The sequence below is a fragment of the Clostridium sp. NSJ-145 genome (assembly GCF_021044725.1).
Taxonomy (GTDB): domain Bacteria; phylum Bacillota; class Clostridia; order Clostridiales; family Clostridiaceae; genus Clostridium; species Clostridium disporicum_B.
This window is the reverse complement of sequence record NZ_JAJNOS010000011.1, coordinates 115,343-161,446: the sequence shown is the minus strand read 5'-3', so window position 1 is coordinate 161,446 and position 46,104 is coordinate 115,343. Positions and strand designations below refer to the sequence as shown.

The following is a 46,104-nucleotide window of genomic DNA, read 5'->3' as shown; positions in this document are numbered from 1 at the left end:
ACCTCCTATTTGTCGTGTCAAAAAACTTGTTCATTTAGAAATAATTTCATATAAATATATGAATAAAAAATAAAAAGACCGTCTACTGAAATGATTTTAAAAATCATTTCAGAGACAGCCCCTTTTTATCTTATTGTCTTTATGAATTCTATATATTTATTGTGATCTATAGCAAAGTTTCCTGACACCTTTTCTTCATCTTTTAAACTTTTTGTTACTACTGCTCCTAAGCTAACGCTTACTTTATCCCCTAATGTTAGCCCATTTGATATAACTACACCTAATCCTACCCAAGAATCTTTTCCTATAGTTGTACGACCACCTATGGTAGTTCTAGATGCGATTAAACATCTTTCATCTATTTTAACACCATGTTCTAAATGTACAAGATTATCTAACTTGCAGTAGTTACCTACTATAGTATTATCCCAAGTATATAATGCCTTATCTATACATGCATTATATTGAACTTCAACATTCTCTCCTATTACTACTCCTCCACAATGAACTACATTCATTATCTTTCCATCTACTCTTTTATACTCGTAACCTTCTCCCCCAATTTTTACACCACTTCTTATTATAGAATTATCACCTATTACAGTGTTTTCTCTTATTACAACAAACTCTTCTATAGTTACATTATTTCCTATAACTACATTATTTTCAGCTATAGAAGATAATTTGCTTATTTTACACCCTTTCCCTATAACAGTCTTATGAATCTCTCTTACATATTCTTTATTTTGGCTTAATGCATTATGTAATTTAAAGTATTCCATTCTTGGATTTTTTGCAACAATAATACCATAATTATCTTTTAGTTTATTACCTAGTTCTTCAGTAGTTATTAAACATGTTATATTATCACCTAAACTATTAATATATTTTTCACTTTCAATAAAAGATAATAATTTTTCATCACATCTACTAACCGCTAATCCTAGTGATGTAAATTCACCATTTTGTATTATTTTTCCATTATCTAATAAATTAATTATATCTATTAATTCCATTTATCCTCCTAAAAATCTCTTTAATTCAATATGTAGATTATAAAATATAGATAAAAAGCATAATCATTAAATTATGCTTTTATATCTTAATCCCTCTATAATTCTTTGAAAATCAAGTCTAAACCTTTCAACTGGTGCACTACACCACTGTCTTGGATGCACTAATATTAGTCCCTTCTTCAAATCATCACTATTAAATATTTCTTCTGGGGACATTGGACTCCAAAACATTGGATACTGTCTATCTGCCAGCCTAAAATCTAAATTACTTTCTATATCATAAGCTTCTACGTTAATCCCTAAGGCCTCCATTACTTCTTCTGTAACTAATTCCTTATTCACAACTTTCATCTTTCTATTAATCCAATCTCCATGAGATGCTACAGAATATATCTTATGATTTATAGTTTTCTCAAAATAATCTACATTCGCCTTAAATTTTGATTTAATATCTGATATTTCTTTTTTAATTAAATCTAAGTTTTTTATATGTCTTTCTTTTATATAAGTTGAAATTTCTTCGTAATGATATCCAACCTCTATTCCGTAATCTATCATTTCTTTTATTAAATCTACATCTATAGTGCATAATCTAAAGTAATATGTTGATTTTACTCCAAACTTTTTTTCAATCTCAAACATTTTTCTAGCAACCTTAGATTCACTATCTACATCATGTCTAATAATTATAAACTTATCATTAGAATTGCTACTTTTAGCTTCACATATTGGTAAAAATATAAAACCTTTGTCTAAAAAGCTTTTTAACATATTTTCGTATTCTTCAAATCTGTTTTTCATTATGTAATCTGAATATATACGATTTGTAATGTTTTTTAGTCTCTTTATCATTCTTAAATACCTCTTTTAATTACATTTTTACTCTTCCCCATTAAAAGTTGTATTTTTACCTTTTCAATACTATATATATTTATATATATATTTATATTAAGTCTTAAATTTTAAAATTTTTCTAAACAATTCTTGTTATATTAAACATATCTACATATCTTCTATCATCTTCTTACAATTTACACTTATTAATGCAAATAAAATCCATAGTAAATATGTATTAGTAATTACACCTCTATGATTTAATTCTATCCCTGTAGTCAATCCTATAAAAATAAATATAGCTAATGATACTAATATAGGCCTATTATCACTATAATTTTTTATTCCTTTTAATATTCTTTCTCCGAATATTAATATTATTAATATCATTGATATTATACCTAATTCTGTTCCAATGGATAAAAAGAAATTATGAGGATGATCCATTGTATATAATGGTGCATTCATCTGCGCTCTGCTATCTTTTCCTATTTCGTAATATGCACTAACTACATAATTTCTATAGTTTTCATTAAAATCACCATATCCCACACCAAAAACATTATCCTTCATTATTTCTCCACTAGTTAAAATAGCTAATACTCTAGCACTATTAGAAGTATTTTTCAAAAATCCTTCCGATGTACTACTTCCTCTATTTAATATTATAGGCAATAAAGAATTTCCCAGCAATATACCTAATATAACCAATATTGTAAATATAACTCTATATTTTTTACTAAATAATATAGCTACGAAAGCTAAAGCCATAGCTAGCCACGCACCTCTTGAGAATGTAATAAATAGCGCAAAGCTTTGAATAAAGAAAGATATTATTAAAAATACCTTTTCTTTTTTATTTGGTTTTTTATATAATATTTCATTTAATAAAAATGGATATGCTATTAATGCTATATTTACAAATATATTTACATTATGATAACCAAAAGTTAAATATTCTTTTGATGATTTAATAGCGCTAAAGCTAAGTCCTATTCCTAATATTTGTGCAAAACCATAAAAACAACTTAAATTTACTGATAATATTAGTGAATAACCTATATATTTGATATCTTCTTTGCTAAATATAGTTATAAATAAAGGTAATAATAATATAGGAATAACCACAGATGTAGTTACAAGTTCAAAACTCTCTCTAAAACTATCTGCAAAGAAACAGCTTATATACGTAGATATAATAAATAAAACTGATAACTTTAAAATAATCATTCCATTTTTACAATTATCTATATAAGATTTAACTTTCTTCACTATATCTTTAAAAGAAATTATACAAAGATAAATTATTATTAATGATTCAAAATTTAGCTTAAGTACAAATAGATCTAAATAAAATAACTTTCTAGCTGTAACTAATATTGGCATAGAAATAATGAATAAGTATATTGATTTTTTTATATCTTTCATTGATAAAACAAAAATAAATATACTTAAAATTATTGATAATGTAAAAGTAGCTCCATCTTTAATACCAACCTTTTGTACCGACCAAATTCCAGCTAATCCTACCATCAAAACTAAAATAATAGATAAAATTACATTCTTCTTATTTCTACTCATTATTTTGCTCCTTATACATGTCTAAATCTACTATTTTATTTCTTTCGTTATTTAAAATAAAATCATTCAATTCTAAGTTAAGTTTTTCTATCCCTGCATTTATATCAATTTCACCTTTAATCATTGCATATACTGTATCTTGTATTAACTTAGAATTTCCAGCTAATAATTCAGTTGGATCATTCTTTAACTGATAAAAATTCTTATCATTATTCATTTCATAATAAACACCATTTTCTCCGTAATCTATACTTGCAAAGGCAGCATAATTGGCATCCATTTTTTCTAAATAACTAGTTACATCTTTGCTCAATAACCAATTAAACACTTCAGAAACTGCTTTTTCATGTCTTTCTAGTCTTTCTTTACTTTCTAAAGATAATTTTTCTTTATCTCTTGCATTATTGGCTAAAACTAAAACTCTTTGACTAGTTCCATAATATCTCTTCTTTTCATCACCATTTTTTAAAACTGGTATATTAGAAAATGAAACATTCATATTAAAAGTTCTATCAACTACACTATACTTCTTCGATGATGTTACAACTGTAATAGCTGATTTTTCATTTTGAAAATCACTATAAACAGCCTCTTGAGTTTTTGTATCAAAATCTATATTTATTAAATTATTATTGTACATATATTTGAATTTATCTATAACTATTGATAAATTATTGTAATCATATCTTCCACTATTATAATTCCAAAATGTAGGATAAGTAGTATAATCACTTGATGCAATATTTCCAATGAAACTAAATAAATTGTGTATATTGGCAATAGTAATATCTAAAGGAATTATTTCTGGATTTTTATCCTTAATTTTTTCAAGTACTGATATTAATTCGTCTAACGTTTCAGGTTTTTGTGTTAAGCCAATATCCTTTACTATATTATCGTTATACATTAACTTAGGAATAGATACTCCATACTTAATTCCAATAACATCATTATTTAATTTTAATAAATATGATTCATCAATATTAGAATAATTAACATTTAAATTATCTAAAGGTTGAATAAACTCTTTATCTATTAAAGTTGTACTCATATATTGAATTATATCTGCCCCAACCTCATTTGCTAACTTAGTAAAAACCACATTATTGTAATCTGTATCTGCAAACTCTAATTTAATATATATATCATCACTAGTCTCATTATATTCTTCTACTAGTTGTGGTAGGCCTTTAGTTATTTCATCGTTTTTCAAGAAAATTGAAACAACTTCCTTTCCTTCATACTTTATATTTTTTGAGTTTCCTATTTTGTAATACTTATATGCTATGGCTGCAATACATAATAATAGAATACTAGCTAAAAAAAATTTATTTTTCTTTATAAAGCTTTTCATAATCTTCTCCTAATAACCTTTATCTAGATATACGTTTATTTTTTTCCTCTAATTTCGAACTCTTAAATATATAAAAATTAAATATTCCAAAAATAAAACCTAATCCATAAGAAATGTGCAAAATAGGAAATGTTATAATAAGATATAATAGATATTTAATATTCTTTTTAATAGATATTTTCACACTAAAAACTATATCCAATAATAAATATAATCCTAATATTATTAAATACATATTTCTAATAATATTTGAAAATAAACTTAATACTCCACCTACTGTCAAGAATAAAACAAACATTAATGGAATTAAGTGCCTTATTGATGCTGGCTTTTTATGCTTTTGTATTACTCTAACTTTCCAAAAACCATATTGATAATATTGTCTCCATAATTTTTTAAAGTCACCTCTTCCGATATAAGTAGACTTTATCTTAGGAGATAATAATATCTTTTCTCCGCTTTTTTCAACTCTAAAATTAAGTTCATCATCTTGATTTCTAACTAATTCTTCATCAAATAATCCTATTTGATCTAATAATGCTCTTTTATATGCTCCAAAAGCAACTGTATCTACATAGCTTTCTTTATCTGCATATCTAAATAATGCGTTACCAACTCCAAATGGACAGCTCATAGCCTCTGCTATTGCAGCCCCTTGAGTAGTTTCATTTATTGTTGTAATAACTCCACCTGAGCATCCAACCCCTTCTTTTTCTAAAGCCTTAACATTTTCTAAAACGAAATCTTTATCTGCATAAGCATGTGCTCCAAAAATTATTACGATTTCAGAATCTGTATATCTGATTCCTAAATTCATTCCTTTTGGTGCCGATAATCCCTCATTGTCTAATAAAACTACATTATTATGAGCTTTACTAATATTATTAACTATTTCTCTAGTTTTATCAGTTGACATTCCATCTGCTACAATTATTTTTAATAAATCCATCTGATAGTTTTGCTCTAGAAAAGATTTAATACACTTTTCAATATACTTCTCTTCATTTCTACACGGAATTATAACCGAAACAGTCTTATTCAAACATTTCACCTCTTCTAAAATATAAGTTAAATTTAATAAAAACTCCACTATCGTGGAGTTTTCTATATGTTACTTGAAAATATCCACTATTTCATATCAGAAGAAGAGAAATTTTCAAATGGGAAATTAATAGGCATTCCAGTCTTCTTTGACTTGTATGCTGCTAATATTATTGATAGTGGAACTATTGCGTCCTCTCCACTTACATATGGTTTTCTATCTTCATTTATAGCTTCAACAACATCTCTAAATAATGGTGTATGTCCTTTTCCATATACATTATCTATCTCAACTTGTAAATCAGATTTAACAGCTTCTTCATCTTCACCTTCAAATCTCCAAGTCTTTAATTCATTAACAGCTAATCCTCCGATTACTACTGTTCCTTCAGTTCCAAAAACACTTAAAGTTTCTTCTAAGTTCTTTGGATAAACTACAGCACTACCTTCAATTATTCCAATAGCTCCATTTTTAAATCTAACTACTATAGCCCCAAAATCTTCACCTTCAATAGGATTTCTGAAGGTTTCAGTTTCTGCGTAAACTCTTTCAACTTCTCCACCTAACATCCATTGAAGTAAATCTATATTGTGTATACATTGATTCATTAATGTACCACCATCTAAATCCCAAGTACCTCTCCATGGAGCTTGCTTATAATAATTTTCATCTCTTCTCCAAAGGATTCTTGCAGTACCGTTCATTATTCTACCTAATTTACCTTCTTCTACTACTTCCCTTAACTTTTGAACTGGTCTATTAAATCTATTTTGGTGGGCAACTGATAGCTTAACATTATTCTTCTTTGCAACTTTTATCATCTCATTAGCATCATCTATTGACATAGCCATTGGCTTTTCAACTATAACGTGCTTTCCTTTATTCATACAGTAAATTGCAATCTCTGCATGATAACCACTTTCTGTAGCTATTGTAACTACATCAATCTCTGGTTGCTCCTCTAGCATAACCTTATAATCTTCATATGAATTAACTCTTAATGAATCATCATTCATCTTAGTGATGTATTCTTTTCCTTTTGCTTCCGCTAACTCTAACTTAACATCACATGTTGCTACTAAATTTGCTATATCACTATTTTCTACTAAACCTTCTACATGTTTGTAAGATATTCTTCCGCATCCTACTATTGCAAAATTTAATTTCTTCATTTTATATCCCTACCTTATATACATTTAATTATAGTTTTTATTATTAAAGAAATATCAAAAAATACATTACTTTTTTCTATGTATTCAAGATTTAAGTTAAGCTTATCCTTCATAATAACATTTATATAATATTCTTCTGGATTATCTACTTTACCTAAAATATCATTTTCATCACTATATTTTAGTGATGCTAAATCTGTAATACCTGGTCGTACAGATAGGACTTTTTTCTGTTCCTCTGTATATAAAGCAACGTATTTAGGAACCTCTGGTCTAGGACCAACTAAGCTCATCTCACCTTTTAGAACATTAAATAATTGTGGCAACTCATCAATTTTGTATTTTCTTAAAAATGCTCCTACTTTAGTGATTCTATTATCTTTTCCTACAGTTATCTGCTTTCCAACCTTTTCTGCATTTGGAATCATAGTTCTAAACTTATAGATATTGAACTCTTTTCCGTATCTCCCAACTCTCCTTTGTAAAAACATTACCTTTCCTGGAGAATCTAATTTAATAGCAATACTCACAATTATTAAAATTGGTGATATAACTATTATCCCTATTAAAGCAAGAAAAAAATCAAATATTCTTTTAATTGCTGAATTTAATTTTCCCATGTTTTAACCTCAACTTTTAGGATATTATTAGTATTATAATAAAAATATTCTTATTTTTATTATAACTATTTGATTATACTACTATACAATTGTATTGTCCATAAAGTTTAAATGAAGAAATTGTTACTTCTTATTTATTACTTTTTTTAACATATCGTATCCCTTTATTAATATATCTCTATACATAAATAAAACTATTACAATAGAAATTATAGTTAATATAAGTATAGTTAAATTAAAAGTATACAAACTTGCAGCTATAGCTAAAACATATACAGAAGCTATAGATATCCAAAACCTTCCCATTTTTAAATTTATTTTATACAATTTTCCTGCAAAATAAGTTCTTGCTAAGAAAAACACAATATAAGATAATCCTGTTGATATAGCTGCTCCTGTAGCACCCATTCTAGGTACTAATATTATATTACCTATAATATTACTTATCGCTGCAAAAACTGCTATATATATATGGTATTTTGTTTTCTTTTTAAAGTTTATTCCTAATACTGTTGTCTCTGATATAGTATACATAATAGGCATAAAAACTAAGAATGGAAATATAAAAATAGTTTCTCTATATGCAGGTCCTAATAATAAAACTATAATTTCCTTACAAGCTATTAATCCTATAGAAAGTAAAATCATAACTAAAGATACAATTTGATTTATTTCTGAAAAGAAGTTTGTATCTTCTGGATGCTTTGAATATTTTTCATATGCCACAGGTGTCCAAAAAGTTGTAAAAGCCCCTTGTAAGGTATTCATTAATCCAATAATCGTCATAGCACCTGCATATAACCCAATCTGATAATTATCACTAAATATCTTCAAACTTACCTTATCTATTGATTGAAACACCCAAACTATAGCCATTGAAAATATAAATGGTGAACCATATTTAATTAATGACTTTGTATCTGTGTTTAACTCCCCACTACTATTAAAATTAAACCAATCCTCTTTTTCCATTACCATTCCAACTATTGCCATACAAATGTTTGCAAGTACGAATGATAATATTAATGTCATATAATTATTTTTAAATATTCCATAAAAAATCCATACAAACAATAAGTAAAAAATCTTATTTGTAACAGTCACAAAAGAATATAATTTTCCTCTTTGCTTCATCCTTATATTTATAAGAACAAAATTAGAAATTATATTAAATGTACTATGTATTAGTATTAATAATGTTACAAAAAATGAGCTTTCATTAACTAACCAATTTGATATAGGTTTATAGAATATTAGCATACATAATCCTAAAATTATATTTAAAGTTAGAGGAAGCTTAATACATCTTCTTAATAATTTCCCCCTATTTTCTTCACTTTCTTCATGATAATATCTTACATATGACTGGTCCATTCCTATCATTATAACTAGAATTATCAAGCTAGTTATAGTTGTAAACATTGAAAATATACCATTTTGATCAGGAGTTATTATTCTAGTAATAATTGAAGATGATAATAATCCTAGTATTAAAACTAATACATTTCCCATAGCAAAATCTATAAACTTTTTTAGTAATCCATTCATAATTTAACCTCATTACAATTATATTTCATGCAATAATAACAAACCCTTGGCAATAACCAAGAGTTTGTACTGTTACTTATAGCTGTCAATTATGTCAACTATCTTCTCTGAAGCATTTCCATCTCCAAATATCTTTTCTTGTTTTGTTGTAGGATTGAAAGTCTTAATACTATTTATTATTTCATTTTTATCTGTACCTACAATTTTATTCCATCCTAGCTTTACAGTCTCTACCCATTCAGTTTCATCTCTCATAGTTATACATGGTTTTCCCATAAAGTAAGCTTCCTTTTGAACTCCGCCACTATCAGTAACTATTTTCTTAGAATTACTTTCTAGCATTAACATTTCTAAATATCCTATAGGCTCTATAACTTTAATATTATCATTGAAATTTAATCCATAATCTTCTATAAATTTCTTTGTTCTAGGATGTAATGGTAAAATTACATTTTCTCCACACTCATTAAGAGCTTGAATCATATTTTTAAGTCTTTCTATATTGTTTGTATTCTCAGCCCTATGGATTGTAGTAAGTATATATTCATTTTTATTCACGCCTAATTCTTCAAGTAAATATTCTTTTTCTTTTGCTAGCTCTTTGAACATTAAAACAGCATCATACATAACATCCCCTATGTTATATACATTGTCAATTATACCTTCATTTTTTAAATTCTTAATTGCATCTTCTGTTGGAACAAGTAAAAATTTTGAAATATGGTCAGTTAAAATTCTATTTTGTTCTTCTGGCATATCTTTATTAAAGCTTCTTAATCCTGCTTCAACATGTATTACTGGAATTAGTAACTTGCTTGCAGCTAGCGCTCCAGCAATAGTTGAATTGGTATCTCCATAAACTAAAACAAAGTCGGGATTCTCTTTTAAATATATTTCCTCTAAGCTACTTAACATTGCACCTGTCATTTTCCCATGCGAGCCTGAACCAATCTCTAAATTGTAATCTGGCTTTGGAATCTTTAACTCATTGAAAAATATATTAGACATGTTTTCATCATAATGTTGTCCTGTGTGTACTAAAATCTCTTTATGCTTTTTTCTTAAAGCTTTAGATACTGGAGCAGCCTTTATAAATTGTGGTCTTGCACCTACTATAGTTAATATTTTCATACTTAATACCTCTCTAGTACTCTATTATTTATTTAAAAGTTTTTTATATTGCTCTAATAGTATCTCTTCTTGACTTTGCCAAGTAAAGTTTTCCTTATAGACATTATATCCTAATCTCCCCATTCTTATAGCTTCCTCTTTATTATCTACTAAATAGTTAATCGCATCAGCTATATCATTTTCAGTTACCTTATCAATGAATAAAATACAATTATATTTATTAAAATTATCATACCAATATTTTATGTTAGTAGCAATTATAGGTACTCCAACAGACATATATTCAAATATTTTATTAGGTAAGCAAAAGTCATGATTAGGTCCTGGCTTATATGATACTATCCCAATATCTGAAGTCTTTAGTAATTTTTGAGCTTCATCATAAGATACTAATCCTAAATAAGAAATCCTATTATCAGCTTCTACTGACTTCATTATTTGATTTTTAACTGACTCACTTGAAAAACTTCCTATCAAATAAAGTCTTACATTAGGATTTTTAATATACTTAAATGAATTAACAAGCTCTACACTACCTCTAACTTCATTTATACTTCCTGCATATACAATATTGACAGTTTCATTTTTCATTATTTCAAGCTTTGTATCTCCTGTATCAACTTGGAAGTTTTTAACTACAGCAGTATTAACATCTTCTTGAATAAATTCGTCTGCTATTTCATCTAAAACTGTAATTACTAAATCAAATCTTCTACTTGCAAACTTTTCAAACTTATTGAAGCATTTACTTAATGGAACTCTTATATTTTTATTTATCCATGTTCTATTTAAAATAGTTAATCTTACATTCTCATGCGAATCGTATATTACTGGTTTTCTCTTTAATAGTTTTATAATTAATCCGATTGGAATTAACTCTGGATCATGGAAATGGTATATATCAGCATCTGATTTTAATACCCTAGCAGTTAATTTAATCCAATTTAAAGGTCTTAAATATCTTTTGCTTGCCTTTTTTAATCCATAAATCTTTATATTATTTTCTTCCTTAAATTCAAAATCTCCAACAGCATGAAGTTCAACATCATACTCTTTACTTAAAGATTTAGCTTGCTTTTGATATATTCTTACGTCATCCCAATTATGTAATGAACTTAATATACAAACTTTTTTCATACTCTACTTACCATCCTGCCTATTATTAATTACTTCAAAAAATATTTTATTTAGCTTTTCTGAAATAACTTCGCTACTAAATGTATCTATTACATATTTAGCAATTTTATCTCTCTCAAAGTTATCTATGTTCTCTACCATATCATTCATAGCTGTATATAAGGCTATATCATCATCCTTAGGAATCATATATCCTAAATAATCTTTATAAAAGTCTTCTGGCCCACCACACTTTGTAGCTATAATTGGCAATCCACAAGCTAATGCCTCTATATAAGCTATTCCAAATGTTTCAAAGCTACTTGGTAAAACGAAGGCAGTAGCCTTTTCTAAATATCCTTTAAGATTTTCTCTATTTACAGCTCCAACAAAATTTATTTGCTTTTCTACTCCTAATTCTTTTACTAACCCCTCTAAAAATGTCTTTTCTGGTCCACTTCCAATTATCATTAATTCAATATTAGATTTTCCCTTAAAATTTTTAGCAAAAGCCTTTATAGTCTTATCTACATTTTTATTCTTAGTTAATAAACAAACAGAAGCAAATATAAACTTATCACTCTTTTTGTTATTTCCATAATTAAATATAGATGTATCTACTATATTTGGTACTACAACTATATCATTAGTTGTATAATTCATCATAGATTTTTTTAACTTCTCTCCAACTGCTATAAGCTTATCTGCATTATTATAAGCTTTACTTAAAAGTTTCTTATGATAATCATCTAATAAATTATTCATAACTATAGATGCATGTTCTGTAATAACATACTTTATATTATACTTCTCTTTTATAATACTAGCCAATACACCACCATATAATCCGCAATGAACATGAATTATATCTGGATTTCCATACTTTTCGCAGTAAATATCATATAATTTCAGACTATTTTTTATCCAAAAATCTATTCCTATTTTATTTCTCATCATGAATATATTCCATCCATGAAGCCTTAATGTGTTTAATCCATCTTCACAATACTCTCTTATTTGAAAATGATTATTTTTTAAAGCATTTAAATTTATTCCAGTTATTCTTCTTGTTTCATTATATATTACACCTACAGTATTTCCTGCCTTTTTTAAAGCTAAAGCCTGTTCTTTAAAAAATGTACTTCTTAAAGGTGCATCTTTTGTTGGATATGCTGAAGGAATTATTAGAATATGCATAAAATAATCTCCTTTTGAAATCTTATAACTATATTATGTAAATTATATCATATTAATAAAAGTATACAATTCCATAAAAATAAATGAGTTAAAATATTAACTCATTTATTTTTATATTATAGCATTCTACTATATCTTAATAATATATATTTTTTAATATATTATTTTTATTATTACTTTATTATCTTAACTAAAGTTTCTGCAATAAACTTTGCATCGTCTAATGATAAAGTGCTATATACCGGTAATGAAATCTCATTTTCATATTGTGCATATGCATTTGGATAATCTTCAATTTTGTATCCTAAATTCTTATATAAAGTAAACATAGGTAATGGCTTATAATGAACGTTAGTTGCTATTCCTCTTTCAGCCATCTTTTGTATTACTTTATTTCTCTTTTCTTCGTTAAATCCTCTTAACCTTAAAAGATATAAGTGATAAGAACTTTCTGTACCATCTTCATCAATAAACTTAGGTATTATGCAAACATCTTCTTTTCCTAAGATATCATTATAAATATTACATATAGCTTTTCTATGATCTAACATATTTTGATATCTTCTAAGTTGAGCTCTTCCAATAGCTGCATTTATATCAGTCATATTACACTTAAATCCATCAGTTATAATATCATATTCCCAAGCTCCAGCTTTCATCTTTGATAAGGCATCCTTAGATTGCCCATGCAAAGCTGTAAGCTTAAACTTAGCTAATAAATTCTCAACCTTAAACTTATCTATATTATCATTATAAGTAAGAGCTCCACCTTCTGCTGTTGTAAGATTTTTTACAGCATGGAAAGAAAATGAGTGAAAATCACATTGGCTTCCAACCCTTTGTCCTTTGTATTTTGCACCAAAAGAATGTGCTGAATCACAAAGGATAATTATATCTTCTCTACCCTTATCCTTTAATATTTTCTTAATACCATCATAATCACATGGGTAACCAGCTATATCTACAGGCATTATAACCTTTGTTTTAGGAGTTATAGCTTCAGCTAGCTTTTCTTCATCCATAAAGAATGTATCCTTCTTAACATCTACATATATAGGCTTTATTCCCCTATGAATTGCAACACTTGAAGTAGCTGTGTAAGTATATGGTGTTGATATTATTTCATCACCTTCTTTAATATCTAAAGTTTTTAGAACTAATTCCATAGCAGCAGTGGCACTATTTAACGCTATTGCATTTTCTACTCCACAGTATTCCTCTATCTCTTTTTCAAAGGCAGCTAAGTTTGGTCCTGATGTTATCCATCCTGATTTCAAAACCTCTACAACTGCATCTATTTCTGCTTGAGTTATATCTGGTGGTGAAAAAGGTATAACTTTTCTTTCACTCATTTATTTCACTCCTATCAAATCAAAATACAGAAAAGAGAGAGTGTTTTAAAATCTACCTCTCCTCTCATAGTCAATATTTTATAATTTAGAAATCTTTTCTCTATTATTTACAACATTCTTTGTAGCATTTCTAGTATCATATACTGCTTTTGATCTAGCAACTATTTCTTCATAATCATAACAGCTATGATTAGTAGTTATAACAACTATATCACATTCATCTATAACTTCTTTCCAATCTACAGAATAGTATTTCTTATTCTTGTACTTAGCTTCAGGACAGTATGGATCATTAACTATAACTTCTGCACCATTCTTTTCTAATAATTCGATAACTTTAAATGATGGTGATTCTCTGTAATCATCAATATCATTCTTATAAGCTAATCCCATTACAAGAACCTTTGATCCGTTTAATGCTTTCTTATGTCCATTTAATATCTTCATGATATTTTCTAAAACAAACTCTGGCATAGAATCATTTATAATTCCTGAAGTCTCAATTAACTTAGTATGGTAATCATATTCTTTAGCCTTCCATTCTAAGTAGAATGGATCTAGTGGTATACAATGTCCACCTAAACCTGGACCTGGATAAAATGGCATAAATCCATATGGCTTAGTTTTAGCTGCATCTATAACTTCCCATACATCAATTCCCATTCTGTTACAAAGTATAGCCATTTCATTAGCTAACCCTATGTTTATATTTCTAAATGTATTTTCAAGAATTTTTTCCATTTCAGCTACTGCTGGAGATGAAACTCTGTGTATTTCACCTTCTAATACATTTTCATATAAAGCTGCTGCAATTTCAGTACAAGCTTCAGTACATCCTCCAACAACCTTTGGAGTATTCTTTGTATTGTAATGCTTATTACCTGGATCTACTCTTTCTGGAGAGAATGCTAAGAAAAAGTCTTCTCCACATTTCAATCCGCTTTCTTCTAATATCGGCTTTAATACCTCTTCAGTTGTTCCTGGGTAAGTAGTACTTTCTAATATTACTATCATCCCTCTATGAAGATATTGAGCTACTGCTTTAGTAGAAGTTACAACATATGATAAATCAGGTTGCTTATATAAATCTAATGGAGTTGGAACGCAAATACAAACTGTATCAACATCCTTAATAAAGCTAAAATCAGTAGTAGCCTTTAATCTTCCTGCTTCAACTAATTCCTTTAGTTCTGCATCAACTACATCACCTATATAGTTTTCTCCATTATTTACCATATTAACTTTTGAATCTTGTACGTCAAATCCTATAGTTTCATAACCTGCATTTGCCTTTTCAACAGCTAAAGGTAATCCAACATAACCTAATCCTACTACTCCAACTTTAGCTTGTTTATTATTAATTTTGCTAAGTAATTGTTCCTTTAATTCTGACATCCTAATCTCCTCCGACTTTCTTAAGGATTAATTATTTTTAATACTCTCTACGATATATTTGATTTGCTCTTCTGTTAATTCTGGATACACAGGTATAGCAAAAGTTCTGTGTGATAAATACTCAGATACTGGCATATCCCCTTCTTTATATCCTAGGTTTTTATAAACTTTTTGAAGATGTAATGGTACAGGATAGTAAACACCTGTTGCTACTCCTCTTTCTTTTAATTTCTCTAAAACTTCATTTCTATTCTCTGATTGTAAAATATACATGTGATAAACGTGCTCGTTTTTATCATCACAAACTGGAGTCACTAAATCTAACTCTTTAAACTCATTGTTATATATATCCACTATTTCTCTTCGCTTTGAGTTCCAGTTATCTATTTCCTTTAACTTAACTCTTAATAAAGCTGCTTGAATAGCATCTAATCTTGAATTGTATCCTATTAAATAATTATAATACTTTAATGGATTATATACAGTATCATTTCCTGATTCAGCTTGCATAATGTCCTCTTCTACACCATTTAGTAGATTAAATGCCTTTTGACCATTTTCTCCACTTCCATGAGTTCTAAGTGCTCTTATTATAACTGCTAAATCATCATTATCAGTAACAATCATTCCTCCATCACCAGCACAACCTAAGTTCTTTGTTGGGAAGAATGAGAAACATGCTACATCACCTAATGATCCTATATTTCTACCTTTATACTTTCCACCTATAGCTTGACATGCATCTTCTATAACTAATAAGTTATACTTCTTAGCTATCTTATTAATTTCATCCATATCAGCTGATTGACCAAATATATGAACTGGCATTATAGCCTTTGTTTTACTTGTTATTTTTTCTTCTATCTTTGTTACATCTATATTAAAAGTATTCTTATCAACATCAACAAATACAGGTGTAGCTCCAACTGCTGATATACTTTCTGCTGTTGCAAAGAATGTAAATGGTGTAGTTATAACTTCATCACCTTCACCTATTCCCATTGCCTTTAAAGCTATTACTAAAGCATCTGTTCCGTTCCCTACTGAAATAGCATGCTTTACCCCTACATATTCAGCAAATTCCTTTTCAAACTCTACTACATTTTTGCCAAGTATGTAATTTGCAGATGATAAAACTTCTAATGCAGCTTTATTTAATTCATCTGATAATGATTCATACTGAGCTTTTAAGTCTATTAATGGTATATTCATCAGATTCACCTCAATATTATTATGTTTAAACTTACTAAAACCATTTTAGCACAAATAAAAATATTGACAACAAAAAGTGTTATTTTTTTCAATTAATATAGGTTATTTAATACTTTCGTAATAATTATTAATTCTTAGTTTATCTATAAATTTTACATTTAAAATATTAATATGTATATTTTATTTCAACTTTCTCTGTAATTCATACATAAATTAGTATATTACGTATATTTTTCATAATAAAACTCTTTAAATAAGCAAATGCATATTCATATGTATTTACAATATGTTATACTAATTTTTAGATTGTAATTTAGGAGGATACTTATGAAAAAAAAATCTTTTTATAGTTTTATACCACTTGTAATATTATTAGTGGCAATGTTTATCATACATAAATATGTTTTTCTTTACGCTGACGATTTATACTATTCTAGAGATGCACAAAATACATTAAGTTTTTTGCCTAACTTTATGTTAAAGCAACTCAATTTAAATGGTAGAGTTTGGGTTCATGTTTTACTTCTTGGTTTAGTTAAATATGATGTATTGCTGTTTAGAATTTTTAATCCAATAGTAATTACTCTCGCTGCATATTTAATAGCTAAAGTCTGTTTATTAGATAATAATAAAAATAATTCTTCAAAGTTATTTCCTGCTGTTTTAATAAGTAGTACTTTATTTCTAACTTTACCAGCACGTATAGCTACAACTACTATTTTTTATGCAGCATGTTCACTTAACTATCTTTATCCAATAGTTGTGGCAATTTTATTTGGATATACATTTTATAAATTTTACTTAAATAAAAATAATATAAAAAAAATAAGTTGGTTTATTATAATTCTTGCTTTCTTTGCTGGTTCATCAACTCAACAAGCTGGGATGATCTCTTTAGGTTTTGCTGTATTATCATCACTTTATTTTATTATTTTTAAGAAATATAAATTTACGTTAAATCATTTATCCTATTATATATCATTATTTATTGGATATGGTTTGGTTACATATGGATCAATAAAAAGAATGTTATTTGAGAGTGACTCAGGAGTACATATTCAAATAAAAAATACTATTCTTGCATTATTGAAAAGTAATATATTTTCTAGACCAGTATCTATATTTATTTTGTTAATTTGTATTAGTTCTATTATATGGTTATTATATTTTATCCTAAATGAAGATAATAAAAGCACTTTCAACAAAATATTATCTTCTTTAACATTAATTGCATTGGTGCTATCTACTCTAGCATATTTTTATGCAATTGTTATTAAAGATTATGATATAACTTCTTCTGGAATTAAAATAAAGCTATTTTATTTAGGTTTTACTTCAATATATCTTTTTTCAATATTCTATACATCAACATTAATTATGTTATATAAATATAATCCATTTATATTATTTTGTGTAATTAATGCAGTTGGTGCACAAATAATGTTATTGGTAGCTGATTCAAGATTTGCTGATTCATATAAAATTATATTTCCATCACTTATCTTAATGTTTATATTTATTTCATATACATTTACTCAGTTATTTAATAATAACTTATTTAAATTTAATAAATTATTGTTTATTTTAATTGTAATTCCATTAATTTTTGTATCCACAAAATTTTTCCTACAAAACTTTAATGGCTATAAGATTACTTCTAAAGAAATAGCTTATAATTTAAATGTTATTAAAAATTATCAAAATAGCGCTGATAAGGATACTCTTGAACTTAAAAAGGTTCCTCCTAGTATGTACGGTTATAATTTAGGTAACTGGAATAACATGCCTTACTTTATGAAGCAGTGTTATAAAATTAATGAAAATACTATTATTAATTATATTGAATAATAAAAAACCACGAATTATCGTGGTTTTTTATTATTTCTTATCTTTTAAAGCAATTCTTACAATTATAAAATTTACAGGAATTGAAATTGCATAAACAAAAATAGGTGCTATTCCTTTTCCAATTCCAATATAAATGAATATATTTAATAAGATCATTTGTAAACAATAGTTAAATATATGAGCACAAGTAAATTTTGCTCCTTTTTTTACATTTGCCTTAGTTTTAAAAGTAAAATATGTAGATGCTACATAATTAAAACAAAAACTTATAATGTACCCTAAAGTATATGCTATATTATACTGAAGTCCTAGCTTTTCAAAAGCTATATAAACGCCATAACTTATAGCTGTTGCAATTATTCCTACTATTACAAACCTTAAAAATTCCCTTATAAAATTCGAATTAATATAATTCATATTCTTACTCCAATACTTTTATTTTACATCCTTAATATTAGTTAAGTCAGCTATGTAATTGGGTCTCCTCTTAGTTTCCATATAAGTTCTCGATAAATATTCACCTATAATACCTATGGATATAAGCTGAATTCCTCCAAGGAATAAAACTATACTTAATAACGATGCATACCCAGGAACATCTTTGCCTAAAATTAATGTTCTTATAATTATGTATATTGTATAAATAAATGCTCCACTTGAAACTATCCCACCTAATACACTCGCTATCTTTAAAGGTGCAACCGAAAAAGAAACTATTCCCTCAATCGCATAACTCAAAAGGCTCCAAAATGACCAAGTAGTTTCACCTGCTACTCTCTCAACATTTTCGATTTCAATCCATTTTGTTTTAAATCCCACCCATTCAAAAATACCTTTTGTGAATCTATGATATTCAGAAATTTTCAATACTCCATTAACCATTTTCCTATTCATAAGTCTATAATCTGTAGCAGCTTCTGTTATTTGTATTTTAGAAGTTTTATTTACTATTTTATAAAATAAATTTGCAAAATAACTCCTTATTTTAGGTTCACCTTTTCTATTTTTTCTTTTTGTTGCTACAGAATCATATCCTGATTCAACACCTTCTATCATTTCATATAACAAAGTTGGAGGATGTTGCAAGTCGGCATCCATTATTACCACAAAATCTCCACTTGAATTTTTCAAACCAGCTAACATGGCTGATTCTTTTCCAAAATTTCTTGAAAATGATATATATTCAACCCTCTCATCATTACTAGCTATATTACAAATTATATCTATTGTATTATCTTTGCTCCCATCATCTATAAATATAAACTCAAATCTATAATTATTAATATTATTAGCAACCTTACAAAGTTCATTATAGAAAATTTCTAATCCATCACTTTCATTATAACATGGTACTATTACACTTATTAATTTATTGTTATCCATAAATCATTCCTCACTATACTTAACTTTAGTTAAATTACATCTATTAAGAGATTTTAATCATATCCCCCTATCCCTTTTATCCTAATTTTCACAGTAATTATTATATACCAAATATGTAATTTAATAAACATATTATGTATTACATAAAATTAGCTGTTGCATAAAGCAACAGCTAAAAAGTAACTATAAACAATATATATTTATTATACTTCTTAAAGTGTTAATTGCACGATCTGAAACCCCTAATCCTGCTTGAATTATTCTCGCTGCAGATTTTTGAGATAATACATCTTTTTGTACTTGCTCTAAATCATTACCTACAAGAACTATTGGTGATTCATCTATAGCAGCAATTGGTCCTGCTGTTAAAGCATCAATTAAGTCTAACCCTTTAGCTACATATATACTATTAAGATTATCTCCGTAGAATCTCTCTATTACTCTAGCATTAGTTTCATATCTAGTTCTGCCACCTAATCTATTTCCTGAAATATTGTTAGTAGTTATTGAATTTAACTCATTTAGTACATTATCACTTAAAACACCTGTACCTCCAATAATATAACCATTTTTCAGAGATTCACCTTTCAAAAAGTTCTTTACATCCGTATTAATAGCTTTACTGTCAGTTAATAAAATAGGAATTCTATTTTGTCCACTTATTGCTCCTGCAGTTAGAGCATCAGCTTCTCCTCCACCATAAACTAAAAATACTTCAGATATATCATAAAGATTTGCATCTATATATTTTGCTACTGCTAAGGCAGTTTCATATCTAGTTCTTCCACCAAGTCTTGTTATATTAGTAATTCCCATAGATTTTAATGTATTAACTACACCATTACCTAAAACGCCTTCTCCACCTACTAAAATTACATTTTTTACTCCTAATCTAGATATTTCATCCTTTATAGATTGCTCTATATGTTCTTTATTTGCTAAAAGTATTGGTGCATTTAATCCTGTTGCTAAAGCTGATGCTGTAACACCATCGATTATTGCACTATTATTTACTAAAACAACTGTATCAGAAGTATAGAATTTACTCTTGCTTAACTCAACAGTGGTTTCATATCTTGTTCTACCACCTATAACACTAAACATAGGTTTAACATCTTTTCTAGTATTTATAAATTTAACGCCTGAAGTGCTAATGTAACCTCTGTCTATCCAGTCATAGTTTCCATGATACTTATTAGCCGATCCTCCAGTATTTACTGGCGTATTTCTATCAGCATAAACTTCATATGAATTTCTTCCATTTATATTTACTACATTAGGATTAGTTATTATAAAAGGTACACCTACATATGAAGAGTATTCATTAAAATTATTATTTACCTTGTATAATAAAATATTATTTCTATTTCTAACTTCATTGTTAGTAGTACAGATTGCTAATTGATATGCATTTGTATCTTGTAGCTTACTAACTCCACCTGATAATTCTAAGTCAGCTTGGAATGCATACTTAGCAGCTTTCTCTCCCCAGAATGGATCTGATGCATACTTTATATTAGTTCCTAAAGCTTTATTTCCTATGATTCCTCCGAAATATCTCCAGTCAGCAGGATCTGCATACCCTCTTGAAATCCAATTTTTCGCGAAATCATTTATACAATCTTTTACACTTGCAAATTCATTTGCTGCTAAACCTGGATTAGTATCAACTGCATTTAAACCAAATATATTATTTTTACTTTGAGATATAGATGACATTCCCCATCCACTCTCATTTATAGCGATACTAAGTGCTAATAATGCATTAACCCCATAAGTTTTTTCAGCATCCTTTAAAGCTTGTCCTATGCCTCTTAACTTTGAATTGCTATTAGTATTATTACTTATAAAAGTATTCAACTGACTAGCACTATAAATTGTTTTACTTCTAAAAGGTAAGTATTGATAATAATTATAATGTGGATTATTAGCATTTATAGAATTATTATTATGTCCTGCTTTTAAATCATTAATTAAAGTATTTAATCCATTTTGAATATTACTTCCATCATAGAAATACTTTCCATCATAACTTAAATAAACTCTTCCATTTACCATATATGATGGCGCTACTCCAATAGCAATTTTACTACCATTAGTATTAAAATTAGCTTTTAAGTTTCTTGAAATAAAGTGATATAATACCCCACCTTCTGAAATATAGTAACTTGGGTTTTTAACTTGATTAAGTGGTACTATCTCTAAGTCAAAGTTCCCACTCGCTGTATCCTTATTTACCCAACCAGTATATCCACCAACTTGAATTTTTGCTGACTTACTACTTTCTTCAATTACAGGTACATCTTTAACATACCCATGATTTACATATGTAAAAGCAGAAGTCATTTCTTTTGTAGTATATACATTTGTATTGTTATTAAATGTAGGATCTACAGATCCATTAATATACTTTACAATTTGACCCATTGAATTAGTAGAATAAGCAACTTGTCCACTTTTACTAATTATTACAGGTTCTATACTGTCATCGCTCATAGGCATTGGTGTATTTTCTAAAATACGCATCGCCTCTTCATATGTGTTTGCTGAATCAACAAAGCTATAGCTTCCATCTGAATAAGCAAAAGCAACCTCATACTCATCTTCTGTTTTTGTTTGTAAAGCAGTATATTCTTTCATAGACTCTGCCATAAGTCTAAACTCTTCTCTTTCATAATCCTCATTAACAGAATATCTTGCAATACCTTCATTTAATTTTATCTCTTCGTACTTACTTCCGACAAGCGAATTTACATCTTCTAATATAATTTTTGTCTCACTATTTTCTTCTAATTCACTTTGTGTTTCAGTAGTAGTTTCAGTTGTGGAATCATTTTCTGTTTCACTCTCATTGTTTTCTTCTTTAATTTCTTCAGTGCTAACATCACTATTAGTTGAATTTTCTTCTTCAGTGATATTATTTTCTATTGTTTCCTCTTTAGTTCCTAAATCATCTAAAAATTCAACAATTTGTTCAGTATTATCAATCACAGTATTCTCCGTAGCTCTTACTGAAATATTAGGTAATATCATAGTAAATAATAAAGCTTGAGCTACTATTTTTTTTATTTTTCTTGTCACATTATCCCCCCTTATATTTATATAAAAACTGGTAATATTACAATAACTACTACCAATATAATTACATTTTATCAAATTTTTTTATGCAATTAAATATAATATTAAAACTTCTACAATTATGCTCCTGGCTTGTGTAAATATGATGTATTCTTAGGGTCATTCACTAAATCATCAAACATCCACTCTACAGATTTATAGCCTATTCCTTCTCTTATCATATCTTTATTGTCCAACTTATACTCATCACAAGCTTCTATGACTCTTTTTCTTTCATCTTCAGTGTCACTTACACTTTCAATTAAATAGTCTACTGGTATTTTACTTCCTTCACCTGTTCTTGCAAAAAAACGAACATCATTTATCCTACCAGCATTATATAAATCATAAAAAACTTGTCCTGTTTGCATATGTTCAGTATGTATATCATACTTATAAGAGTGAGTTATATGAGTAACATTTTCATATTTACTCTCAAATTCCTCAATAAATGTACTTAAAACTTTATAGTCTATTCCATATTCATCTTGATTAAGTTTTATTATATTATTAACATCTACACCTAATCTTTGAACTGCTGCATCTAATTCATTATTTCTTAATGTAGCTTTCTCATCATCAGTTAAATTCTTATATCTATCTAAATTAAAAATGTTTGATTTGTTTCCCTTAGTAAATAGGACTATATATACATTTTCCTTTCCTACAGATTTTATTGCATCAACTATAGTGCTTCCTGCAAAAAGAGTTTCATCATCTTGATGCTGAGTATAGAAAACTACCTTATCACCATAAACATAGCTTCTAGCTCTAGCTATAGCCCTTTTATCTATATCACCTAATGCTGTTACATTTTTAGCTCCTGCAATTATACTCTTATCAGAATTATTATCAACTAATACTACAGGGCTTTTTAATGCTGATGATGTAAGTGCGTCTACTAATTCAATAGATTTACTTAAATATACTTCAGACTTATCCTCAAAAAATCTATTAATTACATTTTTATTAGTTTCAAATCTAGTTTTTCCACCTAATCTTTCGCCATAACTATCAAATCCACTTGCCATAACTCCGGTTCCACCAATAATAAAGCTTTCAACATTTTTATTATAAACAGTTGATTTACCATTAGTTAATATTACTGGATTTCCATTCTTCGCAGCTACAGGTGCAATACTCATAGCATCAGCTTCTCCACTTATTCCATTTACATAATATACTTGAGTAATGGATTTATATTTTTCTATTTCATTTGCTACTGCAAATGAAGTCTCATATCTAGTACCTCCCCCAACTCTTATTACAGATATACCTCTACTTTTAAGCTGAATCTCAACACTTTTAGAAACGACTCCTTCTCCTCCAACAATATATACAGTATTAACTCCTGAAAGAGCATCTAAAGTAGCTTGTGGTATTGAGTTAGTTTGAGTTAACAAAATAGGTGCATTTATAGCTCCACTTAATCCGCTAGCTGATAACCCATCCACTAAAGCTAGTCCATTTACTAAAATAGCTTTATCGTAACTCATCTTATCTGCTATTAATGCCGCTGTCTCATACCTATCTTTCCCTTTAATATAATTTATATCATTTGCATATACACTTACTGATGATATACCTAATATAATAGTACTCATTAAAAGAATTTTTCTTATGTTCATATTATCCCCCCACCAAACAAATTTTTACATATAAAATTATATCATATATAAATAACATTAATAGATTATTTAACATATTAAGACAAAATATTCTCAAATTCTTTACAGTATATAAAAATAAGTGGTAAAATTTATATTTGAAAGGATGTGTAACTATGAGAGATAAAGATTCAAATAACACAGGAAATTCTAGAAGCAATTCAAGAAGCTCTAGAAATAAAAAAAGAAAAAAGAAATCATTAGGCTTTAAAATATTTATAACAATAATAAGTATTCTACTAGTAATAATATTAGCTGGCGTAGGAGTTTTCTATGCAACTCTTAGTAAAATGGATAATGTTAAATTAAACAAAGAAAACTTAGGTGTAACTTCTACAGAAGAGCTTGAAGTTTATGATAATTATAAAAAAATTAAAAATATAGCTTTATTCGGAATAGATTCTGAAGATGGTGTAGGAAGATCAGATTCAACGATGATTGCTACAATAGATCCCGTTCATGATAAGCTAAAAATAACATCAATAATGAGAGATTCATACGTAAATATTGATGGCTATGGATACGATAAATTAAACCATGCTTATGCATATGGTGGAGCTGAATTATCAATAAAGACAATAAATCAAAATTTCGGTTTAAATATTGAGGATTTTGTTGCTGTTGATTTTGCTAGTTTACCAAAAATTATCGATATTTTAGGCGGAATTGAATTAGATATAACAGATGAAGAACTACAATATATTAATGGATATATCGATGACATAAATTCTAAAGATGGAACTTATTCTCCACATATAAGCTATGCTGGTTCACAACACGTAGATGGAGTTCAAGCTTTAGCTTATTCAAGAATTAGATATACAGCTGGTGGTGATTACGAGAGAACAAGAAGACATAGAACAGTTTTAGAACAATTATTCAATAAAGCACTTACCGTATCACCAACTCAATATCCTACAATAATTAACCAGTTATTGCCTTATGTAAAAACAAATTTAGGTGCTACAGATATTCTTTCATTGGCTACAAAAGTTGCTACAATGGGTGGTGGAACGCTAGAACAAGATAGATTCCCTAGAGATGGTTATGGAGAAGGCCAAATTATTGATGGTGTTTACTATTTAGTATTTGATGAAGCTGCTACAAAACAGCAAATGATGGATTATATATTTGATGATAAATAGTAAAAAATACCGTAAAATTATCTAACTATTATATTATAGGTAAGATAAATACTTAAAATTTATCTTACCTAAGTAATCTTATTATATTAAACCACATCATATTTTTTGAATTCCTTGAAGCATGCTTATATAAAATCTTCTCAAGCAAGGATTAAAAACTCCATTCATAGCATCTACACTTATTCTTATAACTGTCTGCTATGAATGAATTATATAGTATAATGATACTGATTTATCTATTTTTTCTGTATCATTTATTTTTTATTATGTTCTAAATATACATCATAAAACGGTGTATGTTTTAATACTCTTTTGTGTGTAATATCTCTATAAACAACATTAGGTAATACTGCCTTAGCAATATTTCTTATTATGCTTTTTTTCTCATCTTTCCAAGTAGCTGTATAATGATGCTCACAAAAATGTATACTTTTTTTATATGTAGGTCTCTCAAAGTACTCTTTAGGATAAATACTTACTCCTTCTTCAACTTTTTGATATTCATTATTCAATTTAAAACTAGGATAATTCTTTAAAAAATATTCTGTAAACATATTGTTATTAGGTATATATTCTAATTTAATGGTATTATATTTATCTAATAATTCCTTTATAATAGTATTATTTTTACACGCACCAATAACTGCTGTTCCTAATAACGAATCATACATGAAGCCTAAAAATAAATTATTTTCTAAAAAAGGTTCTAAATCCTTTTTTACCTCTACATCTGTATCAAAATATATTCCACCATGATCATATAAAACCTTTAGTCTAGCATAATCCGATACAAATGCATATTTTTTATTGTCATATGCTTGTTTTACATAGTCATTACAATTTATATCAAAATTTTCTTCATTCCACTCAATAATTTCATAATCATTTAATATAGACCAACTCTCTAAACAGTCTACTATTTTCTTAGGTTTAGGTTGCCCTCCAAACCAACAATAATGTATTTTTTTAGGAATAACCATATTGCACCTCCATTAAAATACTCTTTTTAACAAAAACATTATTCATTATAATATTTTATTTTCATATCAATTTTTTATAATTAAATAATATAAAACTTCACCATATACACTGCATTGATTTAGTAAAAAAATTAATATTAACATAGTATAATTTTTAATATAATATACATAAAAGATAAAACTTCTCTTCTAACCTTTCTCTATTAATCTTTTTAAGTAATTGAAATACCTATACTTTACCTAAATTAAATTTATATTTGATTTTTTTATATAAAGTATATACATAATTTAAAGAGTAAAATCTAATATAGTGAAAAATACCTTCACTAATAAGTGCGTATCTCCAATAATAATTTTTACATTTATTTTCATACTTGTAATGCCATGGTTTAATAGCGCCAATATAATGAATTATTGCAGTATTATTTTCAATATATTCAAGTTGTTCCGCATTAAATTTATGCTCCGAAAATATTTGTTTATTATACCTTTCATTATCATCATACTTAGACGAAGTATTAAAAATTACATTTAATACATCTTGATCTAACCATTTAATCTTATCTTTATTATCTCTAATATATTCAAAATAAATTGATGGTTTAATATTTTTTCTAATATCCTTTAAATTAAATAGTATTGTACCTGCATTAAAATATTTCGAAGTACTATCTAATTCTAATCTTTGTAGTATCTCCATAGGATTTTTATTTATAGATTGACATACAACTACATATTTACCTTCAAAATCTTGATTATAAAAATCACTTATTGATTTTTTTACGATCATATCTGCATCTAACCATAATATTCTATCAACTTCTTCTGGCAATATTGATTGTGCAAGAAATCTATAATACGTTTCAATTGTGAAATGATGACTTAATGGAAAATCTTTAAAATCTTTTTCATTAATTAAAATATCAATTAGTTTTCCATTATATTTACCTTCAACAACTTTTCTTAATTCCTTAATTTCTACTTCATTTAAACTACTGTGTAATAAATATATATTAATATTAACATCATTATTTTCAAATATAGATGTAATTAACACCTTAGCTGGTAATAGATATTTTGAATTAATCGCCAATAATATATTCATAATTACTCCTAATTTATATTCTTTTATTTACTAATTATAAAGTTTTTAACTTTTCTTCTTATTATTCTAAATCCATCACTCTTAAAGTATAATAATATGAATAAAATACTTGTAATACTTCCACTTATAAATGCTTTTATAAACCATTGACTCCACGAAAATACATTATGCTTTAAAAATGAATTATTTAAAAATACAATAATAATTGTTGTTAATATTACATTTATACCGATAGAAATATAGTATTTATTAACTTTTTCTGCAAAATACTCCTTGAACAATATAGTTGGCTCATACCAAAAGTATGTTGTTAATTTTGCAAAAACAGAAGCTAAAATCACTCCTGCTATCCCCATTACTTTACCTAACATAACAGATAAAATAAGATTTACTATAGCAGCAACAAGCATAATATATTTTGTTTTTACATATAATCCTGTAGCTTCTCTATATGTCCATAAAGGTTGTAATATACAAGATAAGTACATATTCAATGTAATAGCTATTACAACTGTATTACTTAAAAGATATTGCTCTCCCAACCATACTTTAATAAAATCATTAACTAACAAATAAAAATTACTTACTACTATACCACAAATTATAAAACTTATAGATTGAGTTGCTTTAAAAATCTCATATCTTTTATTGTGTGATTCTTTTACTACTACATTTCCAATACTAGCAGTTAATGAACCGAATACAATTTGTATAATCATGCTTAATTTATTTGTAATTAATAAATAATTAGAGTATAATCCTACAGATATAGTTCCAACCAATATTGATATTATTGTATTATCAGTTGCATTCAGTAACAATGAACTTAGTTTATACAAGAATATTGATTTTATATTTTCAAATATTCCTTTTTTATCATCATATCCCAAATCTTCCTTTTGTTTTATATATGGATATAAAACAACTGCTTTTTTTGAGGCAATGTAGTTATTAAGAAAATTACCAATCAAATTTATTGCCAAATATAAAATATAATTCTTAAATATAACTAAAGATACTATTTGAATTATAGTTTTTATAAAATTTATAACTATTGTTATTCTTGTAACAACATAATTTTTTTGGTCTGCTGTTATAATTGATGTTTTATATACAAATAAATATGAGATTATTACTCCACCTAATGCAAATAAGTAATATACTTTTAATAATGGTATAGGTTCAGGTGTATTAACAATCAAATGTATAAATGGAGTGAATGCTACTCCAATAACAGTTATCGAAATAGCTATTGTTCTATATATTTTTTTATAAAAATTTATTAATGCTGAAATCTTCTTTGTATCATTATCTGCAATTGGTTTATAAAAGCTATATACCATTGCAGTATTAAATCCTAAATCAGCCATAGACAATAAACTTAAAACATCAGAAAATAATCCATTTATTCCAAGTAATTCAATACCTAACACCTTAATAAAAATAGTTCTAGATACAAAACTTAATATTAAAGTAGTAAATTGATTCAAAAAACTCATTGACATATTTATAATTGCATTTTTAGATCTACTTTTTGTCATAAATTACCTCTACCTTTACAAAAACTCTCTTTTATAGTATTTTATTCTTTAATTTATCGAAATACTTTGAATTTAAATCTATCTTTGTATATTCTTTCAATGATATAAGTTCTTCTATTATTGGCTTAATCTTATCAAACTCTAAATCATTAACTAATCTTATATAATTTAAATCCTTTATCCACTCATAAGTACCTACCACTTTATGATCTAATGATTTTGTTACAATACATGGAGTTTTAGTAATAGCTGCAAAAACCATCCCATGTAATCTATCTGTAATTACTAATTTTGATGACATAAATTTATTAAACATATCATTTACTTCATCAATACGTTCTTGCCCTTTTAATGATTTCTTAACCACAGTATCATAATTAAATACTTCAGTATAACTTTCATTCAATTTTGAAATAAATATACTCTTTTTATTTCCTAATATGCTTTCTTTATCACTTCTCAAACATGTCATAATAAATTTTCTTTCCATACTTTTCATATCTAACATACCGTTTAAATATAAAACTATATCTGGATTTAAAATAATATTTTTAATATCAAATTCATTTTTCATTATTTCATAGGATCTTTTCTCCCTTGCAATTAAAGTCAAATCCTTATGTTTATTATAAGTTTCTTTTGTTTCTTGTAATTCTTTATCACCTTCTATATCATTACTGAAACTTATTGTTTGTGTCATTGATATTATTTTATTTTTAGGAAATAAGTTTATAATTGCTCTTCTGTCTTGTTCTTCAACAGGATATAGGTTTCCCATATTTCCTCCACCATGAAGAATTATAATATCATCATCATTAATAACTTGTTTAATTGCTTTAATATACTTATATGTATCTTCCCTATAAATTTCAATTATATCGAACTCATTAAATTTATCTTTTAAATATTTAAGAGTTGCTAATGCTATAGCTTGATCTCCAATATTACCATGACTAGGAAGTAACATATATATTATTTTCTTTTTATCCTTATATTCTTTAAATAGATTCTTATATTTTACTCCTTTAAATATTTTTATTTTTTGAGTATTTTTTTCTCCTAATATACTTTTTATTATTCTTTTATCCATAATAATCTCCTAAACAATACAATTTTTTTAACAATCACATCTTCAAACTACTTCACATTTGATTATAATAATTGTATTGGTATACCTATTAAAATATTGCTATATCAAATTTGATTTATTTTCCTTCTTAATGCTAATTTTATTTATTTTTACTCTAATTTACATTTAATATAAATCTTTATGTCTATTTTTTTGAATCTTTTGGAATAAATTTGGACTTACTAAAAATAATATATTTATCAACTTTCTTTTAAGCATAAACTTATTATTTTCACATAATTTCTTAAATACTACATAGTATTTTTTTCTAATCTCTTTTAAAATCTCTTTATTATTTTCAATATTACTTTTTACTCTAAAATAATATATCTTTAAATTTAATTCATATTTAATTAAAATTTCTTTATATATCTCTTTATTTCTATTTTCAAAATAACAAAGTTGTTCCTCTAATGCTTCCAGGTAATGTAATCTTCTTTTATTGAATTTAGAGTTCATTATACTTCCATCAACTTGTCTATAATAATACATTTCACTCTCGCAAAATACTATTTTTTTTGATTTATCAAATAACTTATAAGTCGTAAATTCATCTTCGTGTATTTTTGCTATTGGAAATCTTATGTCATTAAATAAATTTGATTTGTATAATTTATTCCATGCAACTACACATTGAACATTCATATCTCCAATTGATAGTAATTTATATAATGCTTCTTCTGAATTACTTATATTAAAAATTCTATTTGTATTATTTTCTTCATTCTCTTCTAAAAAATCATTATAAAATTTTTTAAATTTACACTGTACTATATCTGCATTATTTTCTTGTGCTAATTTAAACATCGTTTCATACATATTATTATTTATGTAATCATCACTATCTACAAATCCGATATAATCTCCTTTTGCCATTTCTAAACCTGCATTCCTTGCTGCGCTTAGTCCACTATTTTTCTGATAAATAACTTTAATTCTTTCGTCAATCTTTTTATATTTATTACAGATTTCTCCTGATGAATCAGTGGAACCATCATTTACTAATATTAATTCAAAATCTTTAAAAGTCTGTCCCAAAATTGAGATAATACATTTTTCTAAGTATTTTTCAACGTTATATACAGGTACAATTACACTTATTTTGCACATCTTCCTACTCCTTGTGTTAAAAATACAAAACTAATTATTTTCCTTTCCTAATTTGCCATAATCTTATATACAAATTAGGAAATGTTTTTATCATTTTAAATTGTATTTTAAATTTATTACTTACTTCTTTAGATATATGCCTAATAGAAATACTCTTCAACAATTGTATTATTTTCTCATACTCTTTTTCATATATTTCTTTACCATTAATCTTTAAAATTGCATGTATTACATCCATACATGCTATAACAAGATGTAAATTTGCAACTTTCATATAGTCATTAGAATGACTTATTACCTCGCTTCTTGCTAACTCTGCTGATAAAACTATATCAAAGTTTTTTTGGGAGAATTTTGATTGTGTAGCAGATTTTTCTCTCTTTATACAATAATATTTAGGAGTAAAATCTCGATAAAAATAATTACATTTTAATAAGGCCATTATACAAAACAGTCTATCCTCAGCTATTGAAAGCGAAGTATTAAATCTAACATCATTAACTATTTCCCTTTTCCATAACTTATCCCAAACTACTCCCCCTATATCATTTGATAATATAAGAGCTTGATTAATCGCTTGATCTTTATCCAATTTTATAGGCTTATTTCCTTCTTTATATACGTGTTTACTACCATCTAAGAAAATTTCACTTACCCCACATGCAACTACATCTGCATTAGTCTTTCTCATATTTTCAATCATAGAACTATACATATCAAAAGAAATTACATCATCTGGATCAACAAAGCCTATAAAATTACCAGTAGCAATGTTTAATCCAGCATTTCTTGCTGCCGATACACCTTGATTTTTTTGATGAATAACCTTAATACGATTATCTTCCTTAATCCATTTATTACATATTTCACCACTCTGATCAGTTGACCCATCATTTATTAATATTATCTCTAGATTACTATATTTTTGTCTTACTACACTATCTAAACATCTATCTAAATATTCCTCAACGTTGTAAACAGGAATTATTACAGAAATTAAATCCTTCATAGTTTTCTCCTCATTTAAAGTTTAATATTCGAGTTTTAAATATTTGAATCTATCTATTATTGCCTTTATTCCATCTTTTTTTAAAATTCTAATTCCACTTTTTGCAAACCCAAATGGCAATAATAAAAATTGGTTTAATAATTGTATTCTACTAATTTTTAAATCCTCTGCCATTTGAGAAAAACTCCTGTTTTTCTGTTTTGCGACTTCAATAAATGTTTTAAACAGTCTAGGTCTATTTAACGCTCCAAATAACTCTAAAGACTGTTTAATATAATAACAATACCCATTATAATTTTTAACATGTCCATTAATTTCATTCAATCCAGTCTTTGTTAATCCATCATCTAAATACTCGAATATATATATAACTTCATTAAACCATCTTAACTTATATCCATCACCATATATGGAATTCCAACAAACATCTTCTGTAACAAAAAACTCTCCTTCAAATTCTGGAAATAAATACTGTTTTAAAACTTCAACTTTAAAAACTTCTGCTTTTTCTCCAGTTAGATTGTATTTTTCTCTTGAAAAACAATCTGTATCTATGTATCCATCTTTATTTATTTTAGGAGTTCCTCCACTTACTACACCATTTTGGTATGCTTTTAATCCTGCTATTCCGGCTAATTTTTCATCTGATTTTTCTATGGTTTCTATCCATTTACAAACTATCTCTATAGCATTGTCAGTCAAATAATCATCACTATCAACAATAAAAAAATACTCACCCTTAGCTTCAAAAAAACCTTTATTTAATGCTCTATGTTTTCCACCATGATTTTGTTTCATATATCTTATAGAAAAATTATTTTCCTTTTTAATCCACAGATTAACCAACTCGTCAGTTTGATCACTTGATTCATCATCTATAATTAACCATTCGAAGTCTTTATTGGTTTGTTTCTTTAATGATTCATAAAGTTTCTCTAATAAATGTTTCCTATTATATGTTGCTGTAAAAACTGTTATTTTACACATTTAGCATTTTTCTCCTTTATGTTTCCTAATTTTTTAATAAACAAATTAACTAATTCACCTCGCTGAATAGCTTTAATAACTCTATATGACTTTCTATATATAAAACAAAATACGTCTCCAATTATATTCGGAAAATTGTTTCTTATCTTAACTTCTACCTTATGTATTTTTTTATTATCCTCATCATTCCAAGATGCATCATACCAATGTATAGATATTGTATTCTCACTATTAGTCATACTAGCATTTTTATAATTGTACGGACTTAAAATCTCACTAGAAAATATCTTGACATTTTGAACCATCTGTGTTTCGTTATTTTTTTTATATCCTATTTTTTCAAAGTAGTTAGTAGAATAATATGTACATGGAGTTAAATTCAATTCACCATTGCCTTTATAAAATGAAATATTTTCATAAATATCTCTTAAATCTTTAACAATACTACTATGTTTTTCTGCTCCAAATCCTAATCCTGTATTAACATTTAAGTCTTGAGATTCTACTCCAAAATATGCATGTAAGTTTATCAAAGAATCTAATGGCTTTACTAATTCTACATCTGTATCTAAATAGATTCCTCCATTATTATATACAACATCTAATCTTACATAATCCGTTACAAATGCCCACTTTTTCTCTTTATAAGCATCTTTTACATACTGATTTTTTATATTGTAATTATCTTCATTCCATTCGATTATTTCATAATCAGGACAATATAGTTTCCAGCTTTCTAAACACTTGTAAAAAAGTTCATTTTTTTCTCCCCTACCAAACCAACAATAATGTATTATTTTAGGTATACTCATCTTTTTTCTCCTCTTGAAAAAAATTTCCACATTTCACTTACTTTATCTAAAATCAAACTTTTCTATTTTAAATTTAATAATTCTACATAATATTTCTCTAATTTCTTAGCTTGATATTTTAAATCATATTCTTCATATATATAATTGTTACAAACAACACTTTCTATTTCTCTACAATTTTTCAATATTTTATCTGCCCATATTTCTACACTATCATCTAAAGAAACAAATTCCACATTTCCTAAAATATTAACACTCTTTGTAATAGCATTAGAAACTACAGCTGGTAACCCATTTACTTGCGATTCTACCATAACAAAAGGAAAACCTTCATAAAAAGATGTTAAGACAAAGGTATCCATCATATGATAATACTTTTCAGGATTACTTACTTTTCCTGCAAATATTACATTTTCTTCTATCCTATTTTTTATAGCACATTTTTTTAAACTCTCTTCTAGGCTTCCTTCTCCAATAATTATTAACTTAGCTAAACTATTTTTATTTTGAATTTCAGCAAAAATTTTCAATAAAAATTCTTGATTTTTCTGGATTTCTAATCGCCCTATGTTTCCTATAACAACTTCATTATTGCTGATATCATATTTTTTTCTCATCTCATTTCTAATATTTTCATTAAAAATAAATTTATTGACCTCAATAGCATTATTAATAATTGCATACTTACTACTTTTTATAAATTTATCAGTATACTTACTTTCTCCAGCAATATCAGAACATGCAAACCCAAAATCAACAATTCTAGATAAATATTTTTTTGATACATTCCTTATAATTTCATCAGTAAATGTATTTTTTGGCATTCCAGGATTATGTGAATGTGAAATAACTTTAGTTCCTTTCACTAAATTTCCTGCTATTGCTCCTTTAAAAATTCCAATAAAAGAACAAGAATGACAGTGTATTATATCATATTTATTATTTCTCAATATTTTAATTACTTTCTTTATTGTATATAAGAAATTTAAGTATTTATTGTCCATATTTGATTTGCATATATATACTTTACTTCCTGCAGCAATTACTTCATCGTAAAAATCCATTTTTCTATCATCGTATATTACAAAATCAACCTGAAATTTTTCTTTATCTATATTTCTAAAGAAATTCATTACAAAAATTTCATTTCCTCCAACCCCTAAACTTCCAACTGATTGAAGCACCCTTATTTTTTTCATATATTATTCATCACCTACTAAATAAATTTAAGTTAAGATAAGTTACATATTTATAATTATTTATTAATAGTCGCTAAAAATTTTTAGTTTTAACTTATTTAATGAATTTCAATAAATGCATAATGTAGAAAACCTATTATAATTTATTCTCATAAATTATATAAAATTTAATTTTTTTCATTATTGCTTAATATTTTCTTTTCATTAAAAAAATATAGAACACTAATTAATGCAAATCCAAATAAAAAATTAGTTCCCACTGAAAGAAGCATATCTTCATTTACTCCCCATAGTGCAATAACTACTGCTACAATGACGAAATTATATTTTTCCTTTTTTATAAAGTAATAAATAAGTATTATTGAAACTATACAAAAAATAAATGTCATGAAATATCCCCAATCTTGTAGTAACCACATAAAGCCAGAATCCAAATTAAAATATCCATTCTCACCAATATTTAACTTAGAGTAATCTACATTTCCTCCCCAAAATGATGTTCCTAAATGTTTTAGCGAGTATGCTGCTAAAGTTAGTCTACTCGAAGTTGCTCTATCTAAAAAAAGTATAACGTTATAAATTTGTTCACCAATTTTTTTGGGTAATAATTTGCCTATATACGGTATTTGTCCACCTAATTCAATACATTTTGCAAAATACACATTAATAAACAGAATAATTGGGTATATAAATGTAAGTAGTTTCGATTTATATACCCTTATAAACTTTTTACTTTTCACTACTAAAAGTAATATAACAGTAGCTATCATACCAATTTTTGCTGAACCACTATCCGTATATAAACTAAGGATTAAAAATGCTATAAATATCGTTGCAATATCTGCCCACTTCATTTTATTATCCTTCATACAAACATATAGTAATATAACCATTCCTCCATGCAATGCTGCACCATTAATGTGCATATATCCACCAGTTAGTATTGCTATTATGAAAAAGAATAATTTACTATAAAAAAAGTATTTTATTATTTCATCAATATCTTCATATAAATAGCAAATCATTGTTAATATTCCTATAGCTAATCTTGTGTCTGTATGATGAAAATAGAAAATAACACCTATTATCAAAGCTAAGGATACTACAAGTAAATCTGAGTACTTCCTTTCTTTAAATTTACCTTTAAAATCAAGTACTACTTTTACTCCTCCTATTGCTATACATATAACTAATATAAGTTTTTGTTTTTCAAATTTCACTGAACCATTTAATGTGTAAAATCCATTTAATAGAAATGTATAAAGCATCATCAATATAGTCCCTAATTTTTTAAAATCTTTTTCTATTAAATTACTTTTTATCTCTCCTAAAACTTTTTCTGTAAGAATCCTTTCCTTCATTATAAGCTCCTTATTTTTAAATATTTCTGTTATAGTTGCTTTATTAATTAGTTACGTATATACAAATACTTATTCTACATAAATATTTCTAAGTTGCTCTGCTTCTGTAATAATATCATATCCTGCTTCTCTTAATCTAATAATCGCCTCTATTGATGTCTGTTTTCTTGACTCCACTTTACCTCTACTTAATATGTTTTTTGCCCATTCAATCTCACTATTCGATAATTTTAAATATTGCACCAAATTCTTGCATATACCAGCTTCCATCGGAATTTTATCTGAAGCTAAACAAGGTAATCCAGATGCTTGAGCTTCTATTAGTGCAAGTCCTAACCCTTCAAATTTTGATGGAAAAACAAAAAAATCCATTGCTTGTAATAATCTGTCTACATCAGTTCTTCTTAATAATATTTTAACATTATCTTCTAACTCATATTTTCTAATTAATTCTTTAATATTAGCTGGTATTTCTATATCTCCAGATATGCATAATAATTGAACATTAATTTTATTCTTCAAACAACTAACTATTTGAAACAATTTATCATGATTCTTTTGATTATTAAAATACCCCACATGTCCTATTGTGTATATATCGTTTATTCCTAACTCTACACGAACTTCTTTTCTGATATTTTCATCAAATTCATATTTTTTTAAATCTAGCGCATTATTTAAAACTAGGAACTTTTCTTGATTCTTAAATAGCCACTCCCCAGCTTCACTCGAACAAGCAAGAGCTAAAGTGTATGTTCTCTTTAATATTGGCCATAATAACTTATTTAACATTTCGTGCTCACATGATATATTATGGCAATGTACTATTCTTTTAGGAATTTTGTTTATATATGCTGGTAATGTTTCAAATGCCATAGTTGAGCTATTTCCATGAATATGAACAACATCAAATTTTTCACTTTTCATTATCTTATATAAATCATACATATAGCTTATAACTCTATCATTTCTTCTTAATTTAATTATCTTAATTCCATCTTTCAAAAAACTATCCTCATAATTTTTTTCAATTCTAGAATTTACAACTAACGTTATTTCCATACCATTTCTGTTCATATTGTTTATATAATTTACTATAACTGAGCTCATTCCCCCCATTTCAAATGGGACATTATTTATTATTAAAATTTTTTTCATCTTTAACTCCATTCTATAATTTTACACCTGAAAATTATTATGTAACTAAATCAATACTGATAATCCAAAACAAATAATAACTAATTTCTTGATCTTAATGTATTATGAACATAAATTTATTCAATAAATATTTCAATAACTACTTTGATTAATTCAACATTTTTAGCTTTTATTTTTATAAATATTAATAAAAAACATTACATTTCCTATAACATATCTTTTAAAAAGTCGTCTAGGTTCTAAGTATAATCTGTATAGCCACTCTAACTTAAGTTTTCTTAAAAACATCGGTGCTCTTGATACTTTCCCAGATAAAAAATCTAAAATAGCTCCTCCAGCAATTATTATTTTTACATTTTTCAATTTTTCCTTATTTTCATTTATCCACTTCTCTTGTAGCGGAGCTCCCATACCTATAATAAGTAGCTCAGCTTTTGAGGTGTTTATATCATCGATTATAAATTTATTTTCCTCTTTATTTATAAATCCATTTCTTTCTCCGGAAATAATTATATCACTATATTTTTTTTGAAGATTCTCTTTTGCTTTCGTAGAAATCCCCTGTTCCCCACCTAACAAATAGATACCCTTATTATTTTTTATAGCTATTTCTATAATCTTAGGTATTAAATCTGTTCCATTCATATTTTCTTTTTCACTAATTTTCTTAAATTTTAATCCTAACTTTACACCTATACCATCATTCAATACTAAATCAGACTCGTTTAATATCTTTTTATATTCTAAATCTTTAACTGATAAATTATAGTAATGTGCATTTAAGAACAAAATAGTCTTTGCTCTCTCTTCATTTTCATAATAATACTGATTACAAAGAGTTAAAACTTCATTAGTGTTTAATATATCAATGTTTATACCATAAAAATTTGTTTTATTCATTTGTATTTCACCATCCTAAAACATATTTTCTCACAATAATTAATAAGCATTTTTATCTCCAAATAATACAAAAAACGTCTTGCTAATCAATTTTACATCTAACCATAAGCTTCTCTCTTTTACATACTTAATATCCAATTTCATCCACTCTTCGAATCCTATCTTATTTCTGCCCATTACTTGCCAATAACATGTTAAACCTGGCTTTACTTCTAACCTCTCTAACATCCATGGTTCAAGTTCAGCAACCTCATTTGGTAAACTTGGACGTGGTCCTACCAGACTCATATCACCTTTTAACACATTTATTAACTGAGCTAACTCATCAATACTGGTTTTTCTTATAAATTTACCTACTTTAGTTATTCTAGGATCATCTTTAATTTTAAACATTGGTCCAGACATTTCATTTTGCTCTTCGAGCTTCTTTTTAAGTTCTTCAGCATTTACCACCATAGATCTAAGCTTATACATCTTAAACTCTTTTCCTTTCAGACCTACTCGTATTTGTGAAAAAACAATTGGACCTTTAGACTCTAATTTTATCAACATTCCAACTATTAATAATATAGGGCTTGCTAAAATTAATCCTATCAAAGATCCAATTATATCGATTGCTCTTTTAAAAAACCTATATACATTTTTTTCTTTTTTTATAACAACTTCAACATCTTTTTTTATTGCTAAATTGTTCATTTTCCCCAACCACCTATATATTATTTTACTTTTACAAAATAAAAACCACTATTTATCAAATAGGGGTTTGTTACAACTTATTCCTTTAAATCTTTCTAAAATCACTTTTTATACTTTTAAAACATTCATTATTAAATTAAATATTATTTCGTACAAACATTATATCATAAACGTAAATTTCATAGAACCTCTAATTTTTATCTTAATCTTCATATTCTTACTTTTTTTAGATATTTATAAATCTAATTTTGTCATTTTTTTCTATTTTCTATAGCTATTTCGGATTATTATTCCATCATAAGTATTTTTTTTATGACTTTTCTACTATTTTTTAAATTAAATTCAATCTTCTTTTCTGTATATTGCAATATTTGTCGATTTTTTTTTAGCTTTTATGTAAAAAAACAAGGATACGATATACACTTTTATCTATCCTTGTCAAAATTTTAAATTTCTTTATTTAATTGTACTAATTCCTAAATTATAAAGAATATTATCACTTATTAATCTATTACTTCCTAATACACATACTTCATTAATACTATCCCTATTATTAATCAATATATCTCTAATAGGAGCTTCTGTACTATTTGTATTGCTTAATAATACAAATGAATGACTTCTTGTAGCTAAAGCTGATGATGATAAGGCATCTGGAAAATCTAATCCTGATGCTATATATATATTAGTATTATTTAATTCTGATTCGAATCTATTAAAGACATTTGCGTTAGTAATATATCTATTACTACCTCCTAACCTCTCTGCATTAGGTAACTGTTTTGCCACACTGTCTGATACAACTCCAGTTCCTCCAACAACATAACTCTTATTTACACCATTATTTTTTATATAATTACTAACATCTGATGGTAGACTATTAGTCTCAGTTAATAAAATCGGCATTCCTTTCATAGCCGCTACTGCTGAAATTGATAATCCATCAGCAAACCCAAGGCCATATGCTATTGCCACTTCTCCTGTTGTAGATCCTAATTCATTAGCAACTAAAACTGAAGTATTATACCTATTTTTCCCTCCAAGTCTCTTACTTGATATACCTATATTTGAAAGCTCATCTTCTAATGATGATGGTATAATTCCTGTTCCTCCAACAATATAAACTTTACTAACACCTTTTTCAATTAAGATATTTTTTAATTCTGGCTGATTACTTAAACTAGTATTTTTAACTAATAGTATTGGTGCATCAAATTTACCTGCTAAAGGTGCTGCAGATAATGCATCTGGATAATCTTGCCCTGTTACTAATATAGCTGTATCAGCTGCTTGCCACCCTCTTCTAAACAATTCATATGAAGTCTCATATCTAGTTTGTCCATATATTCTTGTTGCAGTTAATTGTTTTCCTGGATTAAGTTCTACGTTTTTTGCTAAATACGCTACTATTCCATCGGTTATAGCATTGATAATAGAATTTTGATAACTTTCTTCTTTCATTCTTGCGGCCTCTGCAGCATTTGTAACAAACCCATTCTCAACAAGTATTGCAGGCATTGTAGTTCGATTTGTCACATAATATGTGTCGTACTTTAATCCTCTATTAGTTGCTCCTGTATTTGATATAAGTCTATTATGTACTTCATTTCCTAAAGGTATATCCATTTCTTTACTATAAAAAGTTTCTATACCATTAGCACTAGTACTAGCTGCAGCATTACTATGTAACGATACAAAAGCATCTGGATTCGCAGCATTTGCCATTGATGCTGTATCTTTAAAGTCCACATATATATCAGACTCTCTATTCATTACAACTTCTATTCCCTTACTTTTTAAATTATCTCTTATTTTTAACCCTATATTTAAATTGTAGTTTTTTTCCACTATCCCATTAGCAGATGCTCCTGGATCTTTTCCTCCATGTCCAATATCTATAAAAACAACATAATGATCTCTATTTACAATTGATGCTCTATTTGCATATTTAGCTATATCAGGATTTTCAACATATATCTCTAACACGTGATACATTTCACTTTCTTCAACTATTAAGAAAGTTGTTCCTTCTCCTATAGCATTTATATTCTTTTCATCAAAACTTATAATCCCTTCATCATAAGTCATTAATTCAACTTCACCGTTTACTTCTGGTAAAATATCAGTTAATTCTATTACATCCCCTACCCCTAATACTCTACCATTTTCAAATATTATATTTTCTTGCCCATACTGATTTATAATATTTTCTAGCTTCTTTTCAGTTTCTATTGATGAACTTAACTCCCCTGCATTTGCAGTTATATTTGGAACAATATATGAACTCAACATCAACGAAACTAAAGTAACTGCTAAAATCTTCTTTATCTTATTTAATCCTTTCACTTCTACCCCTCCACATTTTATATTACAGTCAAGTTAATTATATTACATTATTCCCTCTTATTAAACAGCAAATTATTGTGTTTTCCATTTAAATTTAACAAAAAATTTAAGAGGAACAATTCTGCCCCTCTTAAATAAATCTTTTATTTATTAATCATATATACATCTAATATCTTTAAACTTTTTCACTGACAAAACTATCCTGCTTGCGCAGTAAATTATAACTTAATTACTAGATTACCTTTTACTTCATAATCAGCTAATTATTCATCTTAGCTTAAAACGACTAATTATATCCTTTTGGATTATTGCTTTGCCATCTCCAAGAATCTTCACACATTTCCTTAATTCCTCTTTTAGCAGTCCATCCTAATTCTTCATTAGCTAACTTTGGATCTGCATAGCAAGTTGCTATATCTCCTGGTCTTCTATCTACTATTTCATATGGTATTTCTCTACCTGATGCTTCTGCGAAAGCTTTAACAACATCAAGTACTGAATATCCATTTCCTGTTCCAAGATTATAAGTTACAAGTCCTGGATTAGTTTTTAATTTTTCAAGAGCCTTAACATGTCCTTGAGCTAAGTCAACAACATGAATATAATCTCTTACACCTGTTCCATCATGAGTTGGATAGTCATTTCCAAATACTCTTAATTGTTTTAATTCTCCAACTGCAACCTTTGTTATATACGGCATTAAGTTGTTCGGAATTCCATTTGGGTCTTCCCCTATAGTTCCACTCTTATGAGCTCCTACTGGATTGAAGTATCTTAAAATAGCTACATTTAATGTTGCATCTGCTTTTGCGATATCTCTTAGCATATCTTCTATCATAAGCTTAGTTCTTCCATATGGATTTGTTGCTGAAAGTGGAGAATCTTCTGTTATCGGAACAATTTTTGCATCTCCGTAAACTGTTGCAGAAGAACTAAATACAAAGTTCTTACAATTATGCTTTCTCATAAGTCTTAACATTACTAATGCACTAGTTATATTATTGTAATAATACTCAAGTGGTTTTTCTACAGATTCGCCCACTGCCTTAAACGCTGCAAAGTGAATTACTGAATCTATATCATTTTCTAAAAATACTTTCTCTGCTTCTTCTTCGTTAGTTAAATCTACATTATAAAACTTAGTAGTTTTCCCTGTTATCTTTTCTATTCTATCTTTTACCAATTCCTTACTATTACTTAAATCATCAGCTATTACAACATCAAAACCTGCATTTAAAAGTTCTACAGTTGTATGACTTCCTATGTACCCCATTCCTCCAGATACTAAAACTGCCATTTCTAATACCTCCACATATTTTATTTTCACTATCATTATATACTAATATCATCTAATGTAAAATAACAGTTTTGCCATTATTTATAAATATATTGATAATAAGCTTATATAGTCATTCTATAAAATTTGTATTAGTATCTATGATTTACCTTATTAAATAACCTTTTTATATGATATAATACATATATTACTATTTTTATGGGGTGGGTTATGACAAAAAGAAAGCGAAAGAAAAAATACTCTATTGGTAAGAAAGTATTATTAGGATTTCTATCTTTTATATGTATCTTAGTTTTAGTTGGATCTATCTTAATAATAAATTTATCATCTAAAATTAATACTGTAGAAATTGATAGATCTTTTGTAACAGATACAGGAAAAGAACCTATAAAAGAAGAAAAAGATGTAATAACTATTGCACTATTAGGTTCTGATTACTCTGGTACTGAAATAGGTGCGTCAGATGCTACTATGATTTTATCAATAGATACTAAGAAAAATAATATTAAGCTTTTATCTCTTATGAGAGATATATATCTAAATCTCCCTGATGGTGGAAAGAAAAATTTAAATTACACACTGGCTGATGGTGGTCCTGAACTATTATTAAAAACCATAAACTATAATTTTAATCTTCAAGTTGATAAATTTGTTCATGTAAGCTTACATACACTTCCTATAATTATAGACAAGCTTGGTGGTGTAGAACTTGAAATAACAAATGAAGAATTAAATTTTATTAATGGATATATAAATAGTATTGATTCAGAAAACGGGACAATAACTGAACCACTATATAGTGCTGGTAGACAATTATTAAATGGAACTCAAGCAGCAGCTTACTGTAGAATTAGATATACAGAAGGAAGGGATTATAAAAGAACTGAAAGACAAAGAGATGTGTTGTCTGCAATATTTGATAAATTTAAAAATATAAGTTTTAGTGAAATTCCAGGCTTAATCAATGATTTACTACCTTTAGTTTCAACAAATATGACTACATCAGAAATGCTTTCTATAGCTACTAAAGCTTTAGGTACTGGCGTTTCTAATATAGAGCAAGGAAGATTTCCGTTAGATGAGCATCATTATGCTGAATGGACAGATATGTATCACATGATAGTTGATATCGATGCTACTACTGAAGAAATACATAAATTTATTTATTCTAAGTAAAGTGGTCACATTCACTGAAATTATAGATTTATAAAACAGTAGATATAGTTACCTTTGATAAAGTTATGGTGACTTTTAGTGAGATAAACGCTACCTTTCGTCAAGCAACGGATTACTTGTGTAATAGCGATGTCCACCTTCTGAGAAGTGAAATGTTAGATAGCATTATACATAAACTATTATATTATTATAGGGGGTATTTATGAGAGAAAAACATAGTAAAAAAAAGAAAATGAATCCTTGGGTGAAAGGAAGTTTGATAGTAGTTTCAATCTTAGTTTGTATCTTTCTTATAGGCGCTTTCACAGTCTATAGAACCCTTGGAAAAATGCAACAAGTTTCTGTTGATACATCTGATTTGAGTATTAACTATGAAGAAATTCAAGAATTTGAAAATCATGAAGAAATAATTAATATAGCTTTATTTGGTATCGACTCTGAAGATGGTGTTGCTGGTAGATCTGATGCTATTATGGTAGCTACAATTGATCCTGTTCATAATAAACTAAAACTTACATCTATTATGAGAGATTCTTATGTTAATATTCCTGACATAGGAATGGACAAGATAAATCACGCTTATGCTTTTGGTGGACCTCAATTAGCTATTAAAACTATAAACGAAAACTTTGGTTTAGATATAACTGATTATATGTCTGTTAATTTTACATCTTTACCAATTATCATTGATATACTTGGTGGAGTTGAAATTAATATAACAGATGAAGAAGTTTCTCATATTCCTGGAATAAACTCAGCAGGAACTTATAACTTGACTGGTGATCAAGCACTATCATATTCAAGAATAAGATATGCAACTGGTGGTGATTATGTTAGAACTGAAAGACAAAGAACTGTTCTAAATGCTTTATTTAATAAAGCATCAACACTTTCAGTAACAGCTCTTCCTGGATTATTAAACGAGGTATTGCCACATGTTCAAACTAGCATGAATGCTTCTGATATATTATCCTTAGGAACAAAAGCATTAGGTTCTGTATCTAATGGTTTAGCACAAGATAGATTCCCTAGAGATGGTTATTGTGAAGGTACTATGATAGATGGTATTTATTATTTAGCTTTTGACCAAGGTACAGCAAAAGAACAAATGATGAGCTATATCTTTGATGATGTGAGGTAGTTACTACGCTAGGTTATGGTTTCTTTCAGAAAAGTAACATAATTAAATAGTACCTAAATTTGTTTAATAACAAATCTAGGTACTATTCTTTAATTTAAACTTAATTTTTATTTTCTATATTTTATACTTGCTAGTAGCATTCTTTTATCACTAAAGCAGCTATTATATACTTCTTTAAAGTTATGATTATCTAACATTTCATTACCTGTCATGATATCAATCCAATATATACTCTCACTATATTCCTTGATTGAAATTAATGTAGCTTATGTGTAAAACCCTTCCTAGTTTCAGCATAATTAGCTTCTATTAATTTAACTCCTATAGTAGTACATAATTTTTTTAGCTGATTTGATATAACAAATTCATTTATTCTAACTAATTCACTACTAACACTTTATTATTAGATGCCTAAAAATCGTCTCTA

The 46,104-nt window shown here is 26.9% G+C and carries 38 protein-coding genes (1 of these 38 running past the window's edge); 4 read left to right on the top strand and 34 right to left on the bottom strand.

The genetic code is table 11. The features are described 5' to 3' along the window. Window positions 1-125: 125 nt before the first annotated feature. The 14 genes from LQE93_RS11390 to LQE93_RS11325 form a co-directional block, all read right to left on the bottom strand. Window positions 126-1,016, bottom strand: a complete 891-nt coding sequence (locus LQE93_RS11390) for a UDP-3-O-(3-hydroxymyristoyl)glucosamine N-acyltransferase (RefSeq protein ID WP_231073741.1) — start codon at window positions 1,014-1,016, stop codon at window positions 126-128. A 66-nt stretch (window positions 1,017-1,082) separates the two neighbouring features. Further along, window positions 1,083-1,868: a hypothetical protein gene (locus LQE93_RS11385; RefSeq protein ID WP_231073740.1), complete on the bottom strand. Its 786-nt coding sequence runs from the start codon at window positions 1,866-1,868 to the stop codon at window positions 1,083-1,085. 150 nt (window positions 1,869-2,018) lie between these two features. Beyond that, window positions 2,019-3,431 (bottom strand): O-antigen ligase family protein, encoded by a 1,413-nt coding sequence (locus LQE93_RS11380; RefSeq protein WP_231073738.1) that lies wholly within the window; start codon window positions 3,429-3,431, stop codon window positions 2,019-2,021. Further along, on the bottom strand, window positions 3,424-4,785 hold the full coding sequence (locus LQE93_RS11375) for an ABC transporter substrate-binding protein (protein ID WP_231073736.1): 1,362 nt from the start codon (window positions 4,783-4,785) through the stop codon (window positions 3,424-3,426). The genes LQE93_RS11380 and LQE93_RS11375 overlap by 8 nt, the downstream gene beginning before the upstream one ends. Window positions 4,786-4,804: 19 nt before the next feature. Continuing rightward, complete coding sequence (locus LQE93_RS11370; RefSeq protein WP_231073735.1) at window positions 4,805-5,836, bottom strand: glycosyltransferase family 2 protein; 1,032 nt, start codon at window positions 5,834-5,836, stop codon at window positions 4,805-4,807. A gap of 77 nt (window positions 5,837-5,913) precedes the next feature. Then, window positions 5,914-6,999 (bottom strand): Gfo/Idh/MocA family protein, encoded by a 1,086-nt coding sequence (locus LQE93_RS11365; RefSeq protein ID WP_231073733.1) that lies wholly within the window; start codon window positions 6,997-6,999, stop codon window positions 5,914-5,916. A gap of 14 nt (window positions 7,000-7,013) precedes the next feature. Further along, entirely contained in the window at window positions 7,014-7,619 is a 606-nt protein-coding gene (locus tag LQE93_RS11360) for a sugar transferase (protein WP_231073732.1), read from the bottom strand. Between the two features lie 123 nt (window positions 7,620-7,742). Further along, entirely contained in the window at window positions 7,743-9,167 is a 1,425-nt protein-coding gene (locus tag LQE93_RS11355; protein WP_231073731.1) for a lipopolysaccharide biosynthesis protein, read from the bottom strand. A gap of 72 nt (window positions 9,168-9,239) precedes the next feature. Continuing rightward, a complete protein-coding gene (wecB, locus tag LQE93_RS11350; protein ID WP_231073729.1) occupies window positions 9,240-10,298 on the bottom strand; it encodes a non-hydrolyzing UDP-N-acetylglucosamine 2-epimerase in 1,059 nt (352 codons plus the stop codon). Between the two features lie 24 nt (window positions 10,299-10,322). Further along, window positions 10,323-11,435, bottom strand: a complete 1,113-nt coding sequence (locus tag LQE93_RS11345; RefSeq protein WP_231073728.1) for a glycosyltransferase family 4 protein — start codon at window positions 11,433-11,435, stop codon at window positions 10,323-10,325. Between the two features lie 3 nt (window positions 11,436-11,438). Then, the gene (locus tag LQE93_RS11340; RefSeq protein WP_231073726.1) at window positions 11,439-12,611 is read right to left on the bottom strand and encodes a glycosyltransferase; all 1,173 of its coding nucleotides are present in this window, start codon (window positions 12,609-12,611) and stop codon (window positions 11,439-11,441) included. A 173-nt stretch (window positions 12,612-12,784) separates the two neighbouring features. Continuing rightward, the gene (locus LQE93_RS11335; RefSeq protein ID WP_231073724.1) at window positions 12,785-13,963 is read right to left on the bottom strand and encodes a DegT/DnrJ/EryC1/StrS family aminotransferase; all 1,179 of its coding nucleotides are present in this window, start codon (window positions 13,961-13,963) and stop codon (window positions 12,785-12,787) included. Between the two features lie 78 nt (window positions 13,964-14,041). After that, window positions 14,042-15,358, bottom strand: coding sequence for a nucleotide sugar dehydrogenase (locus LQE93_RS11330; protein ID WP_231073722.1), 1,317 nt, complete (start codon window positions 15,356-15,358; stop codon window positions 14,042-14,044). 27 nt (window positions 15,359-15,385) lie between these two features. Continuing rightward, complete coding sequence (locus tag LQE93_RS11325) at window positions 15,386-16,570, bottom strand: DegT/DnrJ/EryC1/StrS family aminotransferase (RefSeq protein WP_231073721.1); 1,185 nt, start codon at window positions 16,568-16,570, stop codon at window positions 15,386-15,388. Between the two features lie 327 nt (window positions 16,571-16,897). Between LQE93_RS11325 and LQE93_RS11320 the strand changes: the two genes are divergently transcribed. Next, window positions 16,898-18,418, top strand: a complete 1,521-nt coding sequence (locus tag LQE93_RS11320) for a DUF6056 family protein (RefSeq protein WP_231073720.1) — start codon at window positions 16,898-16,900, stop codon at window positions 18,416-18,418. A 30-nt stretch (window positions 18,419-18,448) separates the two neighbouring features. Here the strand turns inward: LQE93_RS11320 and LQE93_RS11315 are convergent, their stop codons facing one another. From LQE93_RS11315 to LQE93_RS11300, 4 genes are all read right to left on the bottom strand, one after another. Beyond that, on the bottom strand, window positions 18,449-18,835 hold the full coding sequence (locus LQE93_RS11315; RefSeq protein ID WP_231073718.1) for a GtrA family protein: 387 nt from the start codon (window positions 18,833-18,835) through the stop codon (window positions 18,449-18,451). An 18-nt stretch (window positions 18,836-18,853) separates the two neighbouring features. Next, a complete protein-coding gene (locus tag LQE93_RS11310; RefSeq protein WP_231073716.1) occupies window positions 18,854-19,801 on the bottom strand; it encodes a glycosyltransferase family 2 protein in 948 nt (315 codons plus the stop codon). Window positions 19,802-19,984: 183 nt separating this feature from the next. Next, entirely contained in the window at window positions 19,985-22,882 is a 2,898-nt protein-coding gene (locus tag LQE93_RS11305; protein WP_231073714.1) for a cell wall-binding repeat-containing protein, read from the bottom strand. Window positions 22,883-22,998: 116 nt separating this feature from the next. Next, the gene (locus LQE93_RS11300) at window positions 22,999-24,546 is read right to left on the bottom strand and encodes a cell wall-binding repeat-containing protein (protein WP_231073713.1); all 1,548 of its coding nucleotides are present in this window, start codon (window positions 24,544-24,546) and stop codon (window positions 22,999-23,001) included. Between the two features lie 155 nt (window positions 24,547-24,701). On the opposite strand from LQE93_RS11300, the gene LQE93_RS11295 reads away from it, so the two are divergent. Beyond that, on the top strand, window positions 24,702-25,730 hold the full coding sequence (locus tag LQE93_RS11295; RefSeq protein ID WP_231073711.1) for an LCP family protein: 1,029 nt from the start codon (window positions 24,702-24,704) through the stop codon (window positions 25,728-25,730). Between the two features lie 254 nt (window positions 25,731-25,984). Here LQE93_RS11295 and LQE93_RS11290 read toward each other — a convergent pair whose 3' ends face one another. From LQE93_RS11290 to galE, 15 genes are all read right to left on the bottom strand, one after another. Beyond that, window positions 25,985-26,710 carry a glycosyltransferase family 32 protein gene (locus tag LQE93_RS11290; RefSeq protein WP_231073709.1) on the bottom strand — a complete coding sequence of 242 codons (726 nt, stop codon included), beginning with the start codon at window positions 26,708-26,710 and terminating at the stop codon, window positions 25,985-25,987. Window positions 26,711-26,939: 229 nt separating this feature from the next. Then, entirely contained in the window at window positions 26,940-27,815 is an 876-nt protein-coding gene (locus LQE93_RS11285) for a glycosyltransferase family 8 protein (protein ID WP_231073707.1), read from the bottom strand. 23 nt (window positions 27,816-27,838) lie between these two features. Then, window positions 27,839-29,356, bottom strand: coding sequence for a lipopolysaccharide biosynthesis protein (locus tag LQE93_RS11280; RefSeq protein WP_231073705.1), 1,518 nt, complete (start codon window positions 29,354-29,356; stop codon window positions 27,839-27,841). Window positions 29,357-29,387: 31 nt separating this feature from the next. Further along, window positions 29,388-30,446, bottom strand: coding sequence for a polysaccharide pyruvyl transferase family protein (locus LQE93_RS11275; protein ID WP_231073703.1), 1,059 nt, complete (start codon window positions 30,444-30,446; stop codon window positions 29,388-29,390). A 165-nt stretch (window positions 30,447-30,611) separates the two neighbouring features. Next, on the bottom strand, window positions 30,612-31,595 hold the full coding sequence (locus tag LQE93_RS11270; protein WP_231073701.1) for a glycosyltransferase family 2 protein: 984 nt from the start codon (window positions 31,593-31,595) through the stop codon (window positions 30,612-30,614). 34 nt (window positions 31,596-31,629) lie between these two features. Continuing rightward, window positions 31,630-32,604: a glycosyltransferase family 2 protein gene (locus LQE93_RS11265; protein WP_231073700.1), complete on the bottom strand. Its 975-nt coding sequence runs from the start codon at window positions 32,602-32,604 to the stop codon at window positions 31,630-31,632. A gap of 21 nt (window positions 32,605-32,625) precedes the next feature. Beyond that, window positions 32,626-33,591, bottom strand: coding sequence for a glycosyltransferase family 2 protein (locus LQE93_RS11260; RefSeq protein WP_231073698.1), 966 nt, complete (start codon window positions 33,589-33,591; stop codon window positions 32,626-32,628). Beyond that, window positions 33,579-34,433 (bottom strand): glycosyltransferase family 32 protein, encoded by an 855-nt coding sequence (locus LQE93_RS11255; protein WP_331000423.1) that lies wholly within the window; start codon window positions 34,431-34,433, stop codon window positions 33,579-33,581. Before LQE93_RS11255 ends, LQE93_RS11260 begins: the two co-directional genes overlap by 13 nt. Window positions 34,434-34,465: 32 nt before the next feature. After that, the gene (locus LQE93_RS11250; RefSeq protein WP_231073694.1) at window positions 34,466-35,602 is read right to left on the bottom strand and encodes a glycosyltransferase; all 1,137 of its coding nucleotides are present in this window, start codon (window positions 35,600-35,602) and stop codon (window positions 34,466-34,468) included. A gap of 167 nt (window positions 35,603-35,769) precedes the next feature. Next, window positions 35,770-36,963, bottom strand: a complete 1,194-nt coding sequence (locus LQE93_RS11245) for a hypothetical protein (RefSeq protein WP_231073692.1) — start codon at window positions 36,961-36,963, stop codon at window positions 35,770-35,772. Between the two features lie 69 nt (window positions 36,964-37,032). Next, window positions 37,033-38,121 carry a glycosyltransferase gene (locus LQE93_RS11240; protein ID WP_231073691.1) on the bottom strand — a complete coding sequence of 363 codons (1,089 nt, stop codon included), beginning with the start codon at window positions 38,119-38,121 and terminating at the stop codon, window positions 37,033-37,035. Window positions 38,122-38,283: 162 nt separating this feature from the next. Beyond that, window positions 38,284-39,021 carry a WecB/TagA/CpsF family glycosyltransferase gene (locus tag LQE93_RS11235; protein ID WP_231073689.1) on the bottom strand — a complete coding sequence of 246 codons (738 nt, stop codon included), beginning with the start codon at window positions 39,019-39,021 and terminating at the stop codon, window positions 38,284-38,286. Between the two features lie 39 nt (window positions 39,022-39,060). After that, entirely contained in the window at window positions 39,061-39,717 is a 657-nt protein-coding gene (locus LQE93_RS11230; protein ID WP_231073687.1) for a sugar transferase, read from the bottom strand. 456 nt (window positions 39,718-40,173) lie between these two features. Then, window positions 40,174-42,063, bottom strand: coding sequence for a cell wall-binding repeat-containing protein (locus LQE93_RS11225; protein WP_231073685.1), 1,890 nt, complete (start codon window positions 42,061-42,063; stop codon window positions 40,174-40,176). A 286-nt stretch (window positions 42,064-42,349) separates the two neighbouring features. Continuing rightward, window positions 42,350-43,360, bottom strand: coding sequence for a UDP-glucose 4-epimerase GalE (gene galE / locus LQE93_RS11220; protein WP_231073683.1), 1,011 nt, complete (start codon window positions 43,358-43,360; stop codon window positions 42,350-42,352). A 210-nt stretch (window positions 43,361-43,570) separates the two neighbouring features. Here galE and LQE93_RS11215 point away from each other — a divergent pair, with 210 nt between their 5' ends. Continuing rightward, on the top strand, window positions 43,571-44,536 hold the full coding sequence (locus tag LQE93_RS11215; RefSeq protein WP_231073682.1) for an LCP family protein: 966 nt from the start codon (window positions 43,571-43,573) through the stop codon (window positions 44,534-44,536). A 202-nt stretch (window positions 44,537-44,738) separates the two neighbouring features. Continuing rightward, window positions 44,739-45,677: an LCP family protein gene (locus tag LQE93_RS11210; RefSeq protein WP_231073680.1), complete on the top strand. Its 939-nt coding sequence runs from the start codon at window positions 44,739-44,741 to the stop codon at window positions 45,675-45,677. 389 nt (window positions 45,678-46,066) lie between these two features. On the opposite strand, the gene wecB (LQE93_RS11205) is transcribed toward LQE93_RS11210, so the two are convergent. Further along, window positions 46,067-46,104 carry the end of a non-hydrolyzing UDP-N-acetylglucosamine 2-epimerase gene (wecB, locus tag LQE93_RS11205; protein WP_331000422.1) on the bottom strand. It continues 1,090 nt past the right edge of the window, so the window shows 38 of its 1,128 coding nt (coding positions 1,091-1,128); the start codon falls outside the window, past its right edge — the gene reads right to left on this strand; its stop codon occupies window positions 46,067-46,069.

Bases quoted from the DNA above. Each gene is read 5' to 3' on its own strand.
- LQE93_RS11275 (WP_231073703.1), bottom strand. From the start codon at position 30,446: ATGGATAAAAGAATAATAAAAAGTATATTAGGAGAAAAAAATACTCAA.
- LQE93_RS11290 (WP_231073709.1), bottom strand. From the start codon at position 26,710: ATGGTTATTCCTAAAAAAATACATTATTGTTGGTTTGGAGGGCAACCT.
- LQE93_RS11280 (WP_231073705.1), bottom strand. From the start codon at position 29,356: ATGACAAAAAGTAGATCTAAAAATGCAATTATAAATATGTCAATGAGT.
- LQE93_RS11235 (WP_231073689.1), bottom strand. From the start codon at position 39,021: ATGAATAAAACAAATTTTTATGGTATAAACATTGATATATTAAACACT.
- LQE93_RS11325 (WP_231073721.1), bottom strand. From the start codon at position 16,570: ATGAATATACCATTAATAGACTTAAAAGCTCAGTATGAATCATTATCA.
- LQE93_RS11345 (WP_231073728.1), bottom strand. From the start codon at position 11,435: ATGAAAAAAGTTTGTATATTAAGTTCATTACATAATTGGGATGACGTA.
- LQE93_RS11285 (WP_231073707.1), bottom strand. From the start codon at position 27,815: ATGAATATATTATTGGCGATTAATTCAAAATATCTATTACCAGCTAAG.
- LQE93_RS11300 (WP_231073713.1), bottom strand. From the start codon at position 24,546: ATGAACATAAGAAAAATTCTTTTAATGAGTACTATTATATTAGGTATA.
- LQE93_RS11355 (WP_231073731.1), bottom strand. From the start codon at position 9,167: ATGAATGGATTACTAAAAAAGTTTATAGATTTTGCTATGGGAAATGTA.
- LQE93_RS11390 (WP_231073741.1), bottom strand. From the start codon at position 1,016: ATGGAATTAATAGATATAATTAATTTATTAGATAATGGAAAAATAATA.
- LQE93_RS11240 (WP_231073691.1), bottom strand. From the start codon at position 38,121: ATGAAAAAAATTTTAATAATAAATAATGTCCCATTTGAAATGGGGGGA.
- LQE93_RS11360 (WP_231073732.1), bottom strand. From the start codon at position 7,619: ATGGGAAAATTAAATTCAGCAATTAAAAGAATATTTGATTTTTTTCTT.
- LQE93_RS11340 (WP_231073726.1), bottom strand. From the start codon at position 12,611: ATGCATATTCTAATAATTCCTTCAGCATATCCAACAAAAGATGCACCT.
- LQE93_RS11365 (WP_231073733.1), bottom strand. From the start codon at position 6,999: ATGAAGAAATTAAATTTTGCAATAGTAGGATGCGGAAGAATATCTTAC.
- LQE93_RS11320 (WP_231073720.1), top strand. From the start codon at position 16,898: ATGAAAAAAAAATCTTTTTATAGTTTTATACCACTTGTAATATTATTA.
- LQE93_RS11330 (WP_231073722.1), bottom strand. From the start codon at position 15,358: ATGTCAGAATTAAAGGAACAATTACTTAGCAAAATTAATAATAAACAA.
- LQE93_RS11335 (WP_231073724.1), bottom strand. From the start codon at position 13,963: ATGAGTGAAAGAAAAGTTATACCTTTTTCACCACCAGATATAACTCAA.
- LQE93_RS11295 (WP_231073711.1), top strand. From the start codon at position 24,702: ATGAGAGATAAAGATTCAAATAACACAGGAAATTCTAGAAGCAATTCA.
- LQE93_RS11375 (WP_231073736.1), bottom strand. From the start codon at position 4,785: ATGAAAAGCTTTATAAAGAAAAATAAATTTTTTTTAGCTAGTATTCTA.
- wecB (WP_231073729.1), bottom strand. From the start codon at position 10,298: ATGAAAATATTAACTATAGTAGGTGCAAGACCACAATTTATAAAGGCT.
- LQE93_RS11265 (WP_231073700.1), bottom strand. From the start codon at position 32,604: ATGAAGGATTTAATTTCTGTAATAATTCCTGTTTACAACGTTGAGGAA.
- LQE93_RS11380 (WP_231073738.1), bottom strand. From the start codon at position 3,431: ATGAGTAGAAATAAGAAGAATGTAATTTTATCTATTATTTTAGTTTTG.
- LQE93_RS11310 (WP_231073716.1), bottom strand. From the start codon at position 19,801: ATGGATAACAATAAATTAATAAGTGTAATAGTACCATGTTATAATGAA.
- LQE93_RS11230 (WP_231073687.1), bottom strand. From the start codon at position 39,717: ATGAACAATTTAGCAATAAAAAAAGATGTTGAAGTTGTTATAAAAAAA.
- LQE93_RS11260 (WP_231073698.1), bottom strand. From the start codon at position 33,591: ATGTGTAAAATAACAGTTTTTACAGCAACATATAATAGGAAACATTTA.
- LQE93_RS11315 (WP_231073718.1), bottom strand. From the start codon at position 18,835: ATGAATTATATTAATTCGAATTTTATAAGGGAATTTTTAAGGTTTGTA.
- LQE93_RS11215 (WP_231073682.1), top strand. From the start codon at position 43,571: ATGACAAAAAGAAAGCGAAAGAAAAAATACTCTATTGGTAAGAAAGTA.
- LQE93_RS11270 (WP_231073701.1), bottom strand. From the start codon at position 31,595: ATGTGCAAAATAAGTGTAATTGTACCTGTATATAACGTTGAAAAATAC.
- LQE93_RS11250 (WP_231073694.1), bottom strand. From the start codon at position 35,602: ATGAAAAAAATAAGGGTGCTTCAATCAGTTGGAAGTTTAGGGGTTGGA.
- LQE93_RS11245 (WP_231073692.1), bottom strand. From the start codon at position 36,963: ATGAAGGAAAGGATTCTTACAGAAAAAGTTTTAGGAGAGATAAAAAGT.
- LQE93_RS11385 (WP_231073740.1), bottom strand. From the start codon at position 1,868: ATGATAAAGAGACTAAAAAACATTACAAATCGTATATATTCAGATTAC.
- LQE93_RS11210 (WP_231073680.1), top strand. From the start codon at position 44,739: ATGAGAGAAAAACATAGTAAAAAAAAGAAAATGAATCCTTGGGTGAAA.
- galE (WP_231073683.1), bottom strand. From the start codon at position 43,360: ATGGCAGTTTTAGTATCTGGAGGAATGGGGTACATAGGAAGTCATACA.